This window comes from Mycobacterium sp. E2733 (assembly GCF_001667585.1).
Lineage (GTDB): Bacteria > Actinomycetota > Actinomycetes > Mycobacteriales > Mycobacteriaceae > Mycobacterium.
In genome coordinates this window covers 1-48630 of sequence record NZ_LZJZ01000033.1, presented here as the reverse complement: position 1 = coordinate 48630, position 48630 = coordinate 1, and the positions used below count along the sequence as shown (strand labels likewise).

Genomic DNA, 48630 nt, shown 5'->3' with positions numbered 1-48630 from the left:
ACATACAGTCGTCCGTCGATCTCGCCGAAGTCGTAGATGGGGATGACGTGCGGCTCGTCCAGGCTGGCCGCGGCGTGCGCCTCGCGGCGAAACCGCTCCACATAGGCCGGATCCTCGGCGACATTAGCCAACAACACCTTCAGGGCCACCACCCGATCCATCACGGTGTCATAGGCCCGCCACACCTCGCCCATCCCGCCGCGACCCAGCAGCTCGATCAGCCGGTAACGCCCAAACGGCGTGCCCTCGGCCACCGACCCCGGTGTCTGCCCCGGTTTCATCCGCTCGCCCCTCATCGACGAAATTCGCCGCACCCGGTGCGCTGATCACCGCAACGATCAACGCCAGCTGGACTTCTCATTCTGTTGCGACGCTAAGGCACCGCGTAGGGCCACTTGTCCCCGCCTGCCAGGAGCATCGGTCCCAAAACCCGCGCGGGCGCGCGCCACGAACCGAACCTGGACGGCACAGCGCCGCCGCCCCACCCGCCCGCCGCTGAAATAGCCCTCGAAGTGAATTAACGCCGGTCGGGCCGACAGTCCTCGGGCCACCGCCGACAGTCCTCGGGCCACCACGGGTCGCTCCGGCGGTTCGCTCACCGCGACACCGGGGGGTCGGTGGACGCCTCGGCCATCGCCACGATCCGGTGCCCAGCTCGTGCATCGAGTCGGCGCTCGCGGGCCGGCAAGCCGACACACGCAAGTCGGCCCAGCCCGTCACACCGCCCGCCGTGACCTCAAACGACAGCGACGAGGCCAGCCGCCGTGCCCGGCCGGTGGCGACGAGATCGTCGGCAACCGGCTCGAGCCACGCCCTTACCGGCTGATCATCCCCAGGGGCGGACCGAAGCGGCAGCGTCGCGTCCTAGCGGATGCCGACGACCGCCAGTGTGGCGCAACCAAAGTCGATCGCTTGGCCGTCATCGGCGTCGCCTTCGCATCGGCTCACCACCGCCGGCATCTCCATGGCTCAGCACGGCGATCTTGCAGAGGAAGCTGGCCATGGCTCCGGTACGACTGCACTCGGTGACCTCACATCACCGACCCAGCAGACACCACTGGGATGGTCTACGGGGCGAATTCCTCAAGCAGCGCCGTGATCTGTCCGCCCGAGAGGAATGAGTCGCATCGGCCCCGTAGGTTTGTCAGCGGCTGCGCGATACCGCGTAGGTCGGCGAGTTCCGCGGGGTGGGTGTCAAAGAAGGCCCTCATTGACGCCCTGGCATCCGCGGGGGGCTGAGAGCCTGCGCGTGTCAGCGCGTCGTTGACGTCAGGATGCGCGTCGAGGTATTGGCCGGCCGGACCGGTGACCGCGCTGATGGTAGTGGCGACTTCCGACGCGGTACACGGCGCGGGTTGCGCGTTAGCCGTCGGGGCTGCGATGGTGGCTGCGGCGACGCCAAGTGCGCTGCCGGCAACTGCTCCTAACAAACCGTGGCGGCGGACGGTTGAACGGGTGAAATGCGTCAATTTCATTTGTCTTGGTCCCCTTAGATATTCGCTTCGGTCGCTTCGCTCGACCCTGAGGGTGCGAAAGAGTCGCTTCCATTGCCCTGACGCATGTATTTACGGTCGATCGCGTAACCCTCGGCTAAACCCTAACCAAATGCGTTAGGTGATGTGGCAAATTTGCACTCAAGTGCCCGCGCTGACGCCCGGATTGTCAGTCTGGGACCTCACCCGCAACTTTTTCAATCAGCACAGTTCCATCTGGCCTCGGACACGCTTGTGTCGGATCCTCGGACGACGTGCAGGTCAGGACGTATAAGTCCGGCCCATAGTTTCTAACAGCCGTAGCGGATGGAGGCCGTCAACCGTGCCGATGAACGTCGGGTGGATGCTGTAGCCGAGCATGCGGAGAATGTCACCGGAGACCGTTCGAGCGATTCGCGCGATACCGACAAGGTGTGCCGGTATAAGCACTGTGGCGCCATTGTCGGCGGCGAAGTCGTCGACCGCCCAGATCGCCGCCACCGCCAATGGTGCCCGTGGACGCGGAGTCGGGTAGGTCCCGTCGTCATGGTGAGCCAGCTGCGCGGTTTCTCCGGGCTGAATGTTGATGGCCTGCAATGCCGAAAGCAAATAGTTGGGCATCAGCAGCCGATGATTCGTCTATGCCCGCGGCGACCTGGGCCGCCGGATGACAAAGGCGGCACGCATGAGGAGTCAAAAGACCCTTTTGCTGGACCAGCACGTAGGCGCAACATGGCTGCGCACAAACAAAATCGTGAAGATCTAAGGACCGGACGTGACCGCGCAAAGATTGGGGGCAGGCGCTGTGTCTGAGCCGATGCCGCATCCACCTGGCCCGCCCGTGCTGACGATTCGCTGCGACGGCTCAGAACATAGCTTCGCTGCGGGCCATGATGTGGTGATCGGACGCGACGTCCGGGCCGACATGCGCGTCACGCACCCGATGGTGTCTCGCGCGCATCTGTTGGTGCGCTTCGATCAGGGCAAGTGGTGGGCGATCGACAACAGTTCGTTGAACGGGGTGTTCGTCAATGGTCAGCGGGTGCCGAACGTCGATATCCACGATGGCCAGAGCATCAACTTAGGGATGCCTGACGGGCCACGCGTGACCTTTGAGGTTGCACACCACAAAACGGCCGGCCGACCACCCAAAACGATGCTGGCGCCCCTAGGTGCGCTGCGGGGCGTGTCGCCGCCGTCGCATCCGCAGCCCGCATATGCGAGGGTCGACTCGCCTCCCGGCTCGGGACCGCAACCCGCCCCTCCCCGCTACATCCCGCCCGCGCCACCGCGGCCGCCGTATCCGCCCAGCGGCCCGCAGCGACAACCGGGCTATCCGAGCGGTCCAAGCGGTCCGCAGCCTGTCAGCGCTCCGCCCAGCGGTCCGCAGCCGGTCAGCGCTCCGCCGCCGCCGCCGCCGACGCAGGTGTCGCAAGCCGCGGCGAAAGTGGCGAATCTCTTGCGGGTCCGAGCCGAGCCGGAAGCGCCAACTGGCTCCGTCACGATCGGCCGCGCCAGCGACAACAATGTCGTCATTCAAGACGTCTTGGCCTCGCGCCATCATGCGTTCATGGTCCTGACGCCGAAGGGCACCGAGATCCGCGATCTCAGCAGCGTCAACGGGACGTTCGTCAACGGTGCCCGTGTCGAATCGGCGGTCTTGACCGAAGGCGACGTGGTCACCATCGGAAACGTCGACCTGGTGTACACCCAGGACACCCTGGTCCGCCGCACCGAGGCCGCGACCCGCACCGGCGGCCTGGAGGTGCAAGGGGTCGACTTCACCGTCGAACACGACCGAAAACTGCTCCACAACATCTCGCTGACCGCCCGGCCCGGCACCTTCACCGCGATCATCGGTGGATCCGGGACGGGCAAGAGCACGCTGGCTCGGCTGATCGCCGGCTTGACTCAACCCAGCGCCGGCACCGTCACCTTCGAGGGCCACAACGTGCATAGCGAGTACGCGATCCTGCGCAGCCGGATCGGGATGGTTCCGCAAGACGATGTTGTGCACCGCCAGCTTACGGTCAACCAGGCGCTGGGTTACGCGGCCGAGCTGCGGCTACCGCCCGACACGAGCAAAGCGGACCAAGCCCGGGTCATCGCGCAGGTACTCGAGGAACTCGAGCTGACCAAACACGCCGACTCCCGGGTGGACAAGCTCTCCGGCGGCCAACGCAAACGCGCCTCGGTGGCGCTGGAATTGCTCACCGGGCCCTCGCTGCTGATCCTCGACGAGCCGACCTCTGGTCTAGATCCGGCGCTGGACCGCCAGGTCATGCTGATGCTGCGGCACCTGGCGGACGCCGGTCGCGTCGTGCTGGTGGTCACACACTCGCTGACCTACCTGGACGTCTGCGACCACGTGTTGCTGCTGGCGCCCGGCGGTAAGACGGCATTCGACGGGCCGCCCGACCAGATCGGCCAGGCGATGGGAACCACCAACTGGGCCGACATCTTCGCCAAGGTGGGTGACGACCCCGATGCCGCCAATCAACGCTTCCTGGCCCAGAACCGACCGCCGCCGCTGGCTGTGTCGGCTGCCCAAAAAGCGGCGGAGCTGGGTCCCTCGGTCCGCACCAGCACGTGGCGGCAGGTCTCCACGATCGCGCGCCGCCAGGTTCGGCTGGTCGTCGCCGACCGCGCCTACTTCGCGTTCCTGGCGTTGTTGCCGTTCATCCTGGGTTCGCTGGCGCTGATCGTTCCCGGCACCAAGGGTTTCGGCTCAGCCGAAGAAGCCCAGGGGGTATTGAATCTGCTCACCATGGCCGCTGTCTTCATGGGCACCGCGCTGACGATCCGCGACCTGATCGGCGAGCGGTCCATCTTCCAAAGGGAACAGGCGGTCGGCCTTTCGACGAGCGCCTACCTGCTGGCCAAGATCGCCGTGTTCTGTGCGTTCGCCGTCGCCGAAGCGGCGATCGCGACCACCGTCGCGATCGTGGGTAAGGGCGCGCCGACTGAGCCGGCCGTGCTGCTCGGGAATGCCACCTTGGAGCTGTACGTCACCGTCGCCGCGGCTTGTGCGGCCGCGACGATGGTCGGCCTGCTTTTGTCCTCACTGGCCCGTTCCAGTGAGCAGATCATGCCGCTACTGGTGGTGTCTCTCATGGTGCAGCTGGTGCTCGGCGGTGCGATGGTCCCGGTGACCGGCCGGGCTGGGCTCGACCAGGCGTCCTGGGCGATGCCCTCCCGTTGGGGATACGCCGCGTCAGCGTCGACGGTCGACATCTTGAAAATAGACACCCATAAGATCTTTCCGCAGGACAGCCACTTTAAGCACACGCCCGGCGCGTGGCTGTTCGACATGGCCATGCTCGCGCTGTTGTCGATGGTCTACGCCGGCTTTGTGCGGTGGCGGATCCGGCTCAAGCGCTGACCGGACCCTTACCTGACTGGCCGCCGATAATATCCACCCCGGGAAAGGTGGCAAAACCGGAAGCGCAGGTTGTGCCGGTCCGCACCCCGAAACCGGTACCGCAGCCCATGAGCCCGCCGCAGTCGGCGGCAGAGCCGAGCTTGCAGCCGGTCACCCAGATGGGAGCAATCGCCGCCCACGTCGTGCGGCTGGAGACCGGCAAAGTTGTTGAGCGCCCGTTGCTAGAAGCTCAGGACGCCACCCGCGGGCTCGGTCACGAAGCGCGGTTCGTGACGGAACGGCAGTCTCTACTTCACCTCCACAACTGGGCGGCATCTCAACAGCGCAACCTCAACATTTACGCGACCCTGCGCCGTTAGGCGAACGGATAACCGGCCAACGAGGACGGGCGCGAAATCCGGCCCAGTTACCGGTGCCCCCGGCACGACTCGAACGTGCGACCTAGGGATTAGAAGGCCCTTGCTCTATCCACCTGAGCTACGGAGGCAATGTGCAGGTCAGTCTATTCCAACGGCGTGTCGCGGGACGACTCGCCGCGGCGACGCGCGCGAAAAGCGTTCCCGCGCCGCGGTTATCGGCTATGGTTGTGACCCTCGACACACGTACAACACCGGCCCGTAATCGGCCGTTTACCGCAACGAGGCGTGTGCAGATCGTCGAGGGGTGGCGTTGCTATGAGCGTGACCATGCACCTGACTTCACGGTGCTCGTGGGCTGGTACCCAGGCAGCACGCCTGGCGGCCGACGCGATGGATGCCTACCGGGCCGGCACGCTGCTGCTGCGGGGCTCGCCGCTCGCGCTGGGCTGCCTCGTGGGCTGGCTTTCCACGGAGTTCCCGCCGCACGTGTTGACCGGGCACGCGTTGTCGCGAATCGCGCACCCGTCCATCGGCCGCGTCGGCACGTCGTGGGCGGCGCAGCGGGCGGATCGGGCCCTCACGGCCGCGCTCGAGGAGTCCTTCGGCCCGGACTTCCGCGAGCAGGTGTGCCACCCGGCCGGCGTCAAGCCCGTCTGCGCCCCGCGCAGCGGCATGTTGAACAGGCCCGGTCCGCATCGCCGGTACGCGGCGCAGACGTCGAACATCCCCTACGGCCCGGGGGGGCGCGACAACCTGCTCGACATCTGGCGGCGCCATGATCTGGCGCCGGGGCAGCGCGCGCCGGTGCTGATCCAGGTCCCCGGCGGCGCGTGGACCGTCGGCGACAAACGCGTGCAGGCCTACACGCTGATGAGCCGCATGGCCGAACTCGGCTGGATCTGCGTCTCGATCAATTACTGCAAGAGCCCGCGTTCCACGTTTCCCGCGCACCTCATCGACGTGAAGAGGGCGATCGCGTGGGTTCGCCAAAACATCGCCGACTACGGGGGCGATCCCGACTTCATCGCGATCACCGGCGGCTCGGCCGGCGGACACCTGGCCTCCCTGGCCGCGCTCACCCCGAATGACCCGGCGTTCCAGCCCGGATTCGAAGGCGCCGACACGACGGTCCAGGCCGTCGCGCCCTATTACGGCGTGTACGACTTCACCGATTTCGAGAACATGCACGACCTGATGCTGCCGTTCCTGGAGCAGTTCGTGGTCAAGGCCCGCTACGCCGACAAGCCCGAGCGGTTCAGGGCGGCGTCGCCGGTTTCCTACGTGCACAGCGACGCACCGCCCTTCTTCGTGCTGCACGGCGAGAAGGACGAGTTGGTTCCCAGTGGGCAGGCCCGGGGCTTCTGCGCGGCGTTGCGCGCGGCCGGCGCCGCTACGGTGGCCCACGCGGAACTCGCCAACGCACACCACGCGTTCGACATCCTCTCGACGGTTCGGTCGCGGCTGGCCGCCGACGCCGTCGCCGATTTCTTGGGTGTCATCTATGGCCGGCGCGTCAGCGCCCGGCTGGACTTGGACCAGCTGGCGGCAACGTCAGCCAGTTGAGCCCCGAGCCCCCGGTAACCGGCGCCCCCGCCCGGCCGCTCCTTTCACCAGCCCGGCAACCCGACTAGCGTTGTGTTGGCGATGGGGTTGGCGGTCCGAGGCAGGAGGCTTGATCGACGGTGACAGGGCTGGCGCGTCGGGCGGAGGACGATGACTGAGTCCGTCGAGGTCGTGAAGTTGTCCGACCAGTTGGGACCGGTCGACTATCTGATGCATCGTGGCGAGGCGAACCCCCGGACTCGGTCGGGGATCATGGCGCTGGAACTTCTTGACACCACGCCGGACTGGGACAGGTTCCTGACCCGATTCGAGAACGCCTCCCGACGGGTGTTGCGGCTGCGGCAGAAGGTTGTCGTGCCGACCCTGCCGACGGCGTCGCCGCGCTGGGTGGTGGACCCCGATTTCAACCTCGAATTCCATGTGCGTCGGATGCGGGTGGCCGAGCCGGGCACCATGCGCGACGTTTTCAACCTCGCCGAGGTGATCCTGCAGTCACCCATGGACATCTCCCGTCCGCTCTGGACGGCCACCCTGGTGGAGGGTCTGGCTGACGGGAAAGCCGCCACGCTGCTGCACGTCAGCCACGCGGTCACCGACGGCGTCGGCGGTGTGCAGATGTTCGCCGAAATCTATGACCTGGAACGAGACCCGCCTTCCAAGCCAACGCCCCCGCTGCCCATCCCGCAAGACCTCACGCCCAACGACCTTATGCGGCAAGGCATTAACCACCTGCCCACCGCGGTGGTCGGCGGTGTCGTGAGTGCGGTGTCCGGTGCGGTGTCGGCTGCCGGACGGGCGGTCCTGGAACCGGCGTCGACCGTGTCGGGGATCGTGGGTTACGCCCTCTCGGGCATGCGGGTGCTCAATCGGGCGGCCGAGCCGTCGCCGCTGTTGCGGCGTCGCAGCCTGGCCACCCGCACCGAAGCGATCGACATCCCGCTCTCCGATTTGCACCGGGCCGCCAAAGCCGGCGGGGGATCGATCAACGACGCCTACCTCGCCGGCCTGTGCGGAGCCCTGCGGCGCTATCACGAGGCGCTCGGCGTGCCGATCAGCACGCTGCCGATGGCAGTGCCGGTGAACCTGCGGGCCGAGGCAGACACGGCCGGCGGCAACAGGTTCACCGGGGTCAACCTGGCCGCGCCCGTGGGTACCGTCGACCCCGTTTCACGGATGAAGAAGATCCGCGCGCAGATGACGCAGCGTCGCGACGAGCCCGCGATGAACATCATCGGTTCCGTCGCGCCACTGCTCAGCGTCCTGCCGACCGCGGTGCTCGAGGGCATCACCGGCTCGGTGATCGGCTCCGACGTGCAGGCCAGCAATGTCCCGGTGTACCCAGGGGACACCTACATCGCGGGTGCAAAGGTGTTGCGCCAGTACGGGATCGGCCCATTACCCGGGGTGGCGATGATGGTGGTGCTGATCTCGCGCGGCGGGTGGTGCACCATCACGGTGCGCTACGACAGGGCGTCGGTGCGCAACGAGCCACTTTTCGCTCAATGCCTGCTGGAGGGCTTCGACGAAATTCTGGCGCTGGCCGGTGCGGGGGCGCCCCATGCGGTGCCGGCCTCGTTCACCGAACCGGCGACTTCGGCGCGGACGGCGTCGGGCTCATGAGCGCCGCCAACGACCAGGGAGACGAGCGCGGAACGCCCGGAACCGACATGCGTTTGCCGGGCTCGGTCGCCGAAATCATGGCCAGCCCACCGGGTCCCAAGATCGGGGCGTTCTTCGACCTCGACGGGACGCTGGTCGCCGGCTTCACGGCGGTCATCCTCACCCAGGAGCGGCTGCTGCGCCGTGACATGGGCGTGGGTGAGCTACTCGGCATGGTCCAGGCCGGACTGAGCCACACGCTCGGGCGCATCGAGTTCGAGGACCTCATCGGCAAGGCCGCCGCCGCGTTGGCCGGCCGCTTGCTGGACGACCTGGAGGAGATCGGCGAGCGGCTGTTCGTGCAGCGGATCGAGTCGCGGATCTACCCGGAGATGCGGGAGTTGGTGCGGGCGCACGTGGCTCGCGGGCACACCGTGGTGCTCAGCTCCTCGGCGCTGACCATCCAGGTCAACCCGGTGGCGAGGTTCCTGGGCATCTCGAACATGCTCACCAACAAGTTCGAGACCACCGAGGACGGGATACTCACCGGCGGTGTGCAGAAGCCGATCCTGTGGGGCCCCGGCAAAGCCGCTGCGGTGCAACGGTTTGCCGCCGAGAACGGCATCGACCTGAAGGACAGTTACTTCTACGCCGACGGGGACGAGGACGTCGCCCTGATGTACCTGGTCGGCAACCCGCGTCCGACCAATCCCGAGGGCAAGATGGCCGCGGTGGCCAAGCGGCGCGGCTGGCCGATCCTGCGGTTCAGCAGCCGCGGTCCCGTGGGCCTGCGACGCCAGATTCGCACCCTTGCCGGCTTCGGCTCGATGTTCCCGGTCGCCGCCGGCGCCGTGGGCATCGGCGTGCTGACCCGCAACCGGCGGCGCGGGGTCAACTTCTTCACCTCGACGTTCTCCCAGCTGTCGCTGGCGATCGCCGGGGTGCAGCTCAACGTCATCGGCCAGGAGAACCTGACCGCGCAGCGGCCGGCGGTGTTTATCTTCAATCACCGCAACCAGGTTGACCCGGTCATCGCCGGCGCGCTGGTGCGCGACAACTGGATCGGCGTGGGCAAGAAGGAGTTGAAGAAAGACCCGATCATGGGCACCCTCGGCAGGCTGCTCGACGGCGTGTTCATCGACCGGGACGATCCGGTCGCCGCGGTAGAGACGATGCACGAGGTCGAGGACCGGGCCCGGAAGGGGCTGTCGATCGTGATCGCCCCGGAAGGCACCCGGGTCGACACCACCGAAGTCGGGCCGTTCAAGAAGGGCCCGTTCCGCCTCGCCATGGCGGCCGGAATCCCGATCGTCCCGATCGTGATCCGCAACGCGGAGCTCGTCGCCGCCCGAAACTCCACCGTCGTCAATCCGGGCACGGTCGACATCGCGGTGTTTCCACCGATTTCGGTGCAGGACTGGACCGTCGAGAACCTGCCGGAGCGCATCGCCGAGGTCCGGCAGTTGTACCTGGACACGCTGGCCAACTGGCCCGTCGACGGCGAGCTGCCCAAGGTCGGCCTGTACGCGGAGCAGAAGGCGGCGAAGAAGGCCAAGGCGCCAACGAAAAAGACTGCCGCGAAATCTGTTTCTTCGAAGGCACCGGCCAAGAAGGCACCGGCGAGGAAGGTCGCCTCGAAAGCCAAGCCGCCCAAGGCGAATCCGCACGAGTCCCAGGCCGCCCTCAAAGACGGTGAGGCACACCGGCCCGCCGAGGCGCCGGAGTCCACGCCCGAAGGGCGGCCGTGACCGAACCGGCCGCGGATACCACCGCGGTCCTCACCGGCCAAGACTCGCTGGTGTTGGCGTCCATGGCCTCGCCGGTCGAGCGGGAACTGGTGACGGCATGGATGGCTCAACAGCGCTCCGACAAGCCCGAGGCGAGATTTGACGTCCTGGAACTGCCGTCGCCCACCGCGCCGCCCGACGCACTGACCGCGCTGATCGAGCAGCTCGAGGGCGGCGACGACGCCGTCGGTGACCGTTCCATCGTGCCGGTGCGGGTGTTCTGGCTCCCACCACCGGATCGCGGCAGGATCGCCAAGTTGGCCGGCCTGCTCCCGGGGCGGGATCCCTACCACCCCAACGAACGTCAGCAACTGCACATCATGCGTAGTGCTCCCCAGCGGGCGCGGGTGGTGGCCGGCGAACCGGCGAAAGTTTCCGAGCTGCGCCAGCAGTGGCGCGACATCACCGTCGGGGAGAACCAGAGCGACTTCGCCCGATTCGTCATCCGCCGCGCGCTGTTGGCGCTGGAACGCGTCGAGTACCGAATCCTGGGGCCGCAGTACAAATCTCCGCGCCTGGTGAAGCCGGAGATCTTGGAGTCCAGCCGATTCCGCGCCGGGCTGAAGAAGATCCCCGGCGCGACCGTCGACGAAGCGGGCGAGATGCTCGACGAACTCTCCACCGGCTGGAGCAGGGTGTCCGTCGACCTGGTGGGCGTCCTCGGCAGGGCGCTCAGCCGCGGATTCGATCCGGAGATCGACTACGACGGATATCAGGTCGCAGCCATGCGTGCCGCGCTGGAGGCCCACCCGGCGGTGCTGCTGTTCTCGCACCGCTCCTACATCGACGGCGCGGTGGTGCCGGTGGCGATGCAGGAGAACCGGCTACCGCCCGTGCACGTGTTCGCCGGTATCAACCTCTCGTTCGGCGCGATGGGTCCACTGTTGCGCCGGTCCGGCGTGATCTTCATCCGCCGCAACATAGGCGAAAACCCGCTCTACAAATACGTTTTGCGCGAGTACGTCGGCTACATCGTCGAAAAGCGGTTCAACCTGAGTTGGTCCATCGAGGGCACTCGCTCGCGCACCGGCAAGATGCTGCCGCCGAAACTGGGCCTGCTGGCCTACGTCGCCGACGCCTACCTGGACGGCCGCAGCGAAGACATCCTGTTGCAGCCGGTGTCCATCAGCTTCGACCAGTTGCACGAGATCGCCGAGTACGCGGCCTACGCCCGCGGCGGCGAGAAGACGCCCGAAGGCGTTGGCTGGCTGTACCACTTCATCAGGGCGCAGGGCGAACGTAACTACGGCAAGATCTACGTCCGCTTCCCGGAAGCCGTTTCGATGCGTCAGTACCTGGGCCCGGCGCACGGCCCGCTGACCCACGACCAGGATGCCAAACGACTTGCGCTGCAGAAGATGTCGTTTGAGGTTGCGTGGCGAATATTGCAGGCGACGCCGGTGACGGCCACGGGCCTGGTGTGCGCGTTGCTGCTCACCACGCGCGGCGCGGCGTTGACGCTCGACCAGCTGCACCACACCCTGCAGGACTCGCTCGACTATCTGGAACGCAAGCAGAATCCGATGTCGACGAGCGCATTGCGGCTGCGCTCGCGCGAGGGGGTGCGGGCGGCTGTCGACGCGTTGTCCAACGGCCACCCGATCACCCGGGTCGACGGTGGCCGGGAACCGGTGTGGCGCATCGCCCCCGAAGAGCAACACGCGGCCGCGTTCTACCGCAACTCGTTGATCCACGCCTTCCTGGAGACCTCGATCGTCGAACTCGCGCTGGCCCACGCCCGGCACGCCGAGGGTGACCGGATGCGGGCCTTCTGGGATCAGGCGATGCGGCTGCGCGACCTGCTCAAGTTCGACTTCTACTTCGCGGACTCGGCGGCATTCCGGGACAACATCGCCGAAGAGATGGCCTGGCACGACGACTGGGAAGCCCACGTCACCGCCGGCGGCGACGAGATCGACGCGCTGCTGTTCGCCAAGCGTCCGCTGATGGCGGAAGCGATGCTGCGGGTGTTCTTCGAGGCCTACGAGATCGTCGCCGACGTGCTTCGCGATGCGCCGGCCGACGTCGGCCAGAAGGACTTGACCAAGACGGCGCTCGGCGTGGGCCGCCAATACGTGGCGCAAGCCCGGGTCCGCAGCAGCGAATCGGTGTCGACGCTGTTGTTCGCCACCGCGTATCAGGTCGTCGCCGACCAGGATCTGATCGGGCCCGGCCCGGACCTCGCCGAACGTCGGACCGCTTTTCGGGCGGAACTCCGGGACATCCTGCGCGATTCGGACCACGTCGGGCGGATCGCTCGCGACCAGTTCGTCGCCCGCGAGGCCAAGGCGCGTCGGCAGCGCCTGGCTCCGTAGCCCCCCGCCGGGGCCCATACCCTGGCTGTATGACGGTCGATCGGTCGGTGGCCCCACTCCGCGCGCGGGTGTGGCCGCTGCTCGTCGGCGTCGCGCTGCTGGCGGGCTGCACGGCGGCCGGTATCGGGGCGCTGTCGCTGGCCGACGCGCTGACCGCCACGGGTTTACCGAACCCGGGTCCGGTAACCACGCTGGGGCTCCCGTTCGTCCGGGCGGCGGGTGAGATCGCCGCGGTGCTGGCCGTCGGGTCGTTCCTGTTCGCGGCGTTTCTGGTGCCACCGCAAGCCAGCGGCGTCCTGGACGCCGACGGGTACCGGGCGCTCCGCCTGGGGACGGTGGCGTCGGGCGTCTGGGCGGTGTGTGCGGCGCTGCTGGTTCCGCTGACCGTTTCCGACGTGTCGGGCCGCCCGTTGGTCGCGCTCCTCAACCCGGTGCGTATCTGGTCGGTTGCGGGCCTGGTCACCACCGCCTCCGCGTGGCGGTGGACCGCGGCGCTGGCCGCGTTGGTGATGCTGGCCAGCCTCTCGGTGCTGCGCTGGTCCTGGACGCCGCTGCTGTTCGCCGGCTCGTTGCTGACCCTCATCCCGCTTGGGCTGACCGGCCATTCGTCGGCCGGTGGATCGCACGACCTGGCAACCAACAGCCTGCTGATCCACCTCGTGGCCGCGGGCCTGTGGGCCGGTGGCCTGCTGGCGTTGGCCGCGTATGGGCTGCGCGGCGGCGGGCACGTCGCCCTGGCGGCACGGCGGTTCTCCGCGATCGCGCTGTGGTGTTGGGTCGCGATGGCGGTCAGCGGTCTGGTGAACGCCGCGGTGCGCGTCCCGCTCGGTGACCTGTTGACCACCGATTACGGCCGCTTGGTGGTCGGCAAGTTCGCCGCGTTGTGCATGCTGGGGGGCATCGGCTGGCGGCAGCGGCGCTCGTCGGTCGTGGGGTTGCAAGCGGAACCGACTCAGCCGGCGGCGCGCCGCGCCCTGCTCCGGCTGGCGCTCGCCGAGGCCGCGGTCTTCGCCCTCACCTTCGGTATCGCCGTCGGGCTGGGCCGCACCCCGCCGCCACCACCGCCGAGCCGGCTGCCCTCGATTCCCGAAGCCGAGATCGGTTACGACTTCAGCGGGCCGCCCACGCCGGCGCGGATCCTGTTCGACTGGCGCTTCGACTTGATCTTTGGCAGCGCCGCGATCGTGTTCGCCGCCCTCTACGTGGCCGCCGTGGTGCGCCTGCGCCGCCGCGGGGACGCGTGGCCGCCGGGCCGCACCGCGGCGTGGCTGCTCGGCTGTTTCGCGCTGCTGTTCGTCACCTCGTCGGGGGTCGGTCGCTACATGCCGGCGATGTTCAGCGTGCACATGGTCGCCCACATGGGCCTGTCGATGCTGGTCCCGATCCTTCTCGTGCTCGGTGCCCCGGTGAGCCTGGCCCTGCGGGCGTTACCCGCCGCCGGCCGGGACGACCCGCCCGGTATGCGGGAATGGCTATTGGCCGCGCTGCACAGTCGGTACTCCCGATTCGTCACCAACCCGGTGGTGGCCACCGTGCTGTTCGTCGCCGGCTTCTACGGGTTGTACCTCTCGAACCTGTTCGACACCGCCGTCAGCAGTCACGCTGGCCACCTGGCGATGAACCTGCACTTCTTGATCAGCGGCTACCTCTTCTACTGGATTGTCATCGGGGTCGACCCCACGCCGCGCCCGATCCCGCCGCTGGCCAAGGTGGGCGTGGTGTTCGCGTCGTTGCCGCTGCACGCGTTCTTCGGGGTGGTGCTGATGGGCACCCGCAGGGTGCTCGGCGCCGACTACTATCGCTCACTCGGTCTGACCTGGCACACGGACCTGCTCGGTGATCAGCGATTGGGTGGCGGCATCGCCTGGGCGGCGGGGGAGCTTCCCCTGGTGATCGTGATGCTGGCGCTGCTGGTGCAGTGGGCGCGCAGTGACGACCGCACCGCCCGGCGGTTGGACCGCGCCGCCGACCGCGACGACGACGCCGAACTGGCCGCCTACAACGCGATGCTGGCCGAGCTGGCGCGGCGGGAAACGCCGGAACCGCGTAAGTAGGGCGAACAACCTTCCCGCGGCGACCGGCTTAGCTGGTGAACTCAGCGCGTATGTCGGCCCGTTGGTCGAGGCCGAAGATCTGCACGGCGGCTGACTTTCCTTTCAGGACATGAAATCCCCGGTCGATGAGTCCGGGCGGTCGAGACGCCAAGGCGTCGACGCACTGCCGGGTGAGCAGGATCGCGTCGCCGGTGGTTTTGGTGAGTTGCTCGACGCGGGCCGCCACGTTGACCGTGTCACCGATGAGGGTGAACTCGAGCTTGCCGCCGCCGCCGATGGTGCCGGCGATCACCACCCCGGTGTTGATCCCGATGCCGATGCGAAGGTCCCCGCCGAATCGCTCGGCGACCAGACGCTGGATCAACACGGCGGCCTTCACCGCAGCGTCGGCATGCTCCGCGAGGTCATTCGGGGCACCGAAAACGGCCAGCGCGCCGTCGCCGAGGAACTTATTGACATGTCCACCGGCGTCCACGACAGCCGGCACGACGATCGTGAACAGCTCGTTGAGGCGGGAGACGGTGTACTCAGCGGTGTTGGCCTCGGCGAACGTAGTGAAGTCGCGGATGTCCACGAACATCACCGTGACCTCGCGTCGCTCGCCGCTGAAGACATCGTCACCCTGCTCCAACAGCCGCGCCGCCAGGCCGGGATCGACATACGTCCCGAACGCCGCCTGGAGTCGTTGCCGCTCAGCCAAACCGGCCTGCATGCGATTGAACGACGCCGACAGCGCACCAAGGTCATCGTCTTGAACCACCGGCAGGCGGCTGGTGTAGTCACCGACCGCGACACGTTTGGTGGCTTCCGCGAGGTCGCGAATCGGTTGGAGGGAGGGCCAGAACCCGGCGCCGATGGTGATCGGCAGCCCCATGCCAAACGCCAAGCAGAAGGCGATCACCACAGCGAGTAGGGGGACCTCAGCCACCCGATGGAACACCGCCGCGAGCATCGCGCCCGCCAGGGCGAAGACGAAAGCGACGCCCAGCATGAACACGTTGGACCAGGCGGCAAAAGTCGGGCGAGAGCGCGGCAGGGAATCACCGATCCCCGTATCACCGGCTAGCGCGGTCCGGGCTGGCCGCAGGGACGCTTCGGAGAAGCTATGGCTCGCGGCCAACTGGGTGGTAGCTCCGAGGATGGCACCCCATACGCCGTACTGGACGACCCGCCACCCGGCCGCTCCGGCGATCGCACCGACAACGACCGCAAGCAGAGTGGCCCAAACGGCGCTGACGACCACGCCTCGCAAGAACGACTCCCGACCGTACCTGTAGGTGTCCGCCAGGGCTGTCGCCCGATCGACCTCCTGGCCCGCCACCCACCGCTCAACGGATCGGATTCGGCTCAGGCCAGGAAGAACGATCGCGTACAACTGGATCGGCACGGCGACCACGGTTACAGCAGCCGTCTCGACGTAATGATCGGAGTGCTCGTAAGCGGTAATGATCATCGACGACACGAGCCAGATCGGGAGCGCCATAAGGCCACTGATCACAAAGATCGCCCACGAGTACCTCGCCCCGTACCGATCCCACGCCCACTGCCAAATGCGCTCCATGCCGGGAGACTAAACGACTAGCCAACTTGGTCATCGGCGTTTCACCCGCAACTAAATCGCCACTGGCGGAGGGCCGAACGCAGCAGCGCTGGGGCCGCACGTTATCTGGCGTTCCATTGCGAAACGACCGTGCACGCGCCCGCGGGATTCGTATATACGAAGGTGTCTCGGTCGGTTGCCCGGGAATATGAAAACTCAGGAATTTGAGGCGCCTGGCCTCGAACGCGCATCGCACTAGCGGCGGACTGATCCACAGTCACCGTTTTTTCCACAGGGGGCCAGTGCGCGGGGCCCTGGTTTCGCCTAGCCCGTCGGTGGTGGCGAGCTGAATGGCGGTCGGATAGGGCGGTGACTTGTTCACCGAGCCATGACATAGAAACCGAGAAGGGATCCGTCAATGTTCGAAACCTCGCTTACCGTGGTCGGCCACATCGTCAACAACCCCGAACGCCGACAGGTCGGCACCCAGGAGGTCATCAAGTTTCGCGTCGCGAGCAACTCCCGGCGCCGCACGGCGGACGGCTGGGAGCCGGGTAACTCGCTGTTCATCAACGTCAATTGCTGGGGCAAGTTAGTCACTGGCGTGGGTGCCGCGTTGGGTAAAGGCGCCCCGGTGATCGTGGTGGGCCATGTGTACACCAGCGAGTACGAAGACCGGGACGGCAACCGGCGGTCGTCACTGGAGATGCGAGCCACCTCCGTCGGGCCCGATGTGTCCCGCGCGATTGTGCGCATCGAGAGGCCGGGCTATACCGGTCCGACGGCAAGCGATGCCACCACACCCCCGACGGATCCGACCGGCGCAGGTGAGGGCGCCGACGTCGACGACAGCGTCGAGTCCTCCGCAACGGGACCGCTGCCGCTGTCGGCTTAGCTGCGGGATCGGGCCCCCCGCGCGGTGCCTAGGATGGGCGGCGAGAGCTTTCTCAAAGAACCAGAAAGGCACAACAGCGGCATGGCTGAGTTCATCTACACGATGAAAAAGGTCCGCAAGGCGCACGGCGACAAGGTGATCCTGGACGACGTCACGTTGAGCTTTTACCCGGGCGCCAAGATCGGCGTCGTTGGCCCCAACGGCGCCGGCAAGTCGAGCGTCTTGCGGATCATGGCCGGGCTGGACAAGCCGAACAACGGCGAGGCCTTCCTGGCCACCGGGGCCACCGTCGGCATCCTGCAGCAGGAGCCGCCGCTGAACGAAGAGAAGACGGTGCGCGGCAACGTCGAGGAGGGGCTCGGCGAGATCAAGGTCAAGCTGGACCGGTTCAACGAGGTCGCCGAACTGATGGCCACCGACTACTCCGACGAGTTGATGGAGGAAATGGGCCGGCTGCAGGAGGACCTCGACCACGCCGACGCCTGGGACCTCGACTCGCAGCTGGAGCAGGCCATGGACGCCCTGCGTTGCCCGCCGCCGGACGAGCCGGTGACGAAGCTGTCCGGCGGAGAGCGGCGCCGCGTGGCGCTGTGCAAGCTGCTGTTGTCCAAGCCCGACCTGTTGCTGCTCGACGAGCCGACCAACCACCTGGACGCCGAAAGTGTGCAGTGGCTCGAACAACACCTGGCCGCCTACCCGGGCGCGGTGCTGGCGGTGACCCACGACCGGTACTTCCTGGACAACGTCGCCCAGTGGATCCTCGAGCTCGACCGCGGCCGTGCGTATCCCTACGAGGGCAACTACTCGACATATCTGGAGAAGAAGGCCGAGCGGTTGGCGGTGCAGGGCCGCAAGGACGCCAAGCTGCACAAGCGGCTCACCGAGGAGCTGGCCTGGGTGCGGCAGGGCGCGAAGGCGCGGCAAGCCAAGAACAAGGCCCGCCTGCAGCGCTACGAGGAGATGGCCGCCGAGGCGGAGAAGACGCGCAAGCTGGACTTCGAGGAGATTCAAATCCCCGTCGGGCCGCGACTGGGCAACGTGGTGGTCGAGGTCGACCACCTCGACAAGGGCTACGACGGGCGGACCCTGATCAAGGACCTGTCCTTCACCTTGCCGCGCAACGGCATCGTGGGCGTGATCGGTCCCAACGGAGTGGGCAAGACGACGCTGTTCAAGACCATCGTCGGGCTGGAGCAGCCGGACAGTGGGACGGTGAAGGTCGGAGAAACGGTCAAGCTCAGCTATGTGGACCAGTCCCGCGCCGGCATCGATCCCAAGAAGACCGTGTGGGAAGTCGTTTCGGATGGCCTCGATTACATCGAGGTCGGCCAGAACGAGATCCCGTCGCGCGCCTACGTCTCGGCTTTCGGCTTCAAGGGTCCCGACCAGCAGAAGCCGGCCGGCGTGCTGTCCGGTGGTGAGCGGAACCGGCTGAACCTCGCCCTCACGCTCAAAGAAGGCGGCAACCTGCTTCTGCTCGACGAGCCCACCAACGACCTCGATGTCGAGACGCTGGGTTCGCTGGAAAACGCCCTGGAGAAATTCCCGGGCTGCGCGGTCGTCATTTCCCACGACCGTTGGTTCCTGGACCGCACCTGCACGCACATCCTGGCCTGGGAGGGCGACGAGGACAACGAGGCCAAGTGGTTCTGGTTCGAGGGCAACTTCGGTGCGTACGAGGAGAACAAGGTCGAACGGCTCGGTGTCGAGGCGGCCCGGCCGCACAGAGTGACCCACCGGAAGCTGACGCGGGACTAGTGTCAGCTGCGCAGCACCCCGACGATGCGGCCCAGGCGGCCGCGGCGGGTGCACCCCGCTTGCGGGGGAGAGTGGGCGGTTGAGCACAGTGGCGTTGGTCACGAGTTGGGAGCCATCGGCATGACGATCGATCCCGGAGCCAAGCAGGCCCTCAAGCCGTGGACCGACTTCACGCAGCAGGACATTCCCGACTGGATCGCGAAGGCCTATATCGAGAGCTATCGCGGCCCGCACGGCGACGAACCCGGGGCGGAGTCCGGCCCTATCGACCTGACCGTCCCAACCGCCATCGTGACTCCGGCCATGCTCGGGGCGCACTATCGGCTCGGTCAGCACCGACCTGCCGGCCAAAGCCGGGTCGCGGTCTACCCTCCGGACGACCCGGCCGGATTCGGGCCCGCGCTGCAGGTCGTCACCGACCACGGCGGGATGCTGATGGACTCCGTCACGGTGCTGCTACACCGGCTCGGTGTGCCCTACGCGGCCATCATGACGCCGGTGTTCGAGGTGCACCGCAACCCCGCGGGCGACCTGGTCAGCATCGAACCGAAACCGCCCGGCGCCCCGCAATACGTGGGCGAGGCGTGGATACACGTGCAACTGCTGCCCGCGGTCGACAGCAAGGGCCTCGCCGAAGTCGAACGGCTGTTGCCCAAGGTCCTGTCCGACGTGCAACAGGTCGCCAGCGACGCGGGCGCGTTGATCTCCACCCTGAGTGGCCTGGCCGCGGAAGTCGAAAGCAACGCGCAAGGCCACTTCTCGGCCCCCGACCGCGACGATGTCGCGGCGCTGCTGCGCTGGCTGGGCAACGGTAACTTCCTGCTGCTGGGCTACCAACGTTGCCGCGTGCACGAGGGCCGGGTCTCCGGCGACGGGTCACCCGGGTTGGGCGTGCTGCGCTCCCGCACCGGTGCCCGCCCCCGGCTGACGGATGACGACAAGTTGCTGGTGTTGGCGCAATCGGTCGTCGGCAGCTACCTGCGCTACGGCGCCTACCCGTACGCCGTTGCGGTTCGGGAAAACGTCGGCGGCGACGACGGCGTAGTCGAGCACCGCTTCGTCGGGCTCTTCACCGTCGCCGCCATGAACGCGGACGTTCTGGAAATCCCGACGATCTCGACCCGGGTGCGCGACGCGCTCGCCATGGCCGACAGCGACCCGATCCACCCTGGCCAACTGCTGCTCGACGTCATTCAAACCGTCCCGCGCTCAGAGCTTTTCACGCTGAGCGCCGAACGGCTCTTGACGATGGCCAAAGCGGTGGTGGATCTGGGATCCCAACGGCGTGCGTTGTTGTTCCTGCGCGCCGACCGGCTTCAATACTTCGTCTCATGCCTGGTCTACCTGCCCCGCGATCGCTACACCACCCAGGTGCGGCTGCGAATCGAGGACATCCTGGTCCGCGAGTTCGGTGGCACGCGGCTGGAATTCACCGCTCGTGTCAGCGAATCACCTTGGGCCCTGATGCATTTCATGGTTCGCTTGCCCGAAGATGCGGCACCGGTCGACGTCTCCGAGGACAACCGGGTCCGCATCCAGGGGCTGCTGAGCGAAGCAGCCCGGACCTGGACCGACCGGTTGATCGGGGCGGCCGCGGAAGGCTCGGTCGAACAGGCCGATGCGGAGCACTACGGCGCCGCCTTCTCCGAGGTCTACAAGCAGGCCGTGACCCCGGCCGATGCGATCGAGCACATCGGCATCATCGAAGAGCTGCAGGACAATTCGGTCAAGTTGGTGTTCTCCGAACGCGGCGAGGACGGGGCCGCCCAGCTGACCTGGTTTCTGGGCGGACGCACCGCCTCCCTGAGCCAGCTGCTGCCCATGCTGCAAAGCATGGGCGTGGTGGTGCTCGAGGAGCGACCGTTCACCGTCACCCGCCCGGACGGGCTGCCGGTGTGGATCTACCAGTTCAAGATCTCGACGCACCCCACGATCGCGCCGGCGAGCACGACGGCCGACCGCGACGCGACCGCACAGCGGTTCGCCGACGCGGTCACCGCGATCTGGCAGGGTCGCGTCGAGATCGACCGGTTCAACGAACTCGTCATGCGCGCCCGGCTGACCTGGCAGCAGGTCGTGCTGCTGCGCGCCTACGCGAAATACTTACGGCAGGCGGGCTTTCCGTACAGCCAGTCCTACATCGAGTCGGTGCTGAACGAGCACCCCTCCACCGCGCGATCGCTGGTCGCCCTGTTCGAGGCGCTTTTCGATCCCCGGCCGTCGGGCGCGTCAACCAACCGCGACGCACAAGCGGCGGCGTCCGCGGTAGCCGCCGACATCGACGCCTTGATGAGCCTGGACACCGACCGCATCCTGCGGGCGTTCGCATCGCTGGTTCAGGCGACGTTGCGCACCAATTACTTTGTGACGCGTGAGGGTTCGGCCCGCGCCCGAAACGTCTTGGCGCTCAAGCTCAATGCGCAGCTCATCGACGAGTTGCCCCTGCCGCGTCCCAAGTACGAGATCTTCGTCTATTCGCCCCGCGTCGAAGGCGTGCACCTGCGGTTCGGACCGGTGGCCCGGGGCGGGCTGCGCTGGTCGGACCGTCGCGACGATTTTCGCACCGAGATCCTGGGCCTGGTCAAGGCGCAGGCGGTGAAGAACGCCGTCATCGTGCCGGTGGGGGCCAAGGGCGGCTTCGTCGTCAAGCGGCCGCCGATGGCGACCGGCGATCAGGCGGAGGACCGCGATGCCACCCGCGCCGAAGGCGTCGCCTGCTATCAGCTGTTCATCTCGGGGCTGCTCGACGTCACCGACAACGTCGATCACGCAACAAGAAAGGTCAGCCCGCCGCCCGAGGTGATACGGCGCGACGGTGACGACGCCTACCTGGTGGTGGCGGCGGACAAGGGCACCGCTACCTTCTCCGACATCGCCAACGACGTCGCGAAGTCCTACGGATTCTGGTTGGGTGACGCCTTCGCGTCCGGCGGATCGGTGGGCTACGACCACAAGGCGATGGGCATCACGGCCCGGGGCGCATGGGAGGCCGTCAAGCGACACTTCCGTGAGATGGGCGTCGACACCCAGGCCGAGGACTTCACGGTGGTGGGCATCGGCGATATGAGCGGCGACGTGTTCGGCAACGGCATGCTGCTGTCCAAGCACATCAGGTTGATCGCCGCCTTCGATCACCGGCACGTCTTCCTCGACCCCGACCCCGACCCCGCGGCCTCCTGGGAGGAACGCCGGCGGATGTTCGACCTGCCGCGGTCCAGCTGGGAGGACTACGACAAGTCGTTGATCAGCGAGGGCGGCGGGGTGTACAGCCGCGAGCACAAATCCATCCCCGTCAGCCCGCAGGTGCGCGACGCGCTGGGCATCGACGGCGAGATCACGGAAATGACGCCGCCCAACCTGATCAAGGCGATCTTGCAGGCGCCGGTCGATCTGCTGTTCAACGGCGGCATCGGCACCTACATCAAAGCCGAGTCAGAGTCCGACGCCGACGTCGGCGATCGCGCCAACGATCCGGTGCGGGTCAACGCAAGTCAGGTGCGCGCCAGAGTGATCGGCGAGGGCGGGAACCTGGGGGTGACCGCCCTGGGCCGGGTCGAGTTCGATCTGTCGGGCGGGCGCATCAACACGGACGCGATGGACAACTCCGCCGGTGTGGACTGTTCGGACCACGAGGTCAACATCAAGATCCTGATCGACTCGCTGGTCATCGCCGGCAGGGTCGACCCCGACGAGCGCAAAGAGTTGCTGGAGTCGATGACCGACGAGGTCGCGCGGCTGGTGCTCACCGACAACGAGGACCAGAACGACTTGATCGGCACCAGCCGTGCCAACGCGGCCAGCCTGCTTCCAGTGCACGGCAGGCAGATTCAGTATCTCGTCGACGAGCGGGGGCTCAACCGCGAACTGGAAGCGCTGCCGTCGGAAAAAGAGATCGACCGGCGGTGTGAGGCCGGCATCGGCCTGACGTCGCCCGAGCTGTGCACCTTGATGGCGCACGTCAAACTCGGGCTCAAAGAGGAGATGCTGAACACCGAACTGACCGAGCAGGATGTGTTCGCATCCCGGCTGCCGCAATACTTCCCGACGCCGTTGCGGGAGCGGTTCAGCCGGGAGATCCGCACCCACCAGCTGCGCCGCGAGATCGTCACCACCATGCTGATCAACGACCTGGTCGACACCGCCGGCATCAGCTACGCGTTCCGGATCACCGAGGACGTCGGTGTCGGACCGGTCGACGCGGTGCGGACGTACGTCGCCACCGACGCCATCTTCGGCGTGGGGGAGATCTGGCGGCGGATCCGCGCGGCGAATCTGCCGGTCGCGCTGTCGGACCGGCTCACACTCGACACCCGACGGCTGATCGACCGTGCCGGCCGCTGGCTGCTCAACTACCGTCCACAGCCGCTGGCCGTCGGCGCCGAGATCAACCGGTTCGCCGCGAAGGTCAAAGACCTGACCCCCCGGATGTCGGAGTGGCTGCGCGGCGACGACAAGGCGATCGTCGAAAAGGAAGCCGCCGAATTCTCCTCCCAGGGTGCACCCGACGACCTGGCGTACATGATCGCCGCCGGGCTGTACCGCTTCAGCCTGCTGGACATCATCGACATCGGCGACATCAACGACATTGACGCCGCCGAGGTCGCGGACACCTATTTCGCCCTGATGGACCGGTTGGGCACCGACGGCCTGCTGACGGCGGTTTCCGAACTGCCCCGCAACGACCGCTGGCATTCCCTGGCGCGCTTGGCGATTCGCGACGACATCTATGCCTCGCTGCGATCGTTGTGCTTCGATGTGCTCGCCGTGGGGGAGCCGAACGAAAGCGGCGAGGAGAAGATCGCCGAGTGGGAACACCTGTCCGCTTCACGGGTGGAGCGGGCCCGCCGCACCCTCATCGAAATTCAGGAAAGCGGGGACAAGGATCTCGCGACGCTGTCGGTGGCCGCGCGTCAGATCCGGCGCATGACCCGCACCAGCGGAAGAGGTTCGTCCAGTTGAGCGTCGGCTTCGTCGCCCCCGTACCGGTGCGCTGGTCGGACATCGACATGTACCAGCACGTCAACCACGCCACCATGGTCACGATTCTGGAGGAGGCGCGGGTCCAGTTCCTGCGCGAAGCGTTCGAGGTCGACATCTTGACCATTGGGTTGCTGATCGCCGAAGTCAAGGTGACCTATAAAGGTCAGCTGCGGCTGGTCGATTCGCCGCTACAGGTGACGATGTGGACCAAGCGGCTACGGGCGGTCGACTTCACGCTGGGCTACGAGGTGCGCTCGGTGTCCGCGGATCCGGAATCCAAGCCCGCCGTCATCGCCGAATCGCAACTGGCGGCGGTCCACATCGAGGAGGAGCGGCTGGTGCGGCTCTCCCCCCACCATCGGGAGTATCTGCAGCGGTGGATTCGGTAGTTGACCGCGGCCTGTGGCTGGGGCCGCAGGACCGGGCCGCCCAGCGCAGGGACCTGACCGCGTTCGTCGATTACGCGCTGCGACTCGACGACGCCGCGGTCATTCGCCTCCGCACTCGATCGGCTGGACTCCTGACGGCTTGGGTGGCAACGGGTTTCGACGTCCTGGCCAGCCGGGTGGTGGGGGGCGAGGTGCGGCCCGAGGACCTGTCCGTGGGCGCGGATGCCCTGGCGCGCGGCCTGTCCGCGATGGACGAAGACTCGGGCTACGTCGATCCCGGCTTCGGGATGGACTCCGCGTGGCGGGGTGCGTTGCCCCCGGACTCCGGCTTCACCCACCTCGAGGACGTACCCGCCCGGGTGATGCTCGACCTGGCGCAGCGCGGCGCGCGACTTGCCAAGGAACACGGCAGTTCTCACGGTCCGCCCGTCTCGCTGCTCGACCAGGAGGTCATCCAGGTGAGCTCCGCCGACGCAAGCGTGGGGTTGCCGATGCGGTGTGTGTTCGCCTTGACCGCAATGGGTTTTCTGCCGCAGTCACCGGAGGCCGTCGACGCCGACGAAATGATCAGGGTCCGGATCCTGCCAACCTGGTTGCGCATCGACGCCCGGTTCGGCTCGGTGTACCGGCGCCGCGGCGACCCGGCTCTGCTGCTGCGCTGACGCCCCGGGCGTTCCGAATCATCATGAGTTGAATGCCGGGCAGGCAAGGTGACTCGTCAGGTGCCGTAGACCATCCACAACGGAAGAACCGAGTCCAGGTAGTCCATGAACTTCTTGAGGCCCACGCGGTATTGCCCGTAGCCGTATGGGTCTTCGGCGTACTCCGGGAAGGCGATGCCCAGCCCGAACAGGCCGGGGGCAAGGATTCCGTTCATCCGGTTGTATTGCAGCGGGCCCCACTGGGGCGTCTCGGGCAGCTTCCGCTGCTCGAAACCCACGGTGTAGACGACGTGGTCGCACTCCGCGATCCTCTCCTCGAAGTCCGGGGCGGCAACCCAGCACCTCTCCAACCGTTCCGGATACACCCCGTCGATGTTCTCGCGGGCCCACACGGCGGCTCGCCCCTTCAGGCCGGTGTCGTCGAATAGGATCCAATCATCCAGGTAGACAGCGTATTTGAGCGGGCTGCGGTAGAAATTGATCACCCTGTCGACGGGAAGCCGCAGTAGATGCGGTAACGCGATCATCGCCGAGTGTGACGAGCCGAAGACGGCAACCGTCGCGCCTTCCAACGGCACCCCGGCAAGCTGGTCTGCATCGAGGGCGACCTCGACCGGAATCTCAGCAAGGGGATAGTCGAGCCTCTTGGGTTCCGCGCCGATCGCGAGGATCACGTTGTTGGAGGTCAGTTCCGGATCCTGCGTTTCGATCCGCCACTGCCGTCGCTGCAGGGACAGGGTGGTGGCCGTCGTCTCGAACACGTGCACCCGTTCGCGCAGGCGCTCGGTGACCCACACCAACGGGTCGGCGACCAGGGCAAGGGCGCAGGTCTCCTCCGGATCGACTTCGGCCAGCGGCAGGGGCGGGGCCTGTGAAAACCGAAAGGACGCAGAGCCATTCAAGAAGCTCAGGAAAGTCCCGGCAATGGTGTTGCTGGACACCGACCGCCACTTACCACCCAGGTCTCCGCCGGCGAAGGCGGGATCGATCCAGGCGATCTTGTCGGGCGGTATGCCCCGATCGAGCAGCCTCCCCACCGCAGCAATTCCCGCGGGTCCCGCCCCGATCACTGTCCACGCGTAGGTCGCCATGTACTAGGTATAGAGGAGCGACCAGCCTGGCGCTGAGTCGCGAGGTCGGGGATTCGGCTCACACGATGTCGGCGAACATCAGTGCCGTCCCGGCGGCGGTGACTGCCTGAGTGACGATCTGCGCGTGCGTGAGCCGAACGGCGCGCGGCATGAGGTTCGTCCAGCGCCGCGCCATCCAGCGGTACGCCCAGTAGATCGCCACCGCGGCGAACCCCAGGGCCGCGGTCCAGTTCACCATGGCAACCCAGTCGGGCACGGCCTGGGGCATGTGGTGTGCCGAGTGCTGCGGCCCCGGCGCGGCGTCGTGTGCGGGCATGCTCATCGCGTCGCCGCCCGAGTGCTCGGAACGGCCCGGCAAGCTACCGTTCATCGCCCCGTACATCCAGGCCATCGCCACCATCATCACGGCGTAGTAGTAGTTCGTCAGCCTGCCATCGACGGCCCACGGCGTGTGGCCCGCGATGCTGACGAACCAGGCGCCGCCCAGCAGGAAGCACATCGTCGCCGCGACCGTCGGCAGGGTCATCCCCACGCCCCAGGCCATCAAGATCATCACGGCCGACATCGCCAGGTGTAACAGCTGGCTGATGACGCTCGTCCAGCAGCGGCGTTGGGCGACAAGGAAATACGCGTAGGCTGCGAAGCTGATGGCGAAGAGCGCCGTCACCACCCATCGCAACGTGTTATCCACCAATCCGCCTTTCGCCGGGGGGCGCACCGCGTCAGCTTACGACCCGAAGCCGGGTTTCGATCGCGTCATGGCACGAGAGTACCCCGGCGGGGTATCTGCTTTTCCAACCCACACTCTGAGTAATGGGCCGGCCGCACGGCGAAACCGACTGCTCGCCGGCTCCTTTGGGCCTCCGTTCAGGCCAGCCAGGCCGTGGCGTCCGGCGCAAGTTGGCCGTTGACCAGCGGGGCGCTGGCCACGATGAGCTCTCCCGGCGGCAGCGGGATCGGCCGGCGCCCGGCATTCAGAGCGCACACCGCCCCGCCGCCGCGGCGCCGGAAGATCAGCGCACCGCGCGGCGCATCCAGCCAATCGATCTCCTCACCCCCAAACTCGGTGCGCTCCTTGCGCACCTTGATGACGTGCTGGAAGAACGAGAACGTCGACTCGGGGGCCGCCGTCTGCTTCTCGACGGTCAGCGTCGCCCATTCCTGCGGCATCGGTAACCACGTGTCGGGCGACGAGGAGAACCCGAACGGGGGAGCGTCGCCCGACCACGGGATGGGAACCCGGCACTTGTCGCGGCCGCGCTCGGTGTGCCCGGAGCGTTCCCACGTCGGGTCCTGCAGCACGTCGTCGGGAAGTTCCACGTCCGGCAGCCCCAGCTCCTCGCCGTTGTAGATGAACACCGCGCCCGGCAGGGCCAGCATCACCATGGCCATGGCGCGTGCCCGGCGCAGTCCGATCTCGCCGTCGCCGTAACGGGTGACCTCGCGGCCCACGTCGTGGTTGGACAGGGTCCAGGTGGGCGTGGCGTTTTCGAGGGCGGTGGCCGCCAACGAGTTATCGATCGCGTGGTGAACCGCGGCCGCATCGAAGCCGATCTTCGTCAGCCGGAAGTTGAAGCCGAGGTGCAGTTCGTCGGGCCGCAAATACTCGGCCCAGCGGGCGTTGTCCATGACCCACACCTCGCCGATGGTCACCGCCCCCGGATAGTCGTCGACGATCGCGCGGATTCCGCGGTGGATCTCATGCACGCTCGGGTGGTTGAACCGCGGATCGTCGTCGCTGTGGGTCAACACTTTGATGTCGTCGGTCGCGTCCGGCAGGTCGGACGGCTTGGCCATCCCGTGTGCCACATCGATGCGGAAGCCATCAACGCCGCGTTCCAGCCAGAAGCGCAGCGTCTTCTCGAAGTCGTCGAAGACCTCGGGATGCTCCCAGTTCAGATCGGGCTGCTCGGCGTCGAAGAGATGCAGATACCACTGGCCCGGGTTGCCGTCCGGTTCGACGATCCGGGTCCACGCCGGCCCGCCGAACACCGACGTCCAGTTGTTCGGCGGCAGCTCCCCGTGGGGGCCCCGCCCGTCGCGGAAGAAATAGCGCTCGCGTGCGTCGGTGCCCGGGCCGGCCGCAAGCGCGGCCTGGAACCAGGGGTGTGCCGAACTGCTGTGGTTCGGCACCACGTCCATGGTGATCTTGACGCCCCGTGCGTGTGCCGCCGCCACCAGCCGCTCGAACGCAGCCATCCCGCCGAACAACGGGTCGATGTCACGGGGATCCGCCACGTCGTAGCCGTGGTCGGCCATCGGTGAGACGGTGACCGGGTTGAGCCAGATCGCGTCGACGCCGAGGCGTTCCAGGTGGTCCAGCCGCGCCGTCACGCCGTCCAGATCGCCAACGCCGTCGCCGTTGCTGTCGGCGAACGACCGCGGGTACACCTGATAAAACACCGCGTTTGACCACCACGGCTTGGCGTTCATCCCACCCCGCTCAGTTTCGTGGGCCGACATCACAACGCCGCGTTGACCAGCGAGTGGGCGGCCATCTCAAGGTAATCGAGCAACTGGCGTCGGTGCTCGTCGTCGAGGGTCTCCGAGTCGATCGAGGCGACGGCGGTGTGCATGCAGCGCAGCCAGGCGTCGCGCTCGATGGGGGTGATCCGGAACGGGACGTGGCGCATCCGCAACCGGGGATGACCACGCCGGTCGGAGTAAGTGCGCGGGCCGCCCCAGTACTGCTCGAGGAACATGCGCAACCGTTCCTCGGCGCCCGCCAAATCGTCTTCGGGGTACAGCTGGCGCAGGATTTCATCCTCGGCGACCTGGGCATAGAAGCGGGACACGATCGCATGGAAGGTGTCGGCACCGCCGACGGCGTCATAGAAGGACTGGGGCTCGGAATCCATCGCCTCCATTGTGGTCCATCACGGCGGCGGCGGGCCGAGCCGGGCCGACGCCGCTCCCGCTGTTCACCCGCACGACATGCCGTTCACCTGCCATAGGGGTGCGATTGACGGCGAATCATGGTGGACTATCCGCGGAGGATCTATGGCGCAGGGCAAGAGACGCCGCAGTCACCGAAGTTCCGGTGCCGCGGCAGGGTTAACCGGGCCCCCGACGGCGTCATGCCTGCATAGCGTCGATACCCATCCCCCCAGCCGACAAGAGAGCGCGTCCCTGTGGAGTCGCCGGCGGGTGCTGCTGCTGAACTCGACCTATGAGCCGCTGACCGCGCTGCCCATGCGGCGGGCCATCGTGATGGTCATCTGCGGCAAGGCCGATGTGGTCCACCACGACCCGGCCGGGCCGGTAATACACTCGGCCACCAGCTCGATCCTGGTGCCCTCGGTGATTCAGCTGCGGTCTTATGTCCGCGTTCCGTACCGGGCCCGCGTCCCGATGACCCGGGCCGCGCTGATGCACCGGGACCGGTTCTGCTGCGCCTACTGCGGGGCCAAGGCCGACACCGTCGACCATGTGGTGCCACGCAGCCGCGGCGGCGACCACTCCTGGGAGAACTGCGTCGCCTGCTGCTCGACGTGCAACCACCGCAAGGGCGACAAGCTGCTCACCGAGCTGGGCTGGGTGCTGCGCCGGACACCGCTGCCACCGACGGGACAGCACTGGCGGCTGCTGTCGACGGTCAAGGAGCTCGACCCGGCGTGGGCGCGCTACCTCGGCGAAGGCGCGGCGTAGCGGCCGTATCGCCCGACACCTCGTGTCCGAGTGTGCCGATGGATCACAGCGTGGGATACGGTTTCCGTCGTGAGCCTTCTGCAGATTCACCTGTACTTCATCGGGATACCGTTGCTGCTGGTTGCCGTGCTGGCGGTGCTGATCTGGTCGCACAAGGGACCGCACCCGGCGACCTACAAGTTGGGCGAGAAGTGGACGCACCCGCCGATCCTGTGGGCTGCCACGGACGAAGACGTCGGCCACACCCACGGCGGGCACGGCGGACACGAATTCTCAGTTGGAGGTGGCGCCAGTGGCACATGGTGATGTGGCGACGATCGCCCCCGGCGAGCTGCCCAACGGGTGGGTGATCACCACCAGCGGACGGCTCTCGGGGGTCACCGAGCCCGGCGAGCTCTCCGTTCATTTCCCGTTCCCGATCAAGGACCTCGTCGCCATCGACGACGCGCTGAAGTTCGGTTCGCGGGCATCGAAGGCACGGTTCGCCATTTACCTCGGTGACCTGGGCAGCGACACCGCAGCACGGGCTCGCGAGATCCTGGCCAAGGTGCCCACGCCGGACAACGCGGTGCTGCTGGCGGTCTCGCCCGACCAGAAGGCAATCGAGGTGGTCTACGGCTCCCAGGTCCGCGGCCGCGGCGCCGAGTCGTCGGCGCCGCTGGGCGTCGCCGCCGCATCGTCGGCGTTCGAGCGCGGCGACCTGGTGGACGGACTGGTCAGCGCGATCCGCGTCCTCAGCGCGGGCATCTCCCCGGCCTAGTGGCGATCGCAAGCGCGGCGTAGCCGGGCGCTGCGGGTCGCCACCATCGGCCCGCCCACCGCGCGAGGGTGCGCAAATGTACGCCGAACGCGGCGTGTCGCCGTACAAACACGCGCGCTCGCGTGCGGCGTTATCAGGCCGCGTCGAACTTGCGGGCCCGCAAGGCCCGCTTGACCCCGGCCTGGCCCTCGAGCACCAGCCGCCGTAATGCCGGCGGCACCTCCGGGTCGGACAGGAACTTGTCGGCGGTCGCGATGCCGGCCTCGCTGATGTTCCAGTGCGGGTACAGGCCGATCACCACCGTTTGCGCGACTTCGCTGGAACGCCGCGCCCACACGCCCGGTATCGCCTCGAAATAGCGGTCGGTGAACGGGGTGAGCAAGTCGTGCTGCCCGGGCGGTGCGAAGCCCGCGATGATGCTGCGGGCCGTGATGTTGGCCAGGGTGTCGTCCTCGATCACCATGGTCCACGCGTCCTCCTTGACCTGCGGCTGTGGCCGGGCCGTCGCCGCCTGGGCGCCGTGCCGCTTGCCGGCGGCGGTCGGATCGTGCTCTACCTCCGCGTCGATGAAGGGCGTGGTGGGCCCGTCGGCGTCGATTTCCCCGGCGCTCGCCAGCGCGGTCACAATGCGCCACCGCAGGTCGGTGTCGATCTCGAGGCCGCGCAGCCCCAACTCGGCAGGGTCGTGGTCGAGCAGGTCCGCCAGCGCCACGACATGCCGGGTCGACAGCACCGACGAACACAGGGTGTTGACGAATGCGAGCTGGTGATCAGAGCCGGAGTCGGCGGCGCGCGCCAGCTCCAGCAGCCGGTCGGCGAACTGCGGCCACCCCTGCTCGTGCGCCCAACCCGGCTCGGCGTAGGAGGCCAGCGCCGTCTGCGCTTGCAGCAGCAACCGCTGTGCGACACCGACCTCGGTTTCGGCGTGCACCCCGCCGGAGACCAGGGCCACGAAGTCGCGGGCACGCAATTCGGCCTCGCGTGTCATCTCCCACGCCGCCGACCACACCAGGGAGCGCGGCAGCGGCTCGGCGATGTCGGCGATTCGCTGCAGCGCGGTCCGCAGCGACTCGCCGTCCAGCCGCAGTGAGCAATAGGTAAGATCGTCATCGTTCACCAGCACCAGCTGGCCGCGCGAAACACCAACCAGCGCAGGGACTTCCGTGAGAGGGCCGTCGAGGTCGAGCTCTTCGCGCCGCACCCGCACCAGCTTGCCGGCGCCGTCATCGTCGTAGATCCCGATCGCCATCCGGTGCACTCGGGTTTCACCGGCCCCTGGGGCGGCGCCGCTCTGTGTCACCGCGAACCGAGTAAAGCGGCCGTCCGCGTCCACGTCGAAATCCGGCCGCAACGTGTTCAACCCGGTCGTCTTCAACCACTGCCGCCCCCAGTCGGACAGGTCCCGGCCGGACGCCTTCTCCAGGGCGGCGACCAGGTCGTCGAAGGTGGCGTTGCCGAACGCGTGGCTGCGGAAGTAGTCGCGCAGGCCGGCCAGGAAGTGCTCCAGCCCGACGTAGGCGACCAGCTGCTTGAGGACGGAAGCGCCCTTGGCGTAGGTGATGCCGTCGAAGTTCACCTCGACCGCGGCCAGGTCGGGGATGTCCGCGGCGATCGGATGGGTGGACGGCAGTTGGTCTTGGCGGTACGCCCAGGACTTCTCGACCGTCGCGAATGTCGTCCAGGCCTCGGTGAATTCAGTGGCCTCGGCCTGGCACAGCACCGACGCGAACGTCGCGAAGGACTCGTTGAGCCACAGGTCGTCCCACCAGGTCATGGTGACGAGGTCCCCGAACCACATGTGCGCCATCTCGTGCAGCACGGTTTCGGCCCGCCGCTCGTAGGACGCCCGGGTGACCTTGCTGCGAAAGACGTAGTCCTCCAGGAAGGTCACCGCCCCCGCGTTTTCCATTGCGCCGGCGTTGAATTCGGGCACAAACAGCTGATCGTATTTGCCGAAGGCGTAGGGCAGCCCGAAGTTCTTGTGGTAGAAGGCGAATCCCTGCTTGGTCTGGGCGAACAACCGCTCGGCGTCCATGTGTCGCGCCAACGATTCCCGGCAGAAGATGCCCAGCGGGATCTCGCCGTGTTCGTCGGTGTAGCTGTCCTTCCATTCGGCGTACGGGCCGGCGATCAGGGCCACCAGATAGGTGCTCATCCGCGGGGTGGTGGCGAAAACATGTACGCCATCGTCGGCGGAGACGGACACCGGCGCGCCGTTGGAGACCACTTTCCAGTGCTTGGGCGCCGTCACCCGGAGGTCGAACGTCGCCTTGAGGTCGGGCTGGTCGAAGCAGGCGAACATGCGCTTGGCGTCGGCGGTTTCGAATTGTGAGTACAGGTACGTCTCGTTGTCGACCGGGTCGACGAAGCGATGCAGACCCTCACCGGAGTTGGAGTAGCGGCAGTCCGCGTCGACCACGAGGACGTTGTGCTTCTCAAGACCGCGCAACGGGATGCCCGTCGATTCGTCGTATCCGGACACATCCAGGTCGCGCCCGTTGAGGGTGGCGCCGCGCACCGTCTCGGCGGCGAGGTCGATGTACGAGTCGGCGCCGGGAAGCGCGTCGAACACCACGGTGGTCGTGGAGCGGAACGTGCTTTCGCCCGGGCCGCCGTTGCCGTCGGTGACGTCGAGGTCGATCTGGTAGCTGTCGACGGTGATCAGGGCGGCGCGTTCGACGGCCTGATCCCGGGTGAGATTAGGAAGGGCCACGCGTCCAACTTACGTGCCCGGCCCGCACCTCGGGCACTGCGGGAACAGGCGCGCGGCGCCTACGGTTGTGCTGAACGGTGTACCGACCGACGAGAGGATTGCGCTATGGCTGATAAGGCTGCCGAGAAAGACCAAGCCGACTTCTGGTTCGATCCGCTGTGCCCGTGGTGCTGGATCACTTCGCGCTGGATCCTCGAGGTGGAGAAGGTCCGCGACATCGAGGTGCACTTTCACGTCATGAGCCTGGCGATCCTCAACGAGAACCGTGAAGGCCTGTCCGACAAGTATCGCGAAATGATGAAGCACGCGCGGGGTCCGGTGCGGGTGGCGATCGCCGCCGAGCAGGCCCACGGTGCCGGAGTCCTGGACCCGCTGTACACCGCCATGGGCACCCGGATTCACAACGAGGACAACAAGAACCTCGAGGAGGTCATCAAGTTGTCGCTGGCCGACGCCGGCCTGCCCGCGGAGCTCGCCGAGGCCGCGCAGAGCGAGGCGTACGACGACGCCCTGCGCAAGAGCCACCACGCCGGCATGGACGCCGTGGGCGACGACGTCGGCACGCCGACCATTCACGTCAACGGTGTGGCGTTCTTCGGGCCGGTGCTCTCGAAGATCCCGCGCGGCGAGGAGGCCGGCAAGCTATGGGACGCCTCGGTGACCTTCGCGTCCTACCCGCACTTCTTCGAACTCAAGCGGACTCGCACCGAGAAGCCCGAATTCGACTGACAAGGCGGGCGGCGACCCGCGGCGCCCGGTCCCCCGCGCTTGCGATCGCCGCGGCGAGCGGCTGTGTAAGGATGGCGGGCATGCGCGTCTACCTCGGCTCTGACCACGCCGGATTCGAGCTCAAGCAGCAGATCATCGAGCACCTCAAAGCGTCGGGGCACGAGCCGATCGACTGCGGCGCCTTCACCTATGACGCCGAGGACGACTACCCGGCGTTCTGCATCGCGGCTGCGACGCGCACGGTGGCCGACCCCGGCAGCCTGGGCATCGTGCTGGGCGGTTCGGGAAATGGTGAACAGATTGCGGCCAACAAGGTGCCGGGGGCCCGCTGCGCGCTGGGATGGAGCGCCGAGACGGCGACGCTGGCCCGCGAGCACAACAACGCCCAGTTGATTGGGATCGGCGGTCGCATGCATACCGTCCCGGAGGCGTTGGCCATCGTGGACGCCTTCCTCAGTGCGCAATGGTCGAAAGCCGAACGCCACCAACGGCGTATCGACATCCTCGCCGAGTACGAGCGCACTCACCAGGCGCCGCCGGTGCCCGGCGCGCAGGGCTGAGGCGCCCATGCCTGAAGGGCATACCCTGCACCGGCTGGCCCGGCTGCATCAGCGCCGCTTCGGTGGGGCACCCGTCGCGGTGTCGAGCCCGCAGGGCCGCTTCGTCGATTCGGCTGTGGTGGACGGCCGCGTGTTGCGCCGCACCAGCGTCTGGGGCAAGCACCTGTTTCACCACTACGACGGCGGACCGATCGTGCACGTGCACCTGGGCCTCTACGGTGCCTTCACCGAATGGCCGCGCGCTGACGCGGTCCTTCCCGAACCGGTCGGGCAGGTCCGGATGCGAATGGTCGGCGCCGAGTACGGCACCGACTTGCGCGGCCCCACGGTTTGCGAGGTCATCGACGAGGGCCAGGTTTCCGGCGTGCTGGCCAAGCTCGGTCCCGACCCGCTGCGTAACGACGCCGATCCGTCGTGGGCATGGAGCCGAATTGCGAAGTCCCGCAGGCCCATTGGTGCATTGCTGATGGATCAGGCCATTGTCGCCGGCGTGGGCAACGTCTACCGCAACGAGCTGCTCTACCGCCACGGCATCGACCCGTTCCGTCCCGGCCGGGACGTCGGCGAGGCGGAGTTCGACGCGGCGTGGACCGATCTGGTGGCGCTGATGAAGGTCGGCTTGCGCCGCGGCAAGATCGTCGTGGTGCGGCCCGAGCACGACCACGGGCCGCCGTCGTATCGGGCCGGGCGGCCGCGGACGTATGTGTACCGGCGCGCCGGCGAGGCCTGCCGGGTCTGCGGAGATTCGATCCGCACGACCGTGCTGGAGGGGCGAAATGTGTTCTGGTGCCCCAGCTGTCAGAAGTGACGTGCCGCGTTTGTGCGGAACCTAGACGACGCCCAGCGCGGCGTAGATCTCGTTGCTGAGGGCGAGGCTGCGCGGGTCGGCGTTGGCCTTGGTGGCGTCGAAGCGGTTCATCACGTACGCGTAGCCGATCCGGTGTTCCAGGTCGACGAACCCGAAGGAGCCGCCCAGGCCGCCGTGGCCGAAGATCCGCGGGTTGGGCCCGTTGACGCACCGCTGGTTGAGCATGTAGCCCAAACCCCAGCCGTGATCGGCGACCCGCGGCCCCAGCACCAAGTCGGTCTCCAGGCCGCCCTGGCACTGCCGCACCAGGTCCATGTGCTCGCGGCTGAGCACCTTCTCCTGGGCGAGCGCGTTGTAGAACGTCGCCAATCCCAGGGCCGACACCTGCCCGTTCGTGCCCGGGAACTCGAGTTCGCGCCACAGCCGCAGGTCGTGGGAGCCCAACTCGTCGTCGGGGGCGAAACCCATGGAGATCGACAGCCCCGCCTTGGGATGCTCGGCCAGGCTAATCGGGTAGCCGGGGGCTTGCGCGTCGGCCAGCAGGTCGCGGGCGTGCGGCTTGTTGACCCGCTCGGCGCAGCGGCGTTGTTCGGCCAGCGACAACCCGATGTGGACGTCGGCGCCGAGCGGTTCGGCGATCTCGGTGCGTAGATACTGGCCGATCGTCCGGCCCGTGACCCGCCGGAACACCTCGCCGAGGATGAATCCGAAGGTGGTCATGTGGTAGCCCTGGGCGGTGCCCGGCTCCCAGTAGGGTTCCGCCGCGGCCAGCTGGGCGCAGACGAAGTCCCAATCGGCAACGTCTTCCCAGCGCAGCCGGGTGCGGGGGCCGATCACACCGGACCGGTGGCTCATCACCATCGCCAGCGTGATGTCTTGTTTGCCCGCCTGCCCGAACTCGGGCCAGTAGTGGGCAACCGGCGCCTGCAGGTCCAGCTCGCCCCGGTCGGCCAGCTGGTGGACACAGGTGGCCGACAGGCCCTTGGTGCCGGACAACACCGTGGTCAGCGTGTTCTGCTGCCAGGGCCGGGTGCGGGCGGCGTCGGCCCAGCCGCCCCAGAGGTTGACGACGAGGGACCCGTCCACCCACGCAGCGACGGCCGCGCCAACTTCATCGCCCAGCGTGAAGTTGCGCTCAAACGCGTCGCGCACTCCGGCGAAGTCCGACGCGCATGAGCCATGGATTTTGACGTCGCTCATGGCGCCTTTCTATGGAGCAGAGCCTTACCCCGAGCGGGCGACGGGAATCGAACCCGCGTAGCTAGTTTGGAAGACTAGGGCTCTACCATTGAGCTACGCCCGCATGTGCTAGTCGAGCGTGACTGTAGCTGTCGACGAAGATCAAATCTAATCGACGCGGTCTTGTGATCGCTCCGTGAGGGTTCCGAGGTCGCCGCGAAGCCTGTGGCCAACCCGGTCGCGAGGGGCCTTAGGATCATCGAGGTCAGCGCGGGGTGTAGCGCAGCTTGGTAGCGCATCCGCTTTGGGAGCGGAAGGCCGCAGGTTCAAATCCTGTCACCCCGACCAGCACGACCCCGTGCCGCATGCACACGGCCCACCGAACGCCAGGAACGACCATCGAGGAGCGCCCCCGTGAAGAGCACCGTCGAGCAGTTGAGCCCTACCCGGGTCCGCATCAACGTGGAGGTGCCGTTCTCCGAATTGGAGCCCGACTTCCAGCGCGCCTACCGGGAGTTGGCCAAGCAAGTGCGGCTTCCCGGTTTCCGGCCGGGTAAGGCGCCGGCGAAGTTGCTGGAGGCCCGGTTCGGCCGGGAGGCGCTGCTCGACCAGGTCGTCAACGAGGCGTTGCCCGCGCGGTACGGGCAGGCGGTCGTCGATTCGGAGGTGCAACCCCTCGGCCAGCCCGAAATTGAGGTCACCAAGAAGGAGTACGGCCAGGAGCTGGCGTTCACCGCTGAGGTCGACGTCCGCCCCAAGATCGAGCTGCCGGACCTGGGTGCGCTGAAGATCTCGGTCGACCCCGTCGACGTCAGCGACGAGGACGTCGACGCCGAATTGCAGTCGCTGCGCGCCCGTTTCGGCACCCTGACCGGTGTCGACAGGCCGGTGGCCACCGGTGACTTCGTCTCCATCGACCTGTCGGCCACCATCAACGGCGAAGACGTGCCGGGGGCCGCCGCGGAGGGCCTGTCCCACGAGGTCGGGTCGGGCCGGCTCATCGCCGGCCTCGACGACGCCCTGGTCGGTTTGTCCGTCGATGAGTCCCGGGAGTTCACCGCCCAGCTGGCGGCCGGTGACCACGCCGGGCAGGACGCGCAGGTGACCGTCACCGTCAAGTCGATCAAGCAACGCGAGCTTCCGGAGCCCGACGACGAGTTCGCCCAACTGGCCAGCGAGTTCGACACCATCGATGAGCTGCGGTCGAGCCTGCGCGAGCAGGTGGGCCGGGTCAAGCGGGCTCAGCAGGCCGACCAGATCCGTAACGCGGCGCTGGACACGCTGCTCGAGCAGGTCGACGTGCCGCTGCCGGAAGCGATCGTCAAGGCGCAGGTCGATAGCTCGCTTCACGACGCGCTGCACAGCCTCGACCACGACGAGGCCAAGCTCGAAGAGGCGCTCGCCGGGCAGGGCAAGACACGCGAGGAGTTCGAGACCGACACGCGCACCGCCGCGGAGACGGACGTCAAGAGGCAGCTGCTGCTGGATGCACTGGCCGACGAGTTGGAGGTCCAGGTCGGCCAGGACGATTTGACCGAGCGACTGGTTGCGACGTCTCGGCAATACGGCATCGAGCCGCAGCAGCTGTTGGGCTACCTGCAGGAGAACAACCAGCTGCCGGCCATGTTCGCCGACGTGCGGCGCGGGCTGGCCATCGCGGAGGTGGTGCGGGCGGCGACGGTCACCGACACGGACGGGAACGCCATCGACACCAGTGAGTTCTTCGGCAAGCGGTCGTCGGCCGACGATGCCGAGCCGACAGGCGAGGCGGAGGAGGCCGACCATCCAACCTCGGACGAGGCCGACGTGGCCGAGGAAGCCGACGCAGCCGAAGACGCTGACAACGCTGACGACGCTGAAGCCCCCGGCGACGAAACGGAATGACCTCTTTGACGCTGTGAGCGAAAGCGCCCAATTGAGGGGGAGCGTGGCCGCGAAACAGTGGGCTCGGTTGGTTAGTGTCGATGCATAGAAGAACTCGAGAAAGCAGGTAACCCAGTCGTGTCTGACATGCGTTCGCCCTCGCAAGGGCTCAACCTCACGGACTCGGTCTATGAGCGCTTGCTCTCCGAGCGCATCATCTTCCTGGGTTCGGAGGTGAACGACGAGGTCGCCAACCGGCTGTGCGCGCAGATCCTGCTGCTCGCCGCCGAGGACGCCGACAAGGACATCTCGCTGTACATCAACTCCCCGGGCGGGTCGATCAGCGCCGGCATGGCGATCTACGACACCATGGTGCTCGCGCCCTGTGACATCGCCACCTACGCGATGGGCATGGCGGCCTCGATGGGCGAGTTCCTGTTGGCGGCGGGCACCAAGGGCAAGCGCTACGCGCTGCCGCACGCGCGCATCCTGATGCACCAGCCGCTCGGCGGGGTGACGGGTAGCGCGGCCGACATCGCCATCCAGGCCGAGCAGTTCCATGTCATCAAGAAGGAGATGTTCCGGCTCAACGCCGAATTCACCGGGCAGTCGATCGAACGCATCGAGGCCGATTCCGACCGCGACCGCTGGTTCACCGCACCGGAAGCCTTGGAATACGGGTTCGTCGACCACATCATCACCCGCGCCGCCCACATCACCAACGGAGAAGCCCAGTGAGTACCCAGCACCCTCAGATCCAGCCGCAGGCGCGCTACATCCTGCCGTCGTTCATCGAGCACTCCAGCTTCGGCGTCAAGGAGTCCAACCCCTACAACAAGCTGTTCGAGGAGCGCATCATCTTCCTCGGCGTCCAGGTCGACGACGCTTCGGCGAACGACATCATGGCGCAGCTGCTGGTGCTGGAGTCGCTGGACCCCGACCGCGACATCACCATGTACATCAATTCGCCCGGCGGCGGTTTCACCTCACTGATGGCGATCTACGACACCATGCAGTACGTGCGCGCCGACATCCAGACGGTGTGCCTAGGTCAGGCCGCCTCTGCCGCGGCGGTGTTGCTGGCCGCGGGAACTCCCGGCAAGCGGATGGCGCTGCCCAACGCGCGGGTGCTGATCCACCAGCCGTCGCTTCAGGGCGTGATCCAGGGCCAGTTCTCCGATCTGGAGATCCAGGCCGCCGAGATCGAGCGGATGCGCACGCTGATGGAGACCACGCTGGCCCGCCACACCGGCAAGGACGCAGGGACGATCCGCAAGGACACCGACCGGGACAAGATCCTGACCGCCGAAGAGGCCAAGGACTACGGGATTATCGACACCGTCCTCGAGTACCGGAAACTGTCCGCGCAGAACGCCTAGTCTGTCGGTCACGCCGAACGCGCGCTCATTGAGAATCCCCGCGTAATTCTTCGCGCTCGGTGCACGCTCGGCGAACGTCGGCGATGTCGGACGGCCCCACCCGGCAGCAGCCACCGACGATGCGCGCCCCGGCCGCCACCCACTGCGTGGCCAGCTGCGCGGAAAACGAACGCGTCCCGGCCCACGCCCGGCCGTCCCACCGCTCGCCGCTGTTGGGGTAGACGATCACCGGCTTGCCGGTCGCCGAGGCGATCTCGATCGCCGGCAGCACATCCTCGGGCGCACAGCAGTTGACGCCGATCGCCACGATCTCGCGTACCCCGGCGGCGACCGCGAACGCCTCGGCCAGCGGTTGCCCGGCCCGGGTCCTGGTGCCGTCGATGGTGTAGCTGAGCCAGGCCGGCGCCCCCACCGAACCGACCAGATCGACCAGCGCCTCGGCCTCGTCGATATCCGGCACGGTCTCGCATGCCAGCGCGTCCGCCCCGGCGCCGGCCAAGATCTCCAGCCGGGGCCGGTGCCACCGCCGCAGGGCGGCCACCGATAGGCCGTAGCGTCCGCGGTATTCCGATCCGTCCGCCAGCGCCGCCCCGTACGGGCCGACCGAGGCGGCGACGACCAGCCCGGTCGCGCCCGCTTCGTCCCGCGCGGTTTTCGCGAGTTCTACGCTGCGGCGCAGCAGCCCGGCGGCCGCGGCACGGTCGATCCCGCGGGAAGCGAAGCCCTCGAACGATGCCTGGTAGCTCGCCGTCGTCGCGATCGCGGCACCGGCGCGGTAAAACGCGGTGTGAATGGCGGCGATTTCTTGCGGGTCGTCCGCCAGCAGCCGCGCCGACCACAACGGGTCGGAGAGGTCATGCCCGCGCGCTTCCAGCTCGGTGGCCAGGCCGCCATCGTTGATCAGGACCGACTCGCTGTTCAGAGCCAATTCCACCCGGCCACTGTAGGGTGATTTCTTGGGGATCTGCCCATCCTCCACCGGGGTCGGCATCTCCAGCTGAAGTGGGAATCGGTCGGCGCACCAGCCTCGGTTGGGTTACGACCGCGACACGCCAAAGACACGCAAAGCGCGTCTTTCGCGAGTGACGGGCGCCGTCTGGCTATATGTTTCATCCAGACGGACAGCATGAATACCACCGACGCGATTCGGCCTTAATGGTCGCGTCGGGCCCGATCTAGCGGGTAGCGTCGGGGCATACATGCGGCACAGCAAGACGAACGGCGAAAAGGAAGTAGGCCCTCAGCACCATGGCGCGCATCGGAGACGGCGGTGACCTGCTGAAGTGCTCGTTCTGCGGGAAGAGCCAGAAGCAGGTCAAGAAACTCATTGCTGGCCCCGGTGTATACATCTGCGACGAGTGCATTGACCTCTGTAACGAGATCATCGAAGAGGAGCTGGCCGACGCCGACGACGTCAAGCTTGACGAACTTCCCAAGCCGGTTGAGATTCGGGAGTTCTTGGAGGGCTACGTCATCGGGCAGGACACCGCCAAGCGGACGCTGGCCGTCGCCGTCTACAACCACTACAAGCGCATCCAGGCGGGGGAGAAGGGACGCGACTCCCGGCACGAGCCGGTTGAGCTGACCAAGTCCAACATCTTGATGCTGGGGCCAACCGGCTGTGGCAAGACCTACCTGGCCCAGACGCTCGCCAAGATGCTCAACGTCCCGTTCGCCATCGCCGACGCCACCGCACTGACCGAAGCCGGTTATGTCGGTGAGGACGTCGAAAACATTCTGCTCAAACTCATCCAGGCCGCCGACTACGACGTCAAGCGCGCCGAGACCGGAATCATCTACATCGACGAAGTCGACAAGATCGCCCGCAAGAGCGAGAACCCGTCGATTACCCGCGACGTCTCCGGCGAGGGTGTTCAGCAGGCCCTGTTGAAAATCCTGGAGGGCACCCAAGCGTCGGTTCCCCCACAGGGCGGCCGCAAGCACCCGCACCAAGAGTTCATCCAGATCGACACCACCAACGTGCTATTCATCGTCGCGGGGGCGTTCGCCGGCCTGGAGAAGATCATCTACGAGCGCGTCGGCAAGCGCGGCCTGGGCTTCGGCGCCGAGGTGCGCTCGAAGGCCGAGATCGACACCACCGACCACTTCGCCGAAGTCATGCCCGAGGACCTGATCAAGTTCGGCCTGATCCCCGAGTTCATCGGCCGGCTGCCGGTGGTCGCTTCGGTGACCAACCTGGACCGGGAGTCGTTGGTCAAGATCCTGTCCGAGCCGAAGAACGCTCTGGTCAAGCAGTACACCCGGCTGTTCGAGATGGACGGCGTCGAGCTCGAATTCACCGACGACGCGCTGGAGGCGATCGCCGACCAGGCCATCCACCGCGGCACGGGCGCCCGTGGTCTGCGCGCCATCATGGAAGAAGTCCTGCTGCCGGTGATGTATGACATCCCGAGCCGCGACGACGTCGCCAAGGTCGTGGTGACCAAGGAGACGGTGCAGGACAACGTGCTGCCGACGATCGTGCCGCGCAAGCCGTCGCGCACCGAGCGTCGCGACAAGAGCGCCTAACACCTCGGCGGTCGAGCGGCCGCGCATCTGGGTACTAGATGCGCATGCCGGCCGCCGCTGCCACCCCCAGCCCCGTACCGCGCCGGCTTACGCGCGCGCTGGACCTGCTGAACTTCCTGCTGGCCGACGTCCGCGACGGGCTGGGCCCCTACCTCTCGATCTATCTGCTGCTGGCCCACCACTGGGATCAGGCGTCGATCGGGTTCGTCATGGCGGTCGGGGGGATCGGGGCCATCGTCGCGCAGGCGCCGGCCGGCGCGTTGGTGGACCGGAGCACGGCCAAGCGGGCCCTGGTCATCGCCGGCGCGTTGACCATCACGGCCGGTTCGTTGGCGATGCCGTTGTTCCCGGGCTTCTACTCGATCTCGGTCTTGCAGGCCCTCACCGGCATCGCCGGCTCGGTCTTCGCCCCGGCGCTGGCCGCGATCACCTTGGGCGTCGTGGGCCCCCGGTTCTTCTCCCGCCGAATCGGACGCAACGAGTCGTTCAACCACGCGGGGAACGCGTCGGCCGCCGCCATCACCGGCGGGCTGGCCTACTTCTTCGGGCCGGTGGTGGTGTTCTGGGTGCTTGCCGTCATGGCGGCCGCCAGTGTGCTTGCGACGCTGCGGATTCCGGGCGACGCGATCGACCATGACGTCGCCCGGGGCATGGACCACGTGCCGGGCGGGCCGCACGAGACGCCGTCCCGGATGGCGACGCTGCTGCACAACCGCAGGCTGATGACCTTCGCCGCGACGGTCATCGCCTTCCACTTCGCCAATGCGGCCATGCTGCCGCTGGTCGGCCAGCTGCTGGCGCTGCACAACAAGGACGTCGGGACCGCGCTGATGGCCGGTTGCATCGTCGCCGCCCAGGTGGTCATGGTGCCGGTGGCGTACTTTGCCGGAGCCAAGGCCGATTCGTGGGGACGAAAGCCGATCTTCCTGGTTGGTTTCGCGGTCTTGGCCGCCCGTGGATTTCTCTACACCGTGTCCGGCAACCCGTACTGGTTGGTCGGCGTGCAGTTGCTGGACGGCATCGGGGCCGGCGTGTTCGGCGCGCTCTTTCCGCTCGTGGTCCAGGACGTAACGCACGGCAGCGGCCGGTTCAACGTCAGTCTCGGCGCCGTGACGGCCGCGACCGGGATAGGCGCCTCCGTGTCCAACCTCGTTGCGGGCTGGATCGTGGTGGCCGGCGGCTACAACGCCGCCTTCGCTTTCCTGGGAGCGCTCGCGGGCGCGGGCTTCTTCCTGTACCTGATCGCGATGCCGGAAACGGCGCCGAGAGAATCGGCCGCCGCCGCGCAAAAGTGACCAATACCACACTTTTGGATGGTCGGCGCCACCGTCCCCCGGCTGACATCGGTTTTAGGTGTAAAACCGCTGCGTGTAATGGTTTAGAGACGATCATTCTCGTCTTAGAGAGTCTTAAAGAAGTGCCATAATTGGTACCACTAGTGACACACAGCTCGAGGGCGATGGACTCGCTTGAACAGCGCGTAACCTAAAGCTCCAGCGAAGTGCCTATCCGGATAACGAATGGAAGGCGGATACGTGGATCCGAACGGCAGCGGAGCCGGGTCTGATTCTCACAACGGCTCGAACGGGTCGCCTTCCGGTGGCGGCTCTGACCGCCGCCGCCTGGAACAAGTGGTCATTCGCTTCGCCGGCGACTCCGGTGACGGTATGCAGCTGACCGGCGACCGGTTCACCTCGGAGGCAGCGCTTTTCGGCAACGACCTGGCGACCCAGCCGAACTATCCCGCTGAGATCCGCGCGCCCGCAGGCACCCTGCCCGGGGTCTCGTCCTTCCAGATCCAAATCGCCGACTACGACATCCTCACCGCCGGTGACCGCCCCGACGTGCTCGTCGCGATGAATCCGGCGGCGCTCAAGGCCAACCTGGGCGACCTGCCGCGCGGCGGCATGGTGATCGCCAACTCCGACGAGTTCACCAAGCGCAACCTGACCAAGGTCGGGTACGTAACGAACCCCCTCGAGTCCGACGAGTTGTCCGACTATGTCGTGCATTCCGTCGCGATGACCACGCTGACGCTGGGCGCCGTCGAGGCGATCGGCGCGTCGAAGAAGGACGGCCAGCGCGCCAAGAACATGTTCGCGCTGGGCCTGCTGTCGTGGATGTACGGCCGCCCCATCGAGACCAGCGAGAAGTTCATCCGGGAGAAGTTCGCCCGCAAGCCGGATATCGCCGAAGCCAACGTCTTGGCGCTCAAGGCGGGCTGGAACTACGGCGAAACGACCGAGGCGTTCGGCACCACCTACGAGGTCTCGCGGGCGACCTTGCCGACCGGCGAATACCGCCAAATTTCCGGCAACAGCGCGATGGCCTACGGCATCGTCGCGGCGGGTCAGCTGGCCGACATCCCGGTGGTGCTGGGCAGTTACCCGATCACGCCGGCGTCGGACATCCTGCACGAGCTGTCCAAGCACAAGAACTTCAACGTCATCACCTTCCAGGCCGAGGACGAGATCGGCGGCATCTGCGCCGCGATCGGCGCCTCGTACGGCGGTGCCCTCGGCGTCACGAGCACGTCGGGCCCGGGGATCTCGTTGAAGTCCGAGGCGTTGGGGCTCGCGGTGATGACCGAATTGCCTCTGCTCGTCATCGACGTTCAGCGTGGCGGGCCCTCGACCGGCCTGCCGACCAAGACCGAACAGGCCGACCTGCTGCAGGCGTTGTTCGGCCGCAACGGGGAGTCGCCGGTTGCCGTGCTGGCCCCACGCTCGCCGTCCGACTGCTTCGAAACCGCGCTCGAGGCGGTGCGCATCGCGGTCTCGTATCACACCCCGGTGATCGTCCTGTCCGACGGCGCGATCGCCAACGGTTCGGAGCCGTGGCGCATTCCGGACGTCGGCGCGCTGCAGCCGATCAAGCACACGTTCGCCAAGCCGGACGAGCCGTTCCAGCCGTACAACCGCGATCCGGAGACGCTCGCGCGCCAATTCGCCGTTCCGGGTACTCCGGGCCTCGAGCACCGGATCGGTGGCCTGGAAGCGGCCAACGGCTCGGGCGCCATCTCCTACGAGCCGGTCAACCACGACCTCATGGTTCGGTTGCGCCAGGCCAAGATTGACGGCATCTCGGTTCCCGACCTCGAGGTCGACGACCCGACCGGAGACGCCGAGTTGCTGCTGATCGGCTGGGGCAGCTCGTATGGCCCGATCGGCGAAGCCTGCCGGCGCGCGCGGCGCAAGGGCGTCAAGGTCGCGCACGCCCACCTGCGCTACCTGAACCCGTTCCCGGCGAACCTGGGCGATGTGTTGCGGCGTTACCCGATGGTGGTGTGCCCGGAGATGAACCTGGGCCAGCTTGCGTTGTTACTCCGCGGCAAGTACCTGGTGGATGTCCAATCGGTCAGCAAGGTTCAAGGCGTCGCGTTCCTCGCCGACGAGATCGGGCGCGTCATCCGGGCCGCGCAGGGCGGCACGCTGGCCGAAATCGAGCAAGACAAGACGATGGTCGCAAGAATGGCGGCAGCAACGGTTGGAGCGGGAGCTATCGAATGACCGACCTGATGGGAAACCTGGCGGGCACCGACCTCGGGCTGACCCCGAGGCTGAAGAAGAACGACGGTGTGCCGACCACGGATCAGCCGCAGAAGGGCAAGGACTTCACCAGTGACCAAGAGGTCCGCTGGTGTCCCGGGTGTGGGGACTACGTCATCCTCAACACGATCCGTAACTTCCTGCCCGAGCTCGGGCTGCGTCGCGAGAACATCGTGTTCATCAGCGGCATCGGTTGCTCGAGCCGGTTCCCGTATTACTTGGAGACCTACGGGTTTCACTCGATCCACGGCCGCGCGCCGGCCATCGCGACCGGCCTGGCGCTGGCCCGCGAGGACCTGTCGGTGTGGGTGGTCACCGGTGACGGCGACGCGTTGTCGATCGGCGGCAACCACCTGATCCACGCGCTGCGCCGCAACGTCAACATCACGATCCTGTTGTTCAACAACCGGATCTACGGGCTGACCAAGGGCCAGTACTCGCCGACGTCGGAGGTCGGCAAGGTCACCAAGTCGACCCCGATGGGATCGCTGGACCACCCGTTCAATCCGGTGTCATTGGCGCTGGGCGCTGAAGCGACGTTCGTCGGCCGCGCACTCGACTCCGACCGCAACGGACTGACCGAGGTGTTGCGCGCCGCTGCCGAGCACCGCGGTGCCGCGGTGGTCGAAATCCTGCAGGACTGCCCGATTTTCAACGACGGCTCCTTCGACGTGCTGCGCAAGGAGGGTGCGGAGGAGCGGGTGGTCAACATCCGCCACGGTGAGCCGATCACTTTTGGCGCGGACGGTGAGTACTGCGTGGTGAAGTCGGGCTTCGGCCTCGAGTTCGCCAAGACCGCCGACGTGGCCGTGGACGAGATCATGGTGCACGACGCGCACACCGACGACTCGGCATACGCCTTCGCGCTGTCGCGGCTGTCCGACCAGAATCTCGAGCACACCGTGCTGGGTATCTTCCGGAATGTCAGCCGGCCCACCTACGACGACGCGGCGCGCTCCCAGGTGCAGGCCGCCCGCGCCGCCAAGCCGTTTGACGCCGCCGCCCTGCAATCGCTGCTGCGTGGGCGCGACACCTGGACCGTCGACTGACGTGGGCGAAACGAGTTCACTGGCCGGCGTAGTGCTCGCCGGCGGTGCATCGCAACGGATGGGGCGTGACAAAGCCAGCCTCCCGGTCCCCGGGGCCGCGGGCTCCGACGCAACCACGATGGTCGAACACGTAGTCGGCATCCTTAAACAGCGTTGCGACCCAGTGCTTGTCATGGCCGCTCAAGGGCAGCCGTTGCCCGAATTGCAGGCTCGGGTCATGCGCGACGAACTGCGCGGCCTGGGTCCGTTGCCGGCGACGGGGCGGGCGCTGCACGCGGCCGCCGACGCCGGTGCCCGGCTCGCCTTCGTGTGCGCCGTCGACATGCCGCTCCTGGCCGTCGAACTCATCGACGACCTCGTCCGCCGTGCGCTGGAGACCGGTGCCGAAGTGGTGCTGCCGTGGGACGGTCAGGACCACTATCTGGCCGCGGTGTACCGGACGGACCTGGCTGACCGAGTCGATGTGTTGGTGGGCGCCGGCGAGCGCAAGATGCGCGCCTTGGTTGACTCATCGGATGCCCAACGCATCGTGACGTCGAATTCGCGGTGGCTGACCAATGTCAACACCGATGCCGAGCTCCGTGCCCTCGCACAGCCGCGTGGCTGACGACAGCACGCACGAGCCGGTCGCGGCCTGAACCGCGCCAGATAAATTCTGCGTAAATACTCGGGCGTTGCGACCACGCCGGAGAATGCGCAAGCCTATTCGACATAAGACGAGTTCTCCTTTTACGCCATTGATAATGGCTTGTTGACGCGCCGCGGAATTGAGGATCCGCATCGTGATCTGTTGTCACACCGGGGATTTCAGGTCCATTGATCCCGGCTTCATCGGAGACCGCGGGCGGCTCTGCACCTGGTGTGAACGAAATCCCAGACCTCGTCAGCAAATTGGTGTCGCCAAATCGGACGGTCGATGGGAGGCGGTCGTCGCAGCAGTCGCCTTGCGTGGTCGTTGAGCGCGGTCACGGGCAGCGATGGGCCGAAACATGCTGTGCAGAAGGCATTTTGAAACCAGCCGTGCTGGCGGTACGGCTACACCGCCGGCTCGCGCTTGTGCTTATTCGAATGATGCAAGTTAGCTAGCAGCACAACGCAATTCGCACATATGGTCGGGCGTGGCTTGTGACGAAGCAACGTAACTTGTTGTAAGCTACGCCCCTTCGCGATGCCGGACCCGAGTCCATCAGGGCCGCAACGACTCAACCTGGTCGCGCAAATACGTGGGCCAGTTCACAAAATAGGCGTGATTCGGCTCACGATTTGAAGGGCCGTGCGATTGTTGGGTACCTGCCGAAAACGCGCTGCTGACCTGCCGAAATGGCGATGGAATTGCGCCGTGATAGCCCCGTTACCGAAACGAGATGGCCATTTTCCGAAGATGACGAACGCGGCTGGGTCTCGTACGGTCCCTGTTAGCCCGCAACGGGTTACGGAAGAGTAACTGAAAACAGAATCACGGACCCGCGTGTGAGCGGGGCTGCGGACGGCGAAGCCCAGTCCGCGGCCGGCGGGTAGCACCCTGCCGGGCGATTCGAGCCCACCGCTGTCGTGCCGAACAAGTCGGCACGTTCCGAAGCAGGTTTTCCGCATCAACCAAGACCGTCAGCCCACCCCCCCGTGGGCTTACTTCGGCGCGCGCGCACCGCGAAAGGAAAGATATTGAAGAACGTCCGTAAGACGCTCGTTCTTGCCGCGGTCACGGGCACCCTCGTGACCATCCCGTCGGCCTCCGCGACTGCGGAGCCGATGGGCTTCGACCCCAACGTGGCGCCCGCCGGGGCGCCGGACGCGCCGTTGGCGCGCCAGGTGCTCGGCGTGAATTGCAGGCCACCGGAGAACCCGTTACCGGTGCTGATCGACCAGTTGCCACCCGACTCGCACTGCGCGATGGCGTCCCAGTTCACGCTGTACGCGTGGACAGGCGGAGGCGGCGGGGCCTCCGGCCCCAGCGCGGCGGCGCGCGAGCGCGGCTACTACAAGATCGAGACCTACGCCACCACGACCACCGGCGCCCGG

The 48630-nt window shown here is 66.9% G+C and carries 35 protein-coding genes, 3 tRNA genes and 3 pseudogenes; 27 read left to right on the top strand and 14 right to left on the bottom strand.

The genetic code is table 11. The features are described 5' to 3' along the window. The 3 genes and pseudogenes from A5678_RS08580 to A5678_RS08570 form a co-directional block, all read right to left on the bottom strand. Nucleotides 1-281: pseudogene (locus tag A5678_RS08580) on the bottom strand (hypothetical protein); the annotation flags it as partial. Nucleotides 282-1067: 786 nt separating this feature from the next. Beyond that, the gene (locus A5678_RS08575; RefSeq protein ID WP_068040851.1) at nt 1068-1475 is read right to left on the bottom strand and encodes a heme-binding protein; all 408 of its coding nucleotides are present in this window, start codon (nt 1473-1475) and stop codon (nt 1068-1070) included. Between the two features lie 279 nt (nt 1476-1754). Next, nucleotides 1755-2102 (bottom strand): annotated as a pseudogene (locus tag A5678_RS08570) (phytanoyl-CoA dioxygenase family protein); the annotation flags it as partial. A 187-nt stretch (nt 2103-2289) separates the two neighbouring features. Between A5678_RS08570 and A5678_RS08565 the strand changes: the two are divergent. Further along, nucleotides 2290-4854: an FHA domain-containing protein gene (locus tag A5678_RS08565; RefSeq protein ID WP_068040846.1), complete on the top strand. Its 2565-nt coding sequence runs from the start codon at nt 2290-2292 to the stop codon at nt 4852-4854. A gap of 47 nt (nt 4855-4901) precedes the next feature. Then, complete coding sequence (locus A5678_RS08560) at nt 4902-5213, top strand: hypothetical protein (RefSeq protein ID WP_156746817.1); 312 nt, start codon at nt 4902-4904, stop codon at nt 5211-5213. Nucleotides 5214-5267: 54 nt separating this feature from the next. Here the strand turns inward: A5678_RS08560 and A5678_RS08555 are convergent. Continuing rightward, nucleotides 5268-5341: transfer RNA gene (locus A5678_RS08555), tRNA-Arg, on the bottom strand. Between the two features lie 187 nt (nt 5342-5528). On the opposite strand from A5678_RS08555, the gene A5678_RS08550 reads away from it, so the two are divergent. The 5 genes from A5678_RS08550 (at nt 5529) to A5678_RS08530 (ending at nt 14531) form a co-directional block, all read left to right on the top strand. Continuing rightward, nucleotides 5529-6776, top strand: coding sequence for an alpha/beta hydrolase (locus A5678_RS08550; protein WP_068040843.1), 1248 nt, complete (start codon nt 5529-5531; stop codon nt 6774-6776). A gap of 150 nt (nt 6777-6926) precedes the next feature. Further along, the gene (locus A5678_RS08545) at nt 6927-8396 is read left to right on the top strand and encodes a wax ester/triacylglycerol synthase family O-acyltransferase (RefSeq protein ID WP_068040841.1); all 1470 of its coding nucleotides are present in this window, start codon (nt 6927-6929) and stop codon (nt 8394-8396) included. Beyond that, nucleotides 8393-10123, top strand: coding sequence for an HAD-IB family hydrolase (locus tag A5678_RS08540; protein WP_068040839.1), 1731 nt, complete (start codon nt 8393-8395; stop codon nt 10121-10123). The genes A5678_RS08545 and A5678_RS08540 overlap by 4 nt, the downstream gene beginning before the upstream one ends. Continuing rightward, entirely contained in the window at nt 10120-12477 is a 2358-nt protein-coding gene (locus A5678_RS08535) for a glycerol-3-phosphate 1-O-acyltransferase (protein WP_068040837.1), read from the top strand. The genes A5678_RS08540 and A5678_RS08535 overlap by 4 nt, the downstream gene beginning before the upstream one ends. Before the next feature lie 29 nt (nt 12478-12506). Continuing rightward, nucleotides 12507-14531, top strand: coding sequence for a cytochrome c oxidase assembly protein (locus A5678_RS08530; protein WP_068040835.1), 2025 nt, complete (start codon nt 12507-12509; stop codon nt 14529-14531). Between the two features lie 28 nt (nt 14532-14559). On the opposite strand, the gene A5678_RS08525 is transcribed toward A5678_RS08530, so the two are convergent. After that, a complete protein-coding gene (locus tag A5678_RS08525; protein ID WP_068040833.1) occupies nt 14560-16092 on the bottom strand; it encodes an adenylate/guanylate cyclase domain-containing protein in 1533 nt (510 codons plus the stop codon). Between the two features lie 397 nt (nt 16093-16489). Here A5678_RS08525 and A5678_RS08520 point away from each other — a divergent pair, with 397 nt between their 5' ends. The 5 genes from A5678_RS08520 to A5678_RS08500 all read left to right on the top strand — a co-directional run bounded on the left by A5678_RS08520 (nt 16490) and on the right by A5678_RS08500 (nt 24755). Continuing rightward, nucleotides 16490-16966, top strand: coding sequence for a single-stranded DNA-binding protein (locus A5678_RS08520; protein ID WP_068040831.1), 477 nt, complete (start codon nt 16490-16492; stop codon nt 16964-16966). A gap of 81 nt (nt 16967-17047) precedes the next feature. Next, nucleotides 17048-18724, top strand: a complete 1677-nt coding sequence (ettA, locus tag A5678_RS08515; protein ID WP_068040864.1) for an energy-dependent translational throttle protein EttA — start codon at nt 17048-17050, stop codon at nt 18722-18724. 120 nt (nt 18725-18844) lie between these two features. Further along, the gene (locus tag A5678_RS08510) at nt 18845-23683 is read left to right on the top strand and encodes an NAD-glutamate dehydrogenase (RefSeq protein WP_068040829.1); all 4839 of its coding nucleotides are present in this window, start codon (nt 18845-18847) and stop codon (nt 23681-23683) included. Next, entirely contained in the window at nt 23680-24093 is a 414-nt protein-coding gene (locus tag A5678_RS08505) for a thioesterase family protein (protein ID WP_055400158.1), read from the top strand. Before A5678_RS08510 ends, A5678_RS08505 begins: the two co-directional genes overlap by 4 nt. Further along, complete coding sequence (locus A5678_RS08500; protein WP_068040827.1) at nt 24081-24755, top strand: hypothetical protein; 675 nt, start codon at nt 24081-24083, stop codon at nt 24753-24755. The genes A5678_RS08505 and A5678_RS08500 overlap by 13 nt, the downstream gene beginning before the upstream one ends. Before the next feature lie 56 nt (nt 24756-24811). On the opposite strand, the gene A5678_RS08495 is transcribed toward A5678_RS08500, so the two are convergent. The 4 genes from A5678_RS08495 to A5678_RS08480 all read right to left on the bottom strand — a co-directional run bounded on the left by A5678_RS08495 (nt 24812) and on the right by A5678_RS08480 (nt 28704). Further along, a complete protein-coding gene (locus A5678_RS08495) occupies nt 24812-25825 on the bottom strand; it encodes a pyridine nucleotide-disulfide oxidoreductase (protein ID WP_068040862.1) in 1014 nt (337 codons plus the stop codon). A 79-nt stretch (nt 25826-25904) separates the two neighbouring features. Then, nucleotides 25905-26537 (bottom strand): DUF5134 domain-containing protein, encoded by a 633-nt coding sequence (locus A5678_RS08490; RefSeq protein WP_231983609.1) that lies wholly within the window; start codon nt 26535-26537, stop codon nt 25905-25907. A gap of 176 nt (nt 26538-26713) precedes the next feature. Next, complete coding sequence (locus A5678_RS08485) at nt 26714-28309, bottom strand: glycoside hydrolase family 13 protein (protein ID WP_231983608.1); 1596 nt, start codon at nt 28307-28309, stop codon at nt 26714-26716. Next, entirely contained in the window at nt 28309-28704 is a 396-nt protein-coding gene (locus tag A5678_RS08480; protein ID WP_068040859.1) for a globin, read from the bottom strand. The genes A5678_RS08485 and A5678_RS08480 overlap by 1 nt, the downstream gene beginning before the upstream one ends. Before the next feature lie 142 nt (nt 28705-28846). On the opposite strand from A5678_RS08480, the gene A5678_RS08475 reads away from it, so the two are divergent. From A5678_RS08475 to A5678_RS08465, 3 genes are all read left to right on the top strand, one after another. Next, nucleotides 28847-29494, top strand: a complete 648-nt coding sequence (locus A5678_RS08475; protein ID WP_068040823.1) for an HNH endonuclease — start codon at nt 28847-28849, stop codon at nt 29492-29494. 78 nt (nt 29495-29572) lie between these two features. Further along, on the top strand, nt 29573-29800 hold the full coding sequence (locus A5678_RS08470; protein WP_068040857.1) for a hypothetical protein: 228 nt from the start codon (nt 29573-29575) through the stop codon (nt 29798-29800). Next, nucleotides 29787-30254, top strand: coding sequence for a DUF5130 domain-containing protein (locus A5678_RS08465; RefSeq protein WP_068040821.1), 468 nt, complete (start codon nt 29787-29789; stop codon nt 30252-30254). Before A5678_RS08470 ends, A5678_RS08465 begins: the two co-directional genes overlap by 14 nt. A 133-nt stretch (nt 30255-30387) precedes the next feature. Here A5678_RS08465 and pepN read toward each other — a convergent pair whose 3' ends face one another. After that, nucleotides 30388-32967 carry an aminopeptidase N gene (gene pepN / locus A5678_RS08460; protein WP_068040818.1) on the bottom strand — a complete coding sequence of 860 codons (2580 nt, stop codon included), beginning with the start codon at nt 32965-32967 and terminating at the stop codon, nt 30388-30390. A 105-nt stretch (nt 32968-33072) separates the two neighbouring features. On the opposite strand from pepN, the gene A5678_RS08455 reads away from it, so the two are divergent. The 3 genes from A5678_RS08455 to A5678_RS08445 all read left to right on the top strand — a co-directional run bounded on the left by A5678_RS08455 (nt 33073) and on the right by A5678_RS08445 (nt 35064). Then, nucleotides 33073-33696, top strand: a complete 624-nt coding sequence (locus A5678_RS08455) for a DsbA family protein (RefSeq protein ID WP_068040816.1) — start codon at nt 33073-33075, stop codon at nt 33694-33696. An 80-nt stretch (nt 33697-33776) separates the two neighbouring features. Then, nucleotides 33777-34256: a ribose-5-phosphate isomerase gene (locus A5678_RS08450; RefSeq protein ID WP_068040855.1), complete on the top strand. Its 480-nt coding sequence runs from the start codon at nt 33777-33779 to the stop codon at nt 34254-34256. A gap of 7 nt (nt 34257-34263) precedes the next feature. Beyond that, on the top strand, nt 34264-35064 hold the full coding sequence (locus A5678_RS08445) for an Fpg/Nei family DNA glycosylase (RefSeq protein WP_068040814.1): 801 nt from the start codon (nt 34264-34266) through the stop codon (nt 35062-35064). A 21-nt stretch (nt 35065-35085) separates the two neighbouring features. Here A5678_RS08445 and A5678_RS08440 read toward each other — a convergent pair whose 3' ends face one another. After that, nucleotides 35086-36264, bottom strand: a complete 1179-nt coding sequence (locus A5678_RS08440; protein ID WP_068040811.1) for a serine hydrolase domain-containing protein — start codon at nt 36262-36264, stop codon at nt 35086-35088. A 32-nt stretch (nt 36265-36296) separates the two neighbouring features. Then, nucleotides 36297-36367 (bottom strand) — tRNA-Gly (locus A5678_RS08435). Between the two features lie 147 nt (nt 36368-36514). On the opposite strand from A5678_RS08435, the gene A5678_RS08430 reads away from it, so the two are divergent. The 4 genes from A5678_RS08430 to clpP2 all read left to right on the top strand — a co-directional run bounded on the left by A5678_RS08430 (nt 36515) and on the right by clpP2 (nt 39485). Next, a tRNA-Pro gene (locus A5678_RS08430) sits at nt 36515-36591 on the top strand. A gap of 66 nt (nt 36592-36657) precedes the next feature. Then, the gene (tig, locus tag A5678_RS08425) at nt 36658-38127 is read left to right on the top strand and encodes a trigger factor (RefSeq protein WP_068040809.1); all 1470 of its coding nucleotides are present in this window, start codon (nt 36658-36660) and stop codon (nt 38125-38127) included. A 126-nt stretch (nt 38128-38253) separates the two neighbouring features. Continuing rightward, nucleotides 38254-38844, top strand: coding sequence for an ATP-dependent CLP protease proteolytic subunit ClpP1 (gene clpP1 / locus A5678_RS08420; RefSeq protein ID WP_066958374.1), 591 nt, complete (start codon nt 38254-38256; stop codon nt 38842-38844). Further along, nucleotides 38841-39485: an ATP-dependent CLP protease proteolytic subunit ClpP2 gene (clpP2, locus tag A5678_RS08415; RefSeq protein ID WP_068040807.1), complete on the top strand. Its 645-nt coding sequence runs from the start codon at nt 38841-38843 to the stop codon at nt 39483-39485. The genes clpP1 and clpP2 overlap by 4 nt, the downstream gene beginning before the upstream one ends. Nucleotides 39486-39510: 25 nt before the next feature. Here clpP2 and mmuM read toward each other — a convergent pair whose 3' ends face one another. Further along, nucleotides 39511-40413, bottom strand: a complete 903-nt coding sequence (mmuM, locus tag A5678_RS08410; protein WP_197502073.1) for a homocysteine S-methyltransferase — start codon at nt 40411-40413, stop codon at nt 39511-39513. A gap of 320 nt (nt 40414-40733) precedes the next feature. Here mmuM and clpX point away from each other — a divergent pair, with 320 nt between their 5' ends. The 5 genes from clpX to mobA all read left to right on the top strand — a co-directional run bounded on the left by clpX (nt 40734) and on the right by mobA (nt 47218). After that, entirely contained in the window at nt 40734-42014 is a 1281-nt protein-coding gene (clpX, locus tag A5678_RS08405; RefSeq protein WP_055400128.1) for an ATP-dependent Clp protease ATP-binding subunit ClpX, read from the top strand. Between the two features lie 44 nt (nt 42015-42058). Then, nucleotides 42059-43309 carry an MFS transporter gene (locus A5678_RS08400; RefSeq protein ID WP_156746815.1) on the top strand — a complete coding sequence of 417 codons (1251 nt, stop codon included), beginning with the start codon at nt 42059-42061 and terminating at the stop codon, nt 43307-43309. A 240-nt stretch (nt 43310-43549) separates the two neighbouring features. Next, the gene (locus A5678_RS08395) at nt 43550-45523 is read left to right on the top strand and encodes a 2-oxoacid:acceptor oxidoreductase subunit alpha (protein WP_156746814.1); all 1974 of its coding nucleotides are present in this window, start codon (nt 43550-43552) and stop codon (nt 45521-45523) included. Next, entirely contained in the window at nt 45520-46611 is a 1092-nt protein-coding gene (locus tag A5678_RS08390; RefSeq protein ID WP_068040802.1) for a 2-oxoacid:ferredoxin oxidoreductase subunit beta, read from the top strand. The genes A5678_RS08395 and A5678_RS08390 overlap by 4 nt, the downstream gene beginning before the upstream one ends. A 1-nt stretch (nt 46612) precedes the next feature. Next, nucleotides 46613-47218 (top strand): molybdenum cofactor guanylyltransferase, encoded by a 606-nt coding sequence (mobA, locus tag A5678_RS08385; protein ID WP_068040800.1) that lies wholly within the window; start codon nt 46613-46615, stop codon nt 47216-47218. Nucleotides 47219-48377: 1159 nt separating this feature from the next. Here the strand turns inward: mobA and A5678_RS27800 are convergent. Then, a pseudogene (locus A5678_RS27800) lies at nt 48378-48539 on the bottom strand (transglycosylase family protein); the annotation flags it as partial. Nucleotides 48540-48630 lie beyond the last annotated feature (91 nt).

Excerpts from the sequence above, each read along its gene's own strand:
- A5678_RS08575 (WP_068040851.1), bottom strand. The coding sequence starts at position 1,475 with ATGAAATTGACGCATTTCACCCGTTCAACCGTCCGCCGCCACGGTTTG.
- A5678_RS08565 (WP_068040846.1), top strand. The coding sequence starts at position 2,290 with ATGCCGCATCCACCTGGCCCGCCCGTGCTGACGATTCGCTGCGACGGC.
- A5678_RS08550 (WP_068040843.1), top strand. The coding sequence starts at position 5,529 with ATGAGCGTGACCATGCACCTGACTTCACGGTGCTCGTGGGCTGGTACC.
- A5678_RS08545 (WP_068040841.1), top strand. The coding sequence starts at position 6,927 with ATGACTGAGTCCGTCGAGGTCGTGAAGTTGTCCGACCAGTTGGGACCG.
- A5678_RS08540 (WP_068040839.1), top strand. The coding sequence starts at position 8,393 with ATGAGCGCCGCCAACGACCAGGGAGACGAGCGCGGAACGCCCGGAACC.
- A5678_RS08530 (WP_068040835.1), top strand. The coding sequence starts at position 12,507 with ATGACGGTCGATCGGTCGGTGGCCCCACTCCGCGCGCGGGTGTGGCCG.
- A5678_RS08525 (WP_068040833.1), bottom strand. The coding sequence starts at position 16,092 with ATGGAGCGCATTTGGCAGTGGGCGTGGGATCGGTACGGGGCGAGGTAC.
- A5678_RS08520 (WP_068040831.1), top strand. The coding sequence starts at position 16,490 with ATGTTCGAAACCTCGCTTACCGTGGTCGGCCACATCGTCAACAACCCC.
- ettA (WP_068040864.1), top strand. The coding sequence starts at position 17,048 with ATGGCTGAGTTCATCTACACGATGAAAAAGGTCCGCAAGGCGCACGGC.
- A5678_RS08510 (WP_068040829.1), top strand. The coding sequence starts at position 18,845 with ATGACGATCGATCCCGGAGCCAAGCAGGCCCTCAAGCCGTGGACCGAC.
- A5678_RS08485 (WP_231983608.1), bottom strand. The coding sequence starts at position 28,309 with ATGTCGGCCCACGAAACTGAGCGGGGTGGGATGAACGCCAAGCCGTGG.
- A5678_RS08480 (WP_068040859.1), bottom strand. The coding sequence starts at position 28,704 with ATGGATTCCGAGCCCCAGTCCTTCTATGACGCCGTCGGCGGTGCCGAC.
- A5678_RS08475 (WP_068040823.1), top strand. The coding sequence starts at position 28,847 with ATGGCGCAGGGCAAGAGACGCCGCAGTCACCGAAGTTCCGGTGCCGCG.
- A5678_RS08455 (WP_068040816.1), top strand. The coding sequence starts at position 33,073 with ATGGCTGATAAGGCTGCCGAGAAAGACCAAGCCGACTTCTGGTTCGAT.
- A5678_RS08450 (WP_068040855.1), top strand. The coding sequence starts at position 33,777 with ATGCGCGTCTACCTCGGCTCTGACCACGCCGGATTCGAGCTCAAGCAG.
- A5678_RS08445 (WP_068040814.1), top strand. The coding sequence starts at position 34,264 with ATGCCTGAAGGGCATACCCTGCACCGGCTGGCCCGGCTGCATCAGCGC.
- A5678_RS08440 (WP_068040811.1), bottom strand. The coding sequence starts at position 36,264 with ATGAGCGACGTCAAAATCCATGGCTCATGCGCGTCGGACTTCGCCGGA.
- clpP1 (WP_066958374.1), top strand. The coding sequence starts at position 38,254 with ATGCGTTCGCCCTCGCAAGGGCTCAACCTCACGGACTCGGTCTATGAG.
- clpX (WP_055400128.1), top strand. The coding sequence starts at position 40,734 with ATGGCGCGCATCGGAGACGGCGGTGACCTGCTGAAGTGCTCGTTCTGC.
- A5678_RS08400 (WP_156746815.1), top strand. The coding sequence starts at position 42,059 with ATGCCGGCCGCCGCTGCCACCCCCAGCCCCGTACCGCGCCGGCTTACG.
- A5678_RS08390 (WP_068040802.1), top strand. The coding sequence starts at position 45,520 with ATGACCGACCTGATGGGAAACCTGGCGGGCACCGACCTCGGGCTGACC.